Below are 57,190 nucleotides of genomic sequence, written 5' to 3' on the forward strand. Positions count from 1 at the left end.
GACGATATTTCATGGTGTTGCCACCGAGGCCGAAGCAGCCTTGCGAACCGCCGTCGCCCGAGGTATTGCTGCCGGCGCCAGCGCGCAGGTAGCCGTGGAAGCCTTCGGCATCGCTTGGGTACATCGGGTCGGCCATGGCGGAAGCGCTGGCGATGGCCAGCAGCAGGGCAGGTAAAGTTTTCAATGCAGTGCGATTCATGCGGTCTCCAGAAGAATGTTGGTGGTAGCGGTGATGCCCCGGAAGGCGGCCACCGCACACGGTCTAATGCCGAAAACCAAGTCTAGCAGCGCTTTTTTGACCACCCTGATACAAAACGTGCAAGTACTGATACTTTCTTTCAGAGTGTTGTTTTTGTCACATATCGATACTCTTGCGCATGGCGGGCTTGCAAAAGAGTATCGAATTGCGGTTTTGGAGTATCAGAAAGTATCAAAGGCCGGTGCTACATTGTGGTCGTGGTGCCAAGTAATCGGGCATTGCCAACGACAAAAAACACTGGAGACACACAATGAAACGTTCCGCCATTGCCGCGCTGATCGCCGGCTGCCTCAGCTCGTCCGCTTTTGCCGCCACCGACCTGGTCATCGCCACCGTCAACAACGGCCACATGATCGAAATGCAAAAGCTCGGCAAGTTCTTCGAGCAGGCCAATCCCGACATCAAGCTCAAATGGGTGACCCTGGAAGAGGGCGTCTTGCGCCAGCGTATGACCACCGATATCGCCACCAAGGGCGGCCAGTTCGACGTGATGACCATCGGCCTGTATGAAACGCCCATCTGGGGCAAGAAAAACTGGCTGATTCCCATCAAGCCGGACGCCAAATACGATATCGACGACTTGCTGCCCGCCATCCGCGAAGGACTGTCCGGCGACGGCAAGCTGTATGCGTCGCCGTTCTATGGCGAAAGTTCGATGATCATGTACCGCAGCGACCTGGTGAAAAAAGCGGGCGTGACGATCGAGGACCGCCCGTCCTGGAACCAGCTGCGCGACGTGGCGGCCAAGCTGCACGATCCGGCCAACGGCGTGTACGGCATCTGCCTGCGCGGCAAGCCGGGCTGGGGCGACAACATGGCGCTGATCACCACCATGGCCAATTCCTACGGCGGCCAGCTGTTCGACATGAAATGGAAGCCGCAATTTACCAGCAAGCCGTGGAAGGACGCGGTCACCATGTACGTCGACCTGATGAAGAAATACGGCCCGCCGGGCGCGGCCGCCAACAGCTTCAATGAAAACCTGGCCCTGTTCAACCAGGGCAAGTGCGGCATCTGGATCGACGCGACGATCGCCGCCTCGTTCATCACGGATCCCAAGCAAAGCAAGGTGGCCGACAAGGTGGCGTTTGCCCAGTCGCCCGTCGGCGTGACGGAGCGGGGCGCGAACTGGCTGTGGATCTGGTCGCTGGCGATTCCTGCAAGCTCGAAGCACCCGAATGAAGCGCAGCGCTTCATCAACTGGGCCACCTCGCCCGATTACGTGAAGCTGGTGGCCAAAGAAACGAGCTGGGCCAACGTGCCGACGGGTACGCGCAAGTCGACGTATGCGAGCCCCGAGTTCCAGAAAGTGGCGAAATTTGCCGCCGCCGAAGGCAAGGCCCTGGCCACCACGCGCGCCGTGCAAAGCACCTTGCCGCCATCGCCATATGTGGGCGTGCAATTCGCCTCGATTCCCGAATTCCAGGTAATCGGCGTGGCGGCAGGCCAGCAGATGGCGGCAGCGCTGCTGGGCAAGGTGACGGTGGACCAGGCGCTGGAGTTGTCGCAGCAGACGGCGGAAAGAGAAATGCGCAAGGGCGGCTACTACAAATAACGCAGCGTTCTTGTCGAGTAGTTTGCTTACCCCAACGGCGTAAAGCAGGGGTCAGACCCGCCGGGTCTGACCCCAGATTTCCCCTTGCCCCAAGAGAACACTATGAAACGCATTATCCCCCGGACTTTGCTGACGCCGGCCGTGGTCGCCGTCTCCGTCATTTCCGTGATCCCGCTGCTGATCACCTTGTATTACGCGTTCGTGCGCTATTCCATGCTCGATCCGAGCGGCCATCCTTTCCATGGGCTGGCCAATTTCCACTTTTTCTTTACCGATGCCTCGTTCCTGCCGGCCTTGCAGAACACGTTTACCCTGCTGTTTTCCGTCATGCTGGTCACGGTGGTGCTGGGCACGGCGCTGGGGCTGCTGATCAATGAAGCGTTCCCGGGGCGCGCCATCGTGCGCGTGCTCCTGATTTCGCCTTTCCTCATCATGCCGGCCGTGAATGCCCTGATGTGGAAGAACATGCTGCTCAACCCGATCTACGGCCTGTTCGCGCAGATCAGTCTGTTCTTTGGCGCCACGCCCGTCGACTGGCTGTCGGCCCACCCGCTGTTTTCCATCATCATGATGGTCTCGTGGCAATGGCTACCGTTTGCCTGCCTGATCTTCATGACGGCCCTGCAATCGATGGACCGCGAGCAGCTGGAAGCGGCGCGCATGGATGGCGCCACCTATCTGCAGCAGTTGCGCTACCTCTACATCCCCCACCTGGGCCGCGCCGTCTCGGTGGTGCTGATGATCGAAATGATTTTCCTGCTGTCGATCTTTGCGGAAATCTTTACCACGACGGGCGGCGGTCCCGGCTTCGACACGACCACCATCACCTTCATGATCTATCAGCAGGCGCTGCTGTCGTATGACGTGGGAGCGGCCTCGGCCGGCGCCCTGTTCGCCGTGCTCATCGCCAACATCGCCGCCTTCTTCCTGATGCGCGTCATCGGCAAGAATCTGTCGAAATAAGGAGACCCTGATGCATAGCAAACTCAATCTATACGGCCGCACAGCCGCCGCCTGGCTGTTCGCGCTGCTGCTGTTCTTTCCCATTTTCTGGCTGGGCCTGATGGCCTTCAAGACGGAAGGGCAAGCCATTTCCACGCCGCCGCTGCTGTTCTTCACGCCGACCCTGGACAGCTTCCGCGAAGTGCTGGCGCGCGACAACTACTTCGGCTACGCGTGGAACTCGCTGTTTACCAGCGTGCTGTCGACGGCCATTGGCCTCTTGATCGCCATCCCGGCTGCGTATTCGATGGCGTTCTTTCCCACGGGCGGCACCATTGGCTTGCTGAAATTCATGCTCAGCTCGCGCTACATGCCCGGCGTGGGCGCCCTGATGCCGATCTATATCTGCTACCAGTACTTCGGCCTGCTCGACACGCGCATCGGCCTGACCATCATGTTCATGCTGATGAATTTGCCCATCATGATCTGGCTGCTGTACACGAGCATGAAGGAGCTGCCGCGCGAAATCCTCGAAGCGTCGCGCATGGATGGCGCCACCGTGTGGGATGAATTCCGCCACGTCGTGCTGCCCTTGTCCGTGGGCGGCATCGCGTCCACGGCGCTGGTCTGCATGGTGTGGTCGTGGAATGAATCGTTCTGGTCGCTGAACCTGGGCGCGTCCAACGCGGGCACCCTGGCCTGGCTCATCGCCTCGTATTCGAGCCCGGAAGGCCTGTTCTGGGCCAAATTGTCGGCCGCGTCGCTGATGGCGATTGCGCCCATCATGGCGCTGGGCTGGTTCTGCCAAAAACAGTTGGTCCAGGGGATGACCTTCGGCGCAGTCAAATAAACTACAGAATAGAGACACAATCATGGCTTACCTTCAACTGAGCAATATCGAAAAATTCTTTGGCGAGCACCGCGCCATCAAGGGCATCGACCTGGAAATCCAACAGGGCGAGTTCGTCGTCTTCGTCGGGCCGTCCGGCTGCGGCAAGTCCACCCTGCTGCGCCTGATCGCAGGCCTGGAACCGATCGACGGCGGCAAGCTGTCGCTCGACGGGCGCGACATCACGGCCCTGCCATCGTCCAAGCGCGACCTGGCGATGGTCTTTCAATCGTATGCGCTGTATCCGCACATGACGGTGTTCCAGAACATGTCGTTTGCGCTGAAGCTGGCCGGCGTCGATCCGGCCATCATCCGCGAGAAAGTCGACAAGGCGGCCGCCATCCTCGACCTGGGGAAATACCTGGAGCGCACGCCGAAGGAACTGTCGGGCGGCCAGCGCCAACGTGTGGCCATCGGCCGCGCCATCGTGCGCGATCCGAAAGTGTTCCTGTTCGATGAACCGCTGTCGAACCTCGACGCGGCCCTGCGCGTGCAGACGCGCATCGAGATCGCCAAGCTGCACCGCGAACTGGGCGCCACCACCATCTATGTCACGCATGACCAGGTCGAAGCGATGACCCTGGCCGACCGGGTCGTGGTGCTGCGCGACGGGCAGATCGAGCAGCATGGCTCGCCATTGGAACTGTATGACCGCCCCGCCAACCGCTTTGTCGCGCAATTCATCGGCACGCCCAGCATGAACGTGGTGCCGGCCGATGCGGCGCCGCAGTTGCTGGCGCAGGCGGGCAGCGCGGCGCAGGCCGATGGCTTTGTCGGCATCCGCCCCGAGCACGTGCACCTGGGTGCGGCGCAGCCGGGCAGCGTGCCCGTCACCGTCGACCTGGTGGAGTCCTTGGGCGTGGAAACCCTGACCTATGTGCGCCTGCCGAACAACGTGCAGGTAGTCTCGCGCGGCGCCGAGCGCAGCAGCCTGCAGCCTGGCCAGCAGACGCATTTGACATTCGAGCCGGGCTTCGTCCATTATTTTGACCGCGCCGGCAAGACCTATGCTGCCGCCAAGGGAGTTTGAAATGAGCGCCATTGAACTGAAACAGGCCAAGCTGGCGCAACTGCCAGCGGACGTGGCCGTGCCCGCATACGTGCGCGAGACGCTCGTGCCCAGCATCGTGCATATCGGCGTGGGCGGCTTTTTCCGCGCCCACCAGGCCGTCTACCTCGACGATTTGCTGGCCTTGCCCGGCAACGTGGAATGGGGATACTGCGGCGTGGGCTTGCTGGCGATTGATGCGGCCATGCGCGACGCCATGCGGTCGCAAGATGGCTTGTACACGGTGGTCGAGCGCAGCGCGGCGGGCGACTCTGCCCGCATCATCGGCTGCGTCGGCGAGTACCTGTACGCGCTCGACGACCCGCAAGCCGTGCTGGAAAAGCTGGCCGACCCCGGCACGCGCATCGTCGCGCTGACCATCACCGAGGGCGGTTATTATGTGAACCAGGGCACGGGCGAATTCGATGCGGCCCACCCCGACATCGTGCATGAACTGGCGCATCCGGAATCGCCGCGCTGCTCGTTCGGCTACCTGGCCGCCGCGCTGGCCCTGCGCCGCGAGCGGGGCCTGGCGCCGTTTACCATCATGTCCTGCGATAACCTGCAAAACAATGGCGACGTCACGCGCAAGATGCTGCTGGCCTTTCTCGCCCTGCGCGACCTTGAGCTGGCGCGCTGGCTGGCCACCGATGGCAGCTTCCCCAACAGCATGGTCGACCGCATCACGCCGGCCACCACCGATGAACACCGGGCGCTCGTGCGCGACAGCTTCGGCATCATCGACGCCTGGCCCGTCGTGTGCGAGCCATTCCGCCAGTGGGTCATCGAAGACGAGTTCCCGCAGGGCCGGCCGGCCTGGGAAAAGGTGGGCGCGCAGATGACGCACGACGTGCTGCCGTATGAAAAGATGAAGCTGCGCCTCTTGAATGCCAGCCACCAGGCACTGTGCTACATCGGCATGCAGCTCGGTTACACGTTTGCGCACGAAGCGATGGGTGATCCTGGCATCCGCGCGCTCGTGCGGCGCATGATGGATGACGAGGTCACGCCGCTGCTGGACGAAGTGGAAGGCATCGACCTGGCCCGCTATAAAGATACCCTGATCGAGCGCTTTTCGAATCCGGCCGTGCGCGACCAGCTGGCGCGCATCGGCACGGAGGGCTCCGCGCGCATCCCGAAATTCGTGCTGCCGTCCGTGCGCGAAGCGCTGGCGCAGGGCGGCGCCATCAAGCTGCTGGCGTTTACCGTGGCCTGCTGGTTCCGCTACCTGGAAGGCCATGACGAGCAGGGGCGCGAGATGCCGCTGAACGACCCGTATGCGGTGCGTCTGCGCGCGCTGGCGCTGCAGGGCGGCGCGGACGCCGCGGCGCTGCTGTCCCTGCGCGAGCTGTTCGGCGACTTGAGCGACACGCCAGCGTTCACGCAGGCGGTGGCGCAAGCGCTGGCCAGCCTGTATGGACTGGGTGCGCGCGGGGCGCTGGAACAGATCGTCGCCTGACGGGGAGGGCGCGCCATGCCACGCAAGGCCGATGCCACACTGCCGCAGATGGAGCTGGAACAGCAGCGCGACGCCACGCCCGGCTTCGAGCCGAAAGGCAGTTTCGGCTTCATCCGCTACCTCGAGCACGGCTTTCCGAATGCGCTGGTGCGCTGGCATTACCATGACGAGTACGAACTGCACCTGATCGTCGAGAGCAGCGGCAAGGTCTTTGTCGGCGACTATATCGGCCAGTTCACGCCTGGCCACCTGGTGCTGACGGGGCCGCGCGTGCCGCACAACTGGGTCTCGCTCGACACGCCGCCCGAAGGCGTGGCCTTGCGCGACATGGTGGTCCAGTTTTCGCATGCGCCGCTGGCGTCGATGGCCGCCGCCATTCCCGAATTGAAGGATGTTTTCCCGCTGCTGCAGCGCGCCTTGCACGGCGTGGAATTCTTTGGGGTCAGCGAGCTGTCGCTGCGGCGCTTCCGGCGCATCCGCGACAGCAGCGGCCTGCCGCGCTTCATCGAATTTTTGACCTTGCTGGGCGAGCTGGCGCAGACCAGCGACTACCAACTGCTGTCGACGGTGCCCATGCAGTCGAGCGACGACGACGTGGCGTTGGCGCGCATCAGTTCCGCCATCAACTTCATCGTGCACAATTACAGCAGCCAGTTCTCGCTGAAGCAGCTGGCCGAGCAGGTGGACATGCCCGAGCGGACGTTTTCGCGCTTCTTTCGCCACGCCACGGGCAACAGCTTCACAGACTTCGTCAACCGCCTACGCATCAACAAGGCGTGCCAGCTGCTGATGGAGACGGAGCGCTATGTCAGCAACATCTGCTACGAGGCGGGGTTCAATAACGTGGCCAATTTCAACCGCCGCTTCCTGGAATTGAAGGGCATGACGCCGAAGGAATTTCGCCAGCAGGCGCTGGGCCGCTTTGGCGAGTGACGCTTTTTGAGGTACATTGGATGGCACAGGCGGGGACAGCCTGGGAGAGACAAGCATGGAATACCGATGGCAGAAGGACAGCGAGCGCAAGGCGCCCGAACTGGAACGCGAAAGCTACGACGGCATCATCAATTACCTGGAACATGGTTATCCCAGCTCGCGCGTGCGCTGGCACTGCCATGAAGAGTATGAGCTGCACCTGATCGTCGCCACCAGCGGGCGCTTGTTCGTGGGCGACTATATCGGCGAGTTTTCACCGGGCCACCTGGTGCTGACGGGACCGCGCCTGCCGCACAACTGGATATCCAACGTGATGCCGGAAGGCGGCGTGGCCCTGCGCGACATGATCGTGCAATTCGCCCACGCGCCGCTGGCCGCTGCCGCGCGCGTCATTCCCGAATTGCGCGAGCTGCTGCCGCTGCTCGAACGCTCCAGCTATGGCGTGGAGTTTTTCGACATGGGCCACGAGGCCGAGCGGCACCTGGCGCGCATCCGCGCCACGCACGGCGCCGAGCGCTTCGCCGAATTCGTGCAATTAATGAGCAAGCTGGCGCGCACGGCCAACTACCGCTTGCTGTCGAGCGCCTCCCTGCGTTCCTACGACGATGACGCCACCCTGGCCAAGGTCAATTCCGTCCTCAACTACATCACGGACAATTACCGCGAGCCGATTTCGGCGGAAATGCTGGCCGAGCAGGTGGGCATGTCGCTGAGTAAATTCTCGCGCTTTTTCCGCAAGGCGACGGGCAACAGCTTTACGGATTTCATGAACCGCCTGCGCATCAACAAGGCTTGCCAGCTGCTGATGGATACGGATCAATACGTGTCCAACGTCTGCTACGACGTGGGTTTCCAGAACGTGGCCAATTTCAACCGGCGCTTTTTACAGGTGAAGGGCGTCACGCCGAAGGAATTCCGGCGCCAGGCCGATGGGCGCTTTGGCGGTATCGGCGGGCCTGTTGCGGATACGCCACCGCCGTGATACCTGTCATGGGCTTGTCACTTTGAGCAGTTATCCTCCACGGCTTCAATCCCACCCTAGCCGAGGAATGCATGAAGACTGCCGTAACGTCCACCCCGAAACTGACCCTGCTGGCGATCGCCGCCGGCCTGGCCCTGGCCGCCTGTGGCGGCAGCGACAGCCACAATGAGCCGGCCAAGCCCGTGGCGCAGACGGGCGTGTTCCTCGACGGCGCGGTGGAAGGGCTTGATTACGTGGCCGGCAGCGCGGCCAAGGCCAGCACCAATGCCAAGGGCGAGTTCATTTGCAACCCGGGCGATACGGTAGCCTTCAGCGTGGGCGGCCTGGCCCTGGGTTCGGCCGCATGCGGCCCCGTCGTCACGCCGCTGGCGCTGGCCGCCAGCACCAACGTGGCGGACGACAAGGTCGTCAACCGCCTGCTGGCGCTGCAATTGCTGGACGAGGACAGCGATCCGTCGAACGGCATCAAGCTGACGGCGGAAGTGAAGGCCGCGCTGGCCGGCAAGACCTTGGACTTTGCCGCCGTCCCGGCCGTCTTCAACGCGGCCCTGTCCGCGCATTTGACTGCCGTGGGCGCGAAGTTCGCCGGCCGCACGGTCGATGCGGAACGCCGCGCCCTCGTGCGCGAGCATTTCGAAGACACGCTGGCCTCGAAAGCGGGCGGGCCCGTCAACGAGGCGCTCACGCAAGCCAACCCGGTCGGCGAAGTGAAAGTCACCGTGACGCGCTACCAGATCCAGGCGGACAGCAAGTTCTACGTGCCGTACGAAGGCGCGAACGCCAAGATCAAGGGCGAATTCCCGAACGGCTTTTTGCCATCGTATGGTTCAGGCCTGGCCTACAAGGGCAAGAATGCGGCGGGCGACCTGGAATTCTATGGCTTGACGGACCGCGGTCCGAACGGCGACGGCCCGCTGGTGCCCGATCCATCGGGCAAGGGCACCATCGGCAGCAAGATATTCCCGTCACCGAGCTTCACGCCTTCGTTCGGCGTGCTCACGGTGGGCAAGAACGGCGCCGTCCTGAGTTCCTCGACGCCGATCAAGGTATCGGCCACCGTCAACAGCTCGGGCTTGCCCGTGCCCGTGGGCGCCGTCGGCAATTCGGCCGAGATTCCCGTCATGGATGCGATGAAGTTCGACGCGGCAGGCAAGGCTGTCTTCAATGCCGGCGGTCTCGATTCGGAGTCCATCGTCGTCGATACCAAGCGCAACGCGCTGTGGGTGTCCGACGAATACGGTCCGTTCATCGTCAGGATCGACGCGGCCACGGGCATCATCCAGGCCAAGTACGAGCCGGGCAAGGGCTTGCCGGCGCTGTTCGCCAAGCGCCGCGCCAACCGCGGCATGGAAGGCATGACGCTTGATACGAGCAACGACAAGCTGTATGCGTTCCTGCAAAGCCCCCTGTCCGACGGTACTGCGCCGTATTCGGTGACGAAGAAGAATGAACAGGTCGAGCGCTTCGCCCGCTTCACGCGCTGGATCGAATTCGACCCGGTGACGGGCACCAGCGGCAAGATGTATGCGTATCCGCTGAATGCGGCCGACTACCAGGATGGCCGCACGGGCAACGCCAAGCTGGGCGACATGGTGGCGCTGGGTGGCGGCAAATTCCTCGTCATCGAGCAGGGCGCCGCGCCGTCGGGCAAGGTGTTCAATAAACTGATGCTGGTCGAACTGAAGGGTGCCACGGACATCGCGGCCGCCGCCTTCAACGCGGCGACGTCGGATCTGGAAAAAAGCAGCATGGGTGGCGCAGCCGTCAATGGCGCCGACTGGACGGCCGTCACGCCGTTGAAGAAAACCGTGCTGCTGGACTTGAACGCCATCGGCTGGGCGGCGGAAAAGGCCGAGGGCCTGACCCTGATCGACGACTCCACCATTGCGCTGGCCAACGACAATGACTTCGGCTTGAAAACCAAGGTCTTTGACGCGAATGGCGTGGAAGTCGATGGCGCCGACGTGACCAAGTGCACGGTCGATGCGAACGGCACCATCGTCACGAGCAGCGCGGCCGGCTGCAACGCCGCCAACACCATCCGCGTGGCCCGCGGCGACGACCGCGAGCGTCCAAGCCGCTTGTGGATCGTGAAGTTTGCCAAGGCGCTCAGTACGTATTGATGTAGTTTGACGGACGTAAAAAAGCCGCAGGCGTGAGCTGTGCGGCTAGCGTAGAGCTGGGGTCAGACCCGCCGGGTCTGACCCCTGATTTTGCTTTATTGGTTATTTTTTCGTGTAGGTATTCAACCAATCCAAAACGGTGTGATGCCACAGCAGCGAATTGGCCGGTTTCAGTACCCAGTGGTTTTCGTCCGGGAAGACCAGCAGCTTGCTCGGGATGCCCTGGCGCTGCAGCGCCGTGAAGGTGCCCAGGCCTTGCGCGGTCGGGATGCGGAAATCAAGGTCGCCCTGGACCACCAGCATCGGCGTCTTCCAGTTTTTCACGAAGTTCACGGGATTGAACTGCTCGTGCTTGGCCGGTGCGTCGTAGTACGGGCCGCCGTTTTCCCATTCCGTGAACCACAGTTCTTCCGTCGCGTAAGCCATGCCGCGGTTGTCGAACACGCCATCGTGGTTGACCAGGCACTTGAAGCCGTCTGGCCAGTTACCGGCGATCCAGTTCATCATGTAGCCGCCGTACGAGGCGCCCAGCGCGCAGCTGCGCTCGCGGTCCAGCCACGGGAATTTCTTGGTGGCCGCTTCCAGGCCCTTCTGCAAGTCGACCAGCGGCTTGCCGCCCCAGTCGCCGCTGATGGAGTCCGTGAACTTCTGGCCATAGCCGGTCGAACCGTGGAAGTCGATGAAGACGGTGGCGTAGCCGGCGCCCGCATACACTTGCGGATTCCAGCGGTAGCTCCAGCTGTTGCCGAAGCTGCCTTGCGGGCCGCCGTGAACGAGGAAAGCGACTGGATATTTTTCACCGGCCTTGGCATTCCATGGCTTCATGACGTGGCCGTAGACGGTCTCGCCATTCGCGCCGGCGAACGAGAACTGTTCATATTCGCCGAAGCGCACGTCGGCCAGGGCTGCCGCGTTCTGTTTCGTCAACTGCACCATCGGCGCGTTTTCCGACTTCGCGTCGAGTTTGCGCGTGTACAGCTGCGCGCCCGAGGCCAGGTTGGCTTGCGCCAGCACGATGGTGTTGCCGCGTACGTCGAAGTCGCCCACGGCGCCCTTGCCCGTCAGCGCTGCGACCTTGCCGCTGGCCGCGTCGATGTGGAACAGACGGTGCTGGCCCACGTCATCGGCGGAAACGAGGAAGGCCTTGCCGTCCGGCGTCCAGCGGAAGTCGGCCACGGAACGGTCCCAGTCGTCGGCCACGGTGCGCTTCTTGCCGGTGGCGACATCCATCAGCACCAGATGAAAACGGTCCGCTTCGAAGCCCGGCTTGGTCATGGCGACATAGGCGAGGGTGCGGCCATCGGGCGAGTAGGTGGCTTTCGCGTCCCAGGCCGGATTGTCGGCCGTGAGGTTGCGCGGCGCCTGGCCGCCGGCGGCGGGAATCGTGTAGACGTCGAAGTTGGTCGACCACGATTCCGTGCGGCCGGCCACGCGCACGGAGAAGGCCACTGTCTTGCCGTCCGGGCTGAAGTGGTATTCGCCGTTGTCGCCGAATGGTTTCGAAGGCGCGTCGCCGTCGAGGGTGCCGCTCAGGCTGACGGGTGCGGCGCTGACCTTGCCGGTCGAATCGATCGGCGCCGAGTACAGCGCATTGCGGCGGCCATCGGCCCAGGTATCCCAGTGGCGCACGAACATCTGGTCGTAGACCATGCCGCTCGCCTTGTTCCTGGCTTTGTCATCGAGGCGCTTTTTCGTGCAGGCGAGGTCCGCGCAATCGAGGAAGACGCCCATGCTGAAGGCCAGGCGGTCGCCCTGCGGCGACAAACGGTAGGTGTCGACGTCCAGCGCCAGGTCGGTGACCTTGGCCGCTTCGCCGCCGTTCAGGGGCAGTTGCCACACTTGCGAGGAGCCGGAGCGGCCAGACAGGAAGTAGATGGCGTCGCCGTTCGGCGACCATTGCGGGTCGCTGGCGCTGGCGTCGCCGCGCGTGAGCTGGCGTGGTGCCGCGTTCGGCGCGCGCAGGTCGATCATCCACAGCTGCGTATTGCCGCGGTTCTTGTCCAGGTTGGTGGTGCGCACCGTGTAGACGACGCGCGTGGCGTCCGGCGACAGCACGGGGCTGCCCACGCGTTCCATGGCCACCATGTCTTCCACGGTGAAACCGCGCGGCGCGGCCAATGCCGGCACGGCGGCAGTGGTGGCCATGGCGGCACTGAATGCTCCCAAGAGCAGCAGACGTAAACTCATTCAAACTCCCGTTTTATATTGCGACGTTATCGATATGGTATTGACGTGGCCGGCTGTACCGCCGGCAGCCCGACATCATAGCAATAAAGACGCGCCTGCTGCGGGAGTTGACCGCCGGTTAGCCGGCCTGCAGTGCCAGTTGGTCGAGCGCCACGTGCCCCAGGAAACCGCCCCGGCTGGTGGCCGGCACGCCGTCTTCGATGGCGTGGGCAAAGCGGATGCCGGAGTCTTGTTCCAGCGCGGCCAGCACGCGCGCCGTGTTCGGATAATCGGCCAGGCTGGCCAGCTGCAGCGGTTCGGCCCAGCGCGCCGTGGCGGCCAGGTAGGCGTCGGCGATGGTGGGCGCCGTGTCCGATGCCAGCCAAGTGCGGCCCTCGAGCAGGCGCTCCAGGTGGGCCAGGCTTTTGTTCACCTTCTCGACGGCCATCTCGCGCCAGACGGCCACGCGCGCATCGTCCGGTGACGCGCGCGCGGCCTGGAAGGCGGGCATGAAGGCCGCGTGAAACGTCGTGTGCAAAAAGGACAGCACGCTGTTGAGGCGGTCGTAGTCTGGCGTGCCTTGTGCAAAGCCCAGGCCGCTGCCTGGTGCGCGGGCGGCCAGGTGCAGCAGGATCGCCATGCTTTCCAGCAGCGGCGCACCCGTGTGCGTGAGCAGGGCTGGCGTCTGGCTCAGGGGATTGATGGCGAGAAAGGCCGGATGCTGCTTGCTGGCCGGGTCGCGCGCTTCCACGCGAGCCAGACGATACGGCAAGCCGCTCCATTCGAGGGCGGCGATGGCGGCAAACGAGCAGCCGAACGGCACGCTGTAGATCAGGGTGATTTCCAAGTCAAACTCCGATGAGGTGAGGGAAGAGCAGTCTAATCGCGATGGTTACTATTTGGAAGAAGGCAGAATAATGTGGTATAGGTACATTTTTTATACCAGGTGGGAAGCGAACCATGAAAGACAATGTCTCCGGCTGCGCCGTGGAGGAAGCGATGCGCTTGCTGGGCGGGCGCTGGCGGGTGGTGCTGCTCAGCTATCTGATGGCGGGGCCGAAGCGCTTCAGCGAAATCCGCCGCGCCGTGCCGAATATCTCGCAGCGCATGCTGACCCTGGACTTGCGCGCGCTGGAAGAAGCGGGCTTGCTGACGCGCACGATTTACGCAGAAGTGCCCGTCAAGGTGGAATACCGGCTGACGGAGGAGGGCTTGCGTCTGCGCGAACTGGTCGAGATGCTGCGGGCCATCGGCTTGCGCCTGCGCGGACAGGTTGACGCGGGAGGGGCCTTTCTCGCGCCCGATGCCGTGGATAATTCTCTATAGAAACAGCTGTTTTTATGCAAAAGTGCTAGACTGCCGGCCTTAGCTCACTACACTCGATACTCATGCGCCTGACTTCCATCGCCCTGACCGCCGCCCTGTTCGCCACCCTGCCGGCCCATGCCGCCACCATGCCCACGCTCGACCAAATTCACGCCGCCGTGCAGGCAGGCGTCGCCAAGACACAAGCGAAGACGCAGTCGAGCATGCCGTTCGTCATCAAGGTCACCAGCCTGGCCGGCTGCCAGGACTCGCAGGAAGTGCCGGGCGAAGTGGTGTGCCTGGTGGGGATGAGCGCCGGCATGCGCGATGCCTTTAATGTACTGCCTCTGCGTAAAGAGGGCGATACCTGGGTCGGCGTCGAGCGCAAGAACGCCAAGTTCGCGGGACCGTCTCCAGCCGAGGCGCAAGCGATGATACGCGCGTGGGCCAAGGAAGAAGTGGCGCGCAATCCGGAAGCGGCCAAGGACGTGCAGATGCAGGAAGCGCAAAGCACCATGCAGGTCAAGGCCGTCAACGAATGCGACGTCAAGCGCAAGACGGGCTACCTCGTGTGCGATACGGAATTGAGCGTGCCGAGCCGTCCGGAAGCCATCAAGACGGAACTGACCTTCATGCTCGAGAGTGGCAACTGGCGCTACGTGCCCCGTTAGACGTTTTTCTGCCGGGACAGCCACGCTGTTCCGGCATCATTCCCGCCATCCCCCGCGGCCACACCGCCGCCTGCAATATTTGCAGATCCACAAGGCAATCTCCTCCGTGAAAATTGCCGATTTAAATTAATAATTAAATATTAAAATTAATGTATCGGTGCAGATTGCAGCCGGCTTGCTGCCGTGCCGCATTTGACCGTTCCCCCGTGCCAGCAAGGGCTACAGCCAAGGATCCGACCATGCGACTCAATCTTCCCGTCAGCGATACCGAAATCAATTTGAGCGATACCGAGACCATCGTCTCGACTACCGACTTGCAAGGCAATATCACCTATGCCAACCCGTATTTCATCGCCGTCAGCGGTTACAGCGCGGAAGAATTGATCGGTGCGCCGCAAAACATCCTCCGGCACCCGGACATGCCGGTCGAGGCGTTTGCCGATTTCTGGGCCACCATCCGCTCGGGGCGCTCGTGGAGCGGCATGGTGAAAAACCGCTGCAAGAATGGCGATTACTACTGGGTGCTCGCGAACGTCACGCCCGTGGTCGAGGATGGCGTGGCCGTCGGCTACATGTCCGTGCGCACCAAGCCGACGCGCCAGCAGGTGGCGCAGGCGTCCGCCCTGTACGCGCGCATCAAGGCGGGGCAGGCCGATGGCATTGTCATCAGCCAGGGCGCGGCCGTGCGCACGGGCTGGCTGGCCAGGCTGGCGAGCTTGCGCGACCTGCCGCTGGGCAAGCGCATCGGCTGGAATCTGGGCTTGCTGAGCCTGGTATTGCTGCTGCAGCTGGCGTGGAATGCGGGCGTGCTGCCGGCCGGCGCGGGCGGCTGGCTGACGGGCCTGTCCGTGCTGGCCTTGGGCGCGACCCTGTATTTCTGGCACAGTTTGCACCGCGCCGTGCTGCAACCGTTGCAGCAGGCGCGCCAGGCCTGTGACGTGATGGCGGGCGGCGACTTGACGGGCGAGCTCGACACGACACGGCGCGACGAGATGGGGCAGCTGCTGCGTTCCTTGCGCCAGCTGCGCGTGAATTTGCACTCCATCGTCGGCGACGTGCGCGGCAATTTCCTGCGCATCAGCATGGCCAGCCAGGAAATCGCCGCCGGGAATATGGACTTGTCGGGCCGCACGGAAGCGCAGGCGTCGGCCCTGCAGCAGACGGCGTCGAGCATGGAGCAGCTGGCGGCCACGGTGCAGCAAAACAGCGGCAACGCCGTGCAAGCGAGCGACATGGCGGGCAAAGTCCACGGCCTGGCCGGGCGCGGCGGCGAACTCGTCGGCCAGATGGTGAGCATGATGGCGGACATTAACGCTTCATCGAAGAAGATCGGCGACATTACGGGCATTATCGAAGGCATTGCCTTCCAGACGAATATCCTCGCTTTGAACGCGGCCGTGGAAGCGGCGCGCGCGGGCGACCAGGGTCGCGGCTTTGCCGTCGTGGCGGGCGAAGTGCGCAGCCTGGCGCACAGCCAATTGATCACGGCGTCTTTGGCGCAGGTGGAGGCGGGCGCGAAGCTGGCGCAGCAGGCGGGCGCGAGCAGCGCCGAAATGCTGGGCGCCGTGCAGGGCGTGCACGGCATCATGGAAGAGATCGCCTCGGCTTCGCGCGAGCAAAGCCACGGCATCGGCCAGGTCAACATGGCCGTCACGCAGATGGATGAAGTAACGCAGCAGAACGCGGCGCTCGTGGAAGAATCGGCGGCCGCCTCGGCGTCGCTACAAGACCAGACTCTGCAGCTGGAGCAGGCGATGGCCCTGTTCAAGCTGGAACGACGGCGCGGCGGCCAGGCCGCGCCTGTACGTCCACCCGAGCGCCGCCGCGCTACAGCAGACGCTCTGACAGCGCCTTGAAGGCAACCTCGGGCACGAGAAAGGCAAACGGGGTTGACAGGGGCGGCAGCTGGCCCAGCAAGCCGCAGTCGGCGCGCAAGGCCGTCAGCGCCTGCACTTGATCCACATCAACGGGCAAGTCGATTTCACCAAAGACCAGCTTGCCGTTGCGTGGCACGTGGGCGATGGCCGCATCCTGGCAGGCGAGAAAGGCGGCGGCGTCGCGCCAGTTGCCGAACAGCGCTTGCCAGTCGGCATCAAGGCCACGCTCCGCCGTGATGTCCGCCTGCACGTCGAGCAGCGGAGCGCTGCCGGTGCCGCTGGCAATACTGCAGCGGGCCTGCGTGGCCGTCACCTCATGCGTCATGCCGGCGGCCAGGTGCGTCGGCAAGATGTCGCTGAACAGCCGCGTGCCCAGCGCATGGGGCAAGCTGTCCATGATATTTTTCAAGAAATACACGCAGGGCACGGCCGGCGCGCCCGGTGGCGTGTGGTCCAGGTACAAGCGCCAGTTGCTTTGCAGCGGAGATGGCAGCAGCTTGCGTAAGGGACCGAGCAGGGCCGGGCCGAAATGCCCGTGGCGGTAGGTCAGCACCGTGAATGGCGTCTTGCCGCCGCGTTGCCACAGGGTCACGCCCGCAGGCAGCAGCCGCTGTGCTGCCTCTGCGTCGACCAGCCAGCTCACGTAGACGACGTCGCGCACGTCGCTGTGCAAAGTGAGGAAGGGCAGGCGCGACATGACGGCCTGGCGCACCTTGGCAAAACGCGTGCAATTGGCGAGCGCGGCAAAGAGCCGCCCCGGCCAGCCCGCGCGCGGGTGGCGGTAAGTGTTGTCTTGCAATTGGGAACTTTCAGATGCGGTGATGCAGGCGGACGGCGCCGCCTGCCGGAGACGCTAGCTATTTATTGCATATGCCAGCCGTGGCTGACCACAATCGATTGGCCGCTCAAGGCCGTCGACGGGAATGCCGCCAGGAACACGGCCGTTTGCGCCACGTCTTGCGTGGTGGTGAATTCGCCGTCGATGGTGTCTTTCAGCATCACTTTCTTGATCACGTCTTCTTCGCTGATGTTCAGCTGGGCCGCCTGTTCGGGGATTTGCTTGTCGACCAGCGGCGTGCGCACGAAGCCCGGGCAGATGACGTTGGCGCGGATGCCGTCCTTCGCGCCTTCCTTGGCCACGACCTTGGCCAGGCCCAGCAAGCCGTGCTTGGCGGCCACGTAGGCGCTCTTGAACGGCGAGCCTTCGTGCGAGTGCACGGAACCCATGTAGATGATGGCGCCGCCGCGGCCGGCCTTGATCATTTCGCGCATGCAGGCGCGCGTGGTGAGGAAGGCGCCGTCCATGTGAATAGCCAGCATCTTTTTCCATTGCTCGAACGGATAGTCGACGACGGGGCTGATGATCTGGATGCCCGCATTGCTGATCAGGATATCGATGCCGCCGAAGTGGGCCACGGCATCGGCCACGCCCTTGTCGACCTGTTCTTCGCTCGAGACATCCATGGCGACGGCAAACGCTTGGCCGCCCGACTGCTTGATTTCCTCGGCCGTCTTGCTGGCCGCTTCCAGGACCAGATCGGCGATGACGACCTTGGCGCCCTGTTTTGCGTATTCGATGGCCATTTCCTTGCCGATGCCACTGGCGGCGCCGGTAATCAGTGCGACTTTGTCTTTGAGTTGCATATTAATCCTTTGCATTGCGGGTTGGAGTGATCGTGGAAAATCTGACTTTGCCAGTATAGCGAGAAAACGCGGTGCGCATGCCCCGCGCACGTCTATGGGGCTTGCTGCCTGTCAAGGATTTCCTGTAGCCGCCAGGCGCCGGGATTGGTGCCCGCCCACGTGCGAAACGCGTGGTTGAACGCGCTTTGTTCCTGGTAGCCGAGCAGGAAGGCGATGTCGACCAGCGACAAATGCGGTTCGCGCAGATAGTCGCGTGCCAGGCCGTACCTGGCCTGGTCCAGCAGGGCCTGGAAGCTGGTGCCCGCGTCGGCCAGCTTGCGCTGCAAGGTGCGCGGCGTCACGGCCAGGCTGGCTGCAACGGTCGCCAGCCGCGCCGAGCCCTGGCGCAAGCCTGCCACGATGGCCGCGTGCACTTGCGCGTCGATGGCGCCGCCGGTGTCCGTTTCAGCCTCGCGCTGCGCCAGCAACTGTTCCGCATGCTGGCACAGCACGGGGTAGAGGCTGACGTCGGCGTTCGGCACGGGCCAGTCCAGCAATTGCGCGTCGAAAGTGGCCGTGTTGGCGCCCGCGCCAAAGGCGGGCAGGCTGCCCAGCACGCGCACGTATTCGTCGCGGTGGGCCGCGTGGCGCAGCAAGTCGCCGCCGCCATCGTGGGTGAATGCCAGTTTGGCCGGCGGCAGCGGCATGCCGGCCAGCCAGTCGCCGCTGACACGGATGCCGGCAAAGACGCTGTCGACCAGGTGCCGGCTGGCGCCCGGGTAGTTGCTGGTCCAGCGGTAGTGCGCGACGGCGCCATCGCGCTGCAGGTCCGACTGGCCCAGGTCGTGCGCCAGCCGTTCATAGCGGGCCGTCTGTTCCAGCACCTGGCCCACGTTGCTGCAGCTGAGTAAAATCAAGCCATAGGCGCTGTACGTGCCCATGCGCACCCGCTGGCCCACGTGCAGGCCGAAATGCGCATCGCCCGCCAGCAGCGCGCCCGCATCGAGCAGGCGCACGTAGTCGCGCGCGGCAAGGTTGGGTGCGGACGCTTCCAGGCTGTGCGGCGCCACGCCGGCCGTGTGCGCCAGAGTGGCTGCTGCGATGCCGTGCGCGCCGGCCGCTTCGAGCAGCGGCAGCAGATAGGCGCCGGCGACCCGGCCGTCAGTGCTTGTCATGATGGAACAATGCGATTGTCATGAAAAACCAATACCCTTCGTCTGTGGCGGCATATGCTATTGATCTAGCAAGAAAATCAGGCAGGAACAGTATAGCAAGCCGCCGTGGCGCGCAACTGGCCGAATACAGGGGATGTCGATGCAACGCTGGAATGGCTGGGGAGACGAGAGCATCACGTATGCGCTGAGCGGGGACGCGCTGGCATTCCTGCGCGAGCGCCTGGGGCCGGGCAGCGGCATCGTCGATGCCACCTTCGACGACGCCTGCACGCAGGTGCCCGCTTCGCGCCTGGCGCCGCATCCGCTGATCGATACCCAGCCTGCCACGCGCGTGCGCCATGCGCTCGGCCAAAGCCTGCCCGACTGGTTCAAATTGCGCCATGGCCGCATCGGCGCCGTGCCCGATGGCGTGGCCTTTCCCGACAGCGCGCTGCAGGTGCGCCAGCTGCTCGCGTATGCGCGCCAGGCCTGCGTGGCCGTCATCCCGCACGGCGGCGGCACCAGCGTGGCCGGGCATTTGACGGTGGCGGCGGGGCCGCGCCCCGTGCTGTCGGTCAGTCTCGCACGCCTGTGCGCGCTGGGCCACCTGGACCGCGAGGCGCAGCTGGCCACTTTCGGCGCGGGCGTGTATGGTCCCGACCTGGAAGCGCAGCTGCGCGCGCAGGGCTATACCCTGGGCCACTATCCGCAGTCGTTCGAGTATTCGACCCTGGGCGGCTGGATCGCCACGCGCTCGTCGGGCCAGCAATCGTTGCGCTATGGCCGTATCGAGCAGCTGTTCGCGGGCGGCGAAGTGGAAACGCCGGCCGGCACCTTGCGCATCCCCACGTTTCCCGCGTCGGCGGCCGGCATCGACCTGCGCGAAATGGTGCTCGGCTCCGAAGGGCGGCTGGGTATCCTGACGCAGGCGACGGTGCGCGTCTCGCCGCTGCCGCCATACGAGGCGTTCCATGCCGTGTTTTTCGCGGACTGGGGCCAGGCGCAGGCGGCCGTGCGGGCGCTGGCCCAGTCGCGCCTGCCCTTGTGCATGCTGCGCCTGTCGAACGCCCTGGAAACGCAAACCATGCTGACCCTGGCCGGACACAAGAAACTGGTGGGACTGCTGGAACGTTATTTGTCGCTGCGCGGCTGCGGCGACGGCAAGTGCATGCTGATGCTGGGCGTCAGTGGAGAGGAAAAACTGGCCCGTGCGGCCCTGCGCGGCGCGCTGGCGCTGGCGCGGCGGCACGGCGGCGTGCACGTGGGACGCCACATGGGCGACAAGTGGAAGCAGGGGCGTTTTCGCAACGTTTACCTGCGCAACGGCGCGTGGGAGCATGGCTATGTGATCGACACGGTGGAAACGGCCGTCGACTGGCCCCGCGTGGCACTGATGATGGCGGCGCTCGAGCAGGCGGGTGTCAATGCGCTGGCCGCGCATGGCGAGCAGGTGCACGCGTACACGCATCTGTCGCACGTGTACGCGCAGGGCGCCAGCGTCTACACCACCTATGTGTACCGGCTGGCGTCCACCTTTGAAGAAAACATGGCGCGCTGGCGTGCCCTGAAAGACGCGGCCGGCACCGCCATCGTCGCCAACGGCGGCACCATCAGCCACCAGCACGGCGTGGGCACGGACCACGCGCCGTGGCTGGCGGCCGAAAAGGGAGAGCTGGGCATCGCCGCCATGCGCGCGCTGCTGCGCCAGTTCGATCCGCAGGGCATGATGAATCCGGGCAAACTGCTGCCTGACGCGGGCAGCGGATTGTGAACAGGGACGATTTGCCCGGCCTCCTGGCGCGCAAGTGGGACGTGCTGATCGTCGGCGGCGGCATCACAGGCGCCGGCATCTTGCTCGAAGCGGCGCGGCGCGGTTTGACGGCGCTGCTGGTGGAGCAGCGCGATTTCGCCTGGGGCACGTCGAGCCGCTCCTCGAAGCTCGTGCATGGCGGCTTGCGCTATTTGAAGCAGGGCCAGTTCGCGCTGACGCGCGAATCGGTGCACGAGCGGGTAGCCTTGCTGACGGATGCGGCCGGGCTGGTCGAGCCGCAAGGCTTTGCCTTTGGCGACTACACGGGCAGGAAGCCGGGGCGGCGCCAGTTCATGCTGGGCCTGGCCATCTACGACATGATGGCGGGCCGGCGCGCGCGCCGCTATGTCGATGCGGCGGATTTTGCCATGCTGGCGCCGCACATCCGGCGCGACGATCTGCAGGGCGGCATGCTGTACCAGGATGCCAAGACGGACGACGCGCGCCTGGTGCTGCGCGTGCTGCAGGAAGCGCGCCGCCATGGCGGCGTGGCCGTCAATTACCTGGGCGTGGCGTCCTTGCTGCACGACGGTGGCAAGGTCGCCGGCGCCACCTTGACCGATGCGCTCGATGGCAGGGCATTCACCATGCGTGCGCGCCTGGTGATCAGCGCCACGGGCGCCTGGGCCGACGCCCTGCGCGGGCAGGTCGGAGAAACGCCGAAACTGCGGCCCCTGCGCGGCAGCCATCTGCTGCTGCCCGCCTGGCGGCTGCCGCTGGCGCAAGCCGTCAGCCTGATGCACCCGCACGATGGCCGCCCTGTGTTTGCGTATCCGTGGGAGGGCGTGACGCTGGTGGGCACCACCGATGTCGACCACGGCGCCAGCCTGGACGTGGAGCCGGCCATCACGCGCGGCGAACTTGCGTATCTGCTGGCCGCCTTGCAGTGGCAGTTCCCGCAACTGGCGCTGGGCGAAGGCGATGTGCTGGCCACGTTTGCCGGCGTGCGCCCCGTGATCGGCAGCGGCCAGCTTGACCCGTCGAAGGAAGCGCGTGAACATGCGCTATGGCTGGAAAACGGCTTGCTGACGGTGGCGGGCGGCAAGCTGACGACGTTTCGCGTGATCGCCCTCGACGCATTGCGCCGCGCCGCGCCGCTGCTGCCGGGCTGGCAGGCGGATTTGCGGCCCTTGCCGATTTTCGATGCCACGCCGCCATTGTCGGGCAAGGCCCTGGTGCTCGATGCCGAACAGCGCGAACGGCTGCTGGGCCGTCATGGCGCGGGGGCGCAAGCGCTGTGCGATGCGGCGCAGGACGGCGAACTGGCGCCGATTCCCGGCACGCAGACCCTGTGGGCGCAGCTGCGCTGGGGCGCGCGCATGGAAGACGTGCAGCACCTGGACGACTTGCTGCTGCGGCGCACGCGCCTCGGTTTGCAGCTGGCCGGCGGCGCGCTTGCTATCATGCCGCGCCTGCGCGCCATCTGCCAGCGTGAACTGGGCTGGGACGACGCGCGCTGGGAAGAAGAGCAGCAGCGCTACCTGGCCCTGTGGCGCCGCCATTACAGCGTGCCGCAGGGTGAATGAAAACCATAAAAAAGGAGAGCATCATCGAGACCATCCTGTTTGGCCAGCCCCTGGAACTGGGCGACGCGCGCATCACCTACGACAGCCTGTCTCCGCTGGACTTGCGCCAGAGCGTGGACGTCCTCCTCGACGACCTGGGCGAAGACCTGCTGCAAATCACGTGCGCGAATGGCGACATCGTCGACGTGGGCTGGTATCCGGCGTGGAACGAACAGGGACGCTTGCGCGTGGTTGCCGTGCGGGGCCAGGACTGGGAGGCGCCCGTGTTCAGCGCCCGGCCGGACAAGGATCCGCAAGCGCTGCTGCAGGCGCTGCGCGCCGCGCTGGCCAGCCTGGGCTGATGCCATGGCGACCGCGTCCGGCCCCGGGCCGTACATCCTTGCCATCGACAATGGCACGCAAAGCGTGCGCGCGCTGCTGTTCGACCGCGATGGCAATCTGGCGGCAAAGGCGCAAGTGTTCCTCGAAGCGTACTATTCCGATCACCCCGGCTGGGCCGAGCATGACGCCGATGGCTATTGGCAAGCCGTGTGCGCAGCGTGCCAGCAGCTGTGGCGCGGCACGGACATCAATAAATCCTTGGTGGCCGGCGTGGCCGTGACGACGCAGCGCGGCACGGTCGTCAACGTGGATGAAGAGGGGCAGCCCTTGCGGCCCGCCATCACGTGGCTGGACCAGCGCAGCACGCGCGACATCCCCCAGTTGGCGCCATGGTGGCGCGCCGCCTTCCGCGCCACGCGCCTCGATGGCACGATTAGGTACTTTCGCCGCGAGGCCGAGATCAACTGGATCAGCGCGCACCAGCCCGACATCTGGCGCCGCACGCACAAATTCCTGCTGCTGTCGGGCTTTTTGAACCACCGCCTCTGCGGAAAATACATCGATTCGACGGGTTCGCAAGTGGCGTACATCCCGTTCGACTACAAGCGCCACGCGTGGGCCGGGCGCTTCGACTGGAAGTGGCAGGCGCTGGCAATTCAACGCTCGATGCTGCCGGAACTGGTGGCGCCGGGCACGCGCATGGGCGCCATCACGGCATCGGCCGCCGCGGCGACGGGCATCCTGGAAGGCACGCCCTTGCTGGCGGCCGCCGCCGACAAGGCCTGCGAAGTGCTGGGCGCCGGCTGCGTCGAACCGCACGTGGCCTGTCTGAGTTACGGCACCACGGCCACCATCAATACGACCAACCGCAAATACGTGGAAGTGACGCGCTTCATTCCGCCGTATCCGGCCGCCATGCCGGGCGCCTACAGCACGGAAGTGCAGATTTTCCGCGGCTACTGGATGGTCAACTGGTTCAAGGAGCAGTTCGGCGACCGCGAACGGGCGGCGGCGGCCGAAGATGGCACGGGCTTGTCCGCCGAAGCCTTGTTCGACCGCCTGGTCGACGCCGTGCCGCCCGGTTCCATGGGCCTGATGCTGCAGCCGTACTGGAGCCCCGGCATCAAGGTGCCGGGCCCGGAAGCGAAGGGCGCCATGATCGGCTTTGGCGACGTGCATACGCGCGCCCACATCTACCGCGCCATTCTCGAAGGCCTCGCGTATGCGCTGCGCGAAGGCAAGGAACGCATCGAGCGGCGCAGCGGCATCGCGATCACGGAGCTGCGCATCGCGGGCGGTGGTTCGCAAAGCGACGCCGCCATGCAGCTGACGGCCGACATCTTCGGCTTGCCGGCCGCGCGCGCCCACGTGTATGAAAGTTCGGGCCTGGGCGCGGCCATCGCCGCCAGCGTGGGTCTGGGCTGGCACGCGGATTTCCCCGCCGCCGTGCAGGCGATGACGCGCAAGGGCAAGGTATTCCAGCCCCATCCCGAGCACCGCAAGATCTACGAGCAGCTGTATCGGCGCGTGTACCAGAAGATGTATGCGCGGCTGCAGCCCCTGTACCGCGAGATCGCCGACATCACCGGCTATCCGGAATAGCTAGTTATTAAATCGTATTGCGAATCATTCGCATCCGATATATGATGTGTTCCGCATTTCACTAAGGCAACTTATCCCGGTGACTGCAGTGCGCCGCCGGCCATGCGCCGGCGGCGTGTCCGCGCGGGCAGAGTTCCGCCACAACGCTTCCTTCAACGCCGCCGCTTGATCGTGCACCGCTGTCCTCTGCCCCTGCATTTTTTCATTCCACAAGCATCGAGCAGCAAGCAAACCCAGGCAAGGATAGCGATGAAGAGCAGCAGCAAACAACGATTGACCCCGCTGGCCGCCGCGCTGGCGCTGGCATTGGGTGGCGCGCACGGCCACGCGTGGGCGGCGGCGATGGCCGACAAGACCGAGAAGGCCGACGCCGTGCAGATGCCCGCCATCAGCGTGTTCGGCGACGCCATCAGCGCCGGCACGGCCGGACGCTCGTACATCAACAGCGCCGACATCGAACGCCAGCAGGCCGACAATGTCGCGTCCCTGCTCGACACCTTGCCCGGCGTGGACCTGGCCGGTACGGCCCGTCCCAGCGGACAAAGCTTGAATATCTGGGGCTTCAATAAAGTGCAGGACGTGAAAGTCATCCTCGATGGCGTGCCCAAGGGCTTCGAGAAATACCGCCAGGGTTCCATCTTCATCGAACCGGAACTGATCAAGCAGATCGAAGTGAACAAGGGCGCGCATACGAGCTTGTATGGCAATGGCGGTTTCGGCGGCGTCATCACGGTCGAGACCAAGGATGCGCAAGACTTGCTGGAAGGCGGCGAGAAAGCGGGCGCCATGCTCAAGTATTCGCGCCACTCGAACAATGCAGAAAATGACGCCACCGTGGCCGTCTACGGCCGCACGGAAGATGGCCGCTTCGATGCGATGGCCTTCACGACGCAGCGCAAGTCCGACGATTTGCGCAAGCCCGATGGCAAGCCATTCCGCTTTTCCGCCATCGATGCGCCATCGAGCCTGGTCAAGCTGAATATCCGGCTGACGCCGGAGCAGCTCTTGACCCTGACGGCCATGAAGAGCGGAAGCTCGGGCTGGGGCCCGTTCGCCGCCATGGGCGAGGACGTGCCCACGCCGACCGAGGCGGAAATCAAAAAATACGGACTGGAAGAGGCGTGGCAGCGCAAGGCCGTGTACCGCGACCAGGACGACGATACGTATTCCGTGAAGTGGCAGTACGCGCCGCAGAATAACCGATGGATCAAGCTGACGGCCAGCGCCGGCTATTCGCACACGGACCAGCATGACAAGCGTTTGCCATCGGCGTCGCTCGGTTCCTACCTGGGGTCACTGGGCAACGAGAGCTGGGCTTCGTATGTGGACCGCATCGCCGAGGTGCGCAACGAAAGCGTGTTTAGCACGGGCGCCGTGTCGCACGTGCTGCTGACGGGCCTGCAATGGCACAAGAACGTGCGCGACACTCTGATGTATTACCCGTCGTCGACGGCGCTGAAGGACCCCAGCTACAACTACGGCTACTTCCAGCCCTATTACATGCCGGCCGGGCGCCAGGAAACCACGGGCCTGTATCTGCAGGATGCGATGACGTATGGCGACGTGACGGTGACGGCGGCCCTGCGCCACGACAGAGTCGTTTCCGAGGGCGTGCCGAACAAGGCGTCGCGCTACAACAGCCCGCTGGCGGCGGCTGGCCACGACTTCAGCGAAAAGGCGCACGAAGACTGGTCGCCGCGCCTGGGCCTGTTCTGGAAGGCATCCAGCACGCTGGCCTTGTTCGGCGACTTGAGCCGCAGCTGGCGCGCGCCGACGATCGACGAGATGTATTCGAATGAATACTATGTATCGGCCAGACAGGGTTCATCGACGCCGGGTACCAGCCGCGACCTGGCCGTCGAGCGCGTGACGGCCGTGCGCACGGGCGTCATGCTGCACCGGCAAAACGTGTTCATGGAACGCGACGACGTGCAGCTGCGCCTGACGGCGTACCGGAACCGCGTCAGCGACAATATCGGCCCGCGCCTGGGTATCCTGATCGAAGGCTATGTGCCGGGATCGGGCAAGGTGCCGCCGGCCCTGTCGTCCTACCGCAACCTGGCCGGTTTCCGCACGCAGGGCGTGGAGGTCGAGTCCTATTACAACTCGCCGCGCCTGTTCGCCAGCGCCTCGCTGTCGAAGCAGCGCGGCACGCGCACCGGTTCCCAGCGCGACCCGTGGGGCCAGAACGAAGCCGTGTCGACCATCGCGCCCGATAAGTTGATGGCGGGCCTGGGCTGGCGCATGCCCGACCTTGGCGCCAGCATCGGCTGGCAGGGCCGCTTCGTGGCGAAGCAGGAGCGCGTCTTGCCGGTGGGGAATGTGTATCGCCTGCCGCCATCGAAAGGCTATGCGCTGCATACCGTGTTTGCGTCGTGGATTGGCCGGCAAGGCGTGTGGCGCGGCACGGAGGTGCGGCTGACGGTTGATAATGTTTTCAACCGCAATTACATGCCCTACTTGAGCGAAGCGGTTACCGGCGTGGGGAGGAATGCGAAGTTGAGTGTGTCTAGAAAATTCTGATTACTTCTGAAAATGGCGGGCCGGAGACGCGGGCCTGAGAAAATGCCGATGGCGGCGTTGCAGCTTCCTTGCCGTACATTCGTACTGTCTGCGTCGCTGCGCCTTGCCCTCGACATTTTTCAGGCCCGCTTGGCCCGGGGCGCCCTTGCGTGGGGCGTGGGCCTACTCTTTGTTTGGCGCATGCTTTGTTCAGCTTTAACGCAGTACGATCGCCTTGACCGTCTCCCAGGCCGTGCTGCCCGAGTGGGTGGCGCGGACCTGGTTGCGGCCCGCTTCCTTGGCCACGTACAGGGCGCGGTCGGCGGCGACGAACAGGGCTTCGCGGTCGTCCAGCTGGTGCGGGCGGATGGTGGCCACGCCGATGCTGACGGTGATCCATGGCGACGTGCTTGACCGCGGGTGCGGCAGTTGCAGCGCTTCGATGCCGGCGCGGATGGCCTCGGCCAGATGCAGGGCGCTGTCGGCGTCCGTGTCGGCGAACAGCAGCACGAATTCCTCGCCGCCGTAGCGAGCCGCCAGGTCGCCGGAGCGGCTGGCGTGGGCGGCGATCGCTTGCGCCACCTGCTGCAGGCAGAGGTCGCCGGCCGGGTGGCCCAGGCTGTCGTTGTACAGCTTGAAGTGGTCGACGTCGAGCACCACCAGCGACAGGGCGCCGCCGCCGCGCACGGCGCGCTGCCATTCTTTTTCAAGGAAGCTGTCGAAATGCCGGCGGTTGGCGATCTGCGTCAGCGGGTCGATATAGGCGGCGCGCTGCAGCGCGTCTTCCGACTGCTTGTGGTGCGTGATGTCGTGCAGCAGGCCGATATACAGGGGCTGGCGCAGATACATGGGCGTCAGGGTCAGGTCCATGCTCAGCGCCGCGCCGTTGCGGTGGCGGATCGCCACTTCGCGCGTGCCGTGGTTGTGCGCCTTTTCCGGATTGGCCGCGTGCATGGCGAAGTAATCGAGGTACTCCTGCGTCACGAGGGGGCTGAGCAGCTCGCCGATGAAGCGCCCGGCCAGTTCGTTTTCGCGGTAGCCAAGGTACTGGTCGCAGGCCGGGTTGGTGTACTGGATGCGGCCATCGGCCTCGATGATCAGCAAGCCCTCGGCCATGTTGTTGACGATGGTGCGCAGGCGCTCGGCCTGCTCCTGCTGGGTTTCATTGTTGCTGCGGATTTTCAGCTGGGCGCGCACGCGCGCGCACACTTCGGCCATGCGCAGCGGCTTGCTGATGTAGTCGACGGCGCCGCAGTCGAGACCGGCCACCACGTCTTCCGTTTCCGTCTTGGCGCTCATGAAGATGACGGGGATGCGCTGCGTCAGCGGATGCTGCTTGAGGCGGCGGCACGTTTCGATGCCGTCCATGTCCGGCATCAGCACGTCTAGCAGGATCAGGTCGGGCTGGGCGCGCTGGGCGATCGCCAGCGCCCGCTCGCCGGACGTGGCGACATAGGTTTGATAACCCTGTTCGCTCATCAGCTTGCGCAGCAGCTCAAGGTTGGCCGGCGCATCGTCGACAATCAAAATGGCGGCTTCATGCCGCTGGGAATGCTCCACACTGCCTGGACTCATTGCTTCCGGCCTTCTCGATGTACTCTGCGCTGCCTGCGTTTGCTGCATATTCGGTGATGCTGACCGGGTTCAAATCTGATACAGCCGTCAAATCATACCGCCTCGCCATTTTTTTGGGTGAAAAAATCGATGTTACGCGAGCAATGAAAGTATTATTTTTATGATATTTTTAAAAATAAATACACGCAATTGCTATCATGAAAGCGGTTTTTAGGCGGAAAAGACGCGTGCCCCTGGTGCAGGGGCAGCGGGGGACACGCCCCGCGTCAGGCGGGGCGTGGAGAGGCGAGTTACATTTTTGCGGCGATCAGTTTGCCCAGGATGGCGATGCCCTCGCGGATGCGTTCCGGCGGCACCGTCACGAACGACAGGCGCAAGGTGTGCGTGTCCGGCGTGTTCGCGTAGAACGGCGCGCCCGGTACGAAGGCGACCTTGTTGGCGATGGCTTCATCGAGCAGTTTCATCGCGTCGATGTGTTTCGGCAGGGTGACCCAGATGAACATGCCGCCTTCCGGCTTCGTCCACGTGACGCCGGCCGGGAAGTGCTCTTCCAGCGCCGACAGCATGGCCTGGCACTGGTTGCCATACAGGCTGCGGATGCTGGGGATGTGCCGGTCCAGGAAGCCATCCTTGATCACTTCATGCACGACCATCTGCGTCAGCTGCGAGGTGTGCAGGTCGGCCGCCTGCTTGGCCAGTTCCAGGCGGCGTACGAGCGGCATCGGCGCCACCACGTAGCCGAGGCGGATGCCGGGCGTGAGCACTTTCGAGAACGAGCCCATGTAGATGACGCCGTCCGGATTCATGTTGATCATCTTCGGATACGGCTCGCCGCTGTAGCTGAGGGCGCCGTACGGATCATCCTCGATCAGCGGCAGGCCGTGGCGGGCGCAGGTTTCCACCAGCTCCACGCGGCGCGCCACGGACAGGCTGCGGCCCGTCGGGTTCTGGAAGTTCGGCAGCGCGTACAGCAGGCGCGCGCCATCGGCTACGGGGTTGATCGACGATGGCACCAGGCCTTCGTCATCGGTATCGACGGAAACGAATTCGGGACGATAGACGGAGAATGCCTGCAGGGCGCCCAGGTAGCTGGGGGTTTCCACCAGGACCTTGCTGCCTTCGTCGATCAGAACCTTGCCCAGCAAGTCCAGCGCCTGCTGCGAGCCGGACGTCATCAGCACCTGTTCTGGCAGGATGGTGCTGCCATTGCTCGACAGCGAGTCGGCGATCCACTGGCGCAGCGGCAGGTAGCCGTCGGTCGGGCCGTATTGCAGGGCCACCTTGCCATTGTTCGACAGGACCTTGTCGAAGGCGGTCTTCATTTCTTCCACGGGGAAGGTGGCGGGCGAGGGCAGGCCGCCGGCAAACGAGATGATCTCGGGACGCTGCGTGATCTTCAGGATTTCGCGGATGAACGAGCTTTGCAGCTGTTCCGCGCGTTCGGCAAAGCGCCATTGGATCGGATTCGGATTTTCAATTTTCATACGAGTCTCACAGAAGATGCCGAGCTGCGCCGGCTGGATTTGTTGGCCCGCTTGTGGCGGTGCGTTCGCAAGCGGCGCCGGATAGGCGTCGCCATGGTGCTGCGGTATTGTACGGCTTGCACGCCGCCGTGCCCATGTGCACGCGCAACGGCGTTGCAAATGGGCGTCAAGAAACCTTACTTCAGCTTGCGTCCGATGGCCACCACGGCGATCACGGCGCCGGCAAACAGCAGGCTTTCGCCCGTCAATGGCTCGTTCAGCAGCACGGCCGCGCCCAGCAAGGTGAGGAAGGGCTGCAGCAGCTGCGTCTGCCCCACACGGGCCACACCGCCCAGCGCCATGCCCCGGTACCAGAAAAAGAAGCCGATAAACATGGAAAACACGGAAATATAGGCAAAGCCCAGCCAGGCCGCGCCGCTGGCCTGCGCCATCAGCGCGCGCTGGGGCCAGGCGTTCCACAGGACCACGGGCAAGACAAAAGGCACGGCCAGCAGCAGCGCCCAGCAAATCACATGCTGGCCCGGCATGGCTTGCGCCAGGCGTCCGCCTTCCGCATAGCCGAGTGCCGCCAGCAGCACGGCGGCAAAGATCAGCCAGTCGGCCACGTGGAAGCTGCCGCCGCCCTGGCGCAGCGCGAACGCCACCACCAGAGCCGTGCCGAGCAGGGCCATCAGCCAGAATCCCGGGGAAGGGCGCTCCTTGCCGCGCAGTACGGCAAACACGGCGGTGGCCAGCGGCAAAATGCCCACCAGCACGGCGCCGTGCGAGGCGGGCAGGCTGCGCATGGCGATCGACGTCAGCCACGGGAAGCCCACCACGCAGCCCAGCGATACCAGGGCCAGCGGCAGCCATTGTTCGCGGCGCGGCAGCGGTGCGCGCTGCTGCCACAGCCACAGTCCGGCCAGGCAGGCGGCGACCAAGGCGCGGCCCAGGGCGACAAAGGTGGGATCGAGTTCGGCCACGGCCAGCCGCGTAAAGGGCAGGGTCAGGCTGAAGAGGGCGACGGCGATCAAGCCCAGTAGCAGGCCCTTGCGGTCGGCGCCGAGGCGCAGGGAATGGCTGGGGGAAGGTGTGGCGTGCGATGGCATGGCTGTCCTGGTACGGGTGGTGTGAGATAAAGGCGGGCAGATGTGGATGAATGCGCCCGGTACTGCTATCCTAGGGCGCAATAGCAATACAGTACAAATACACTTTCATGCATAACCCCACATACTGTAATGGTCATATGAGCAATACACTCGCCTCTCCGTCCCTGCCCTTGCTGTCGCGCGCCTCGGGCGAAACCCTGATCGACCAGATCGCGCGTTCGCTGGCGGCGCGCATCGATGACAAGCTGCTGCGCGGCGGCGCGCGCATGCCGTCGATCCGCCAGTGCGCGGCCAGCCTGGACGTGTCGTGCGCCACGGTGGTGGCCAGCTACGACAAGCTGGTGGCGCGCGGCTACCTGGAATCGCGGCGCGGCGCCGGCTTTTTCGTGCGCGAGCGCTCGCCCCTGAACACGCCGGCGGCGCCCGCTGGGGCGCAGGAAGCAGCGGCGCAGCCGATGGACGTGGTGTGGCTGATCCGTAACATGTTCCGCCAGACGCCGGCCATTCCCGCGCCCGGCATCGGCATGCTGCCCGCCGAGTGGCTCGATGGCGACCTCGTGGCGCGCGCCTTGCGCGACGTCAGCCGCCAGCCCGGCAGTTTGTTGCTCGGTTATGGCATGCCGCAGGGTTTCCTGCCGCTGCGCCAGCAATTGCAGCTGAAGCTGGCGGGGCTGGAAATCGCCTGCCCGCCCGAGCAGATCGTCACCACGGTGGGCGTGATGCAGGCGCTGGATCTGGTGGCGCGTGAGTTTGCCCGCCCCGGCGACACCATTTTCGTCGACGATCCCGCGTACTGGCTGATGTTCGGCGCCTTTGCCGCCATGGGCGTGAATGTCATCGGCATCCCGCGCCTCGGCGACGGCCCCGATATCGCCGTGCTGGCGGAACTGGCGGCCCTGCACCGTCCGAAGCTGTACGTGATCAACTCGGTGCTGCACAACCCCAGCTCGACGTCGCTGTCGGCAGCCAAGGCGTTCCAGGTGCTGCGTCTGGCCGAACAGCACGATTTCCTCATCGTCGAGGATGACATCTATTGCGACATGCACCCGGGTGGCGCGGTGCAGCCGGCCACGCGCCTGGCCGCGCTGGACCAGCTGCGCCGCGTGATTTACCTGGGCGGCTTTTCCAAGAGCCTGGCGGCGAACCTGCGCGTGGGCTTCATCGCCACATCAAATGAGCGGGCGCAGCGCCTGGCCGACCGCAAGATGCTGGCGACCCTGACCACCAGCGACATCGGCGAAAGGGTCGTGTATAAAATCCTCTCGCAGGGGCTGTACCGCAAGCATGCGGAGCGCCTGCGCGCGCGGCTCGACAAGGTGCGCGAGGGCACGTATCGCAAGGTCGAACAGGCAGGCTTGCGCTTCGATCCCGCGCCGGCCGGCATGTTCGTGTGGGCCGATGCGGGCTGCGATACGAATGTCCTGGCCGAAAAGGCGCTGGCCGAGGGGCTGGTGCTGGCGCCGGGCAGCCTGTTCTCGCCGCGCCAGCTGCCGTCGACCCGCATGCGCCTGAACCTGGCCACGGTGCAGGACGAGCGGGTGTGGGCGTTTTTCGCCCGCGCGCTGGGTTAGAGGCGACTTTCGGCAGCCGCTCTTGAAATCGCTGGCACCATCCCCAACTCCGTAGAATCCGTCCCATCCACAAGACTATGAGGTAAAAATGGCTGTCTCCGAAAAGCAAACCCTGGGTTTTCAGACCGAAGTGAAGCAAATGCTGCACCTGATGATCCATTCCCTGTACTCGAACAAGGAAATCTTCCTGCGCGAATTGATCTCGAACGCGTCCGACGCGGCCGACAAATTGCGCTTTGAAGCGATCGATAACGACGCCCTGTACGGCAACGATCACGAATTGAAGATCAAGGTCAGCTTCGACAAGGATGCGCGCACCATCACCATTTCCGACAACGGCATCGGCATGACCCGCGACGAGGCGATCTCGCACCTGGGTACCATCGCCAAGTCGGGCACCAAGGAATTCTTCGGCAAGCTGTCTGGCGACCAGCAGCAGGATGCGGCCCTGATCGGCCAGTTCGGCGTGGGCTTCTATTCGGGCTTCATCGTCGCCGACAAGATCACCGTCGAAACGCGCCGCGCCGGCGCGGACGCCTCCGAAGGCGTGCGCTGGGAATCGGCCGGCGAAGGCGATTACAGCATCGAGACCATCGAAAAAACGGGCCGCGGCACGGACATCATCCTGCACCTGCGCGAAGGCGAGGACGAACTGCTGTCGAGCTGGAAGATCAAGTCCATCATCCGCAAGTACTCGGACCATATCTCGCTGCCGATCGTGATGCAGAAGGAAGAGTGGGACGACGAGAAAAAAGAAACCGTCCTGAAAGACGAATTCGAAACCGTCAACCAGGCCAGCGCCCTGTGGGCCCGCAACAAGGCCGACATCACGCCGGAACAGTACGACGAATTCTACAAGCACGTATCGCACGACTTCCAGTCGCCGCTCACGCACACGCATAACCGCGTGGAAGGCCGCAGCGAATACACGCAGCTGCTGTACATCCCGGCCAAGGCGCCGTTCGACATGTGGGACCGCAACAAGCGCGGCGGCATCAAGCTGTACGTCAAGCGCGTCTTCATCATGGACGATGCCGAGCAGCTGATGCCGACCTACCTGCGCTTCGTGCGCGGGGTGATCGACTCGGCCGACCTGCCGCTGAACGTATCGCGTGAAATCCTGCAGGAGTCGCGCGACGTCAAGGTCATCCGCGAAGGCTCGACCAAGCGCGTGCTGGGCATGCTGGAAGAACTGGCGAACGCGGACGAGCAGGACAAGAAGGACAAGTACGCCGTCTTCTGGAAGGAATTCGGCCAGGTGCTGAAAGAAGGCATCGGCGAAGACGCGGCCAACAAGGAACGCCTGGCCAAGCTGCTGCGCTTTGCGTCGACGGCCAACGACAGCGACGAGCAAATCACCTCGTTCGCCGACTACGTGGCGCGCATGAAGGAAGGCCAGGACAAGATCTATTACGTCACGGCCGACAACTACGCCGCCGCGAAAAACAGCCCGCACCTGGAAATCTTCCGCAAGAAGGGCGTCGAAGTGCTGCTGCTGACGGACCGTGTCGATGAATGGATGCTGTCGTTTATCCAGGACTTCGAAGGCAAGGAACTGGTCTCCGTCGCCAAGGGTGGCCTGGACCTGGGCGCGCTGGAAGACGAAGCGGAAAAGAAGGAGCACGAAGAAACGGAAACCTCGTACGCCGACCTGGTGGGCAAGATGAAGACGGTGCTGGCCGACAAGGCCAAGGACGTGCGCGTCACGTTCCGCCTGACCGATTCGCCAGCCTGCCTGGTGGCCGATGAAAACGAATTGTCGGGCAACCTGCTGCGCATGCTCAAAGCGGCGGGCCAGAGCGCGCCGGAATCGAAGCCTATCCTGGAAATCAATCCGAACCACCCGCTGGTGACGCGCCTGAAATACGAAGATGCGGAAGGCGGCAAGTTTGGCGACTGGGCCAACATCCTGTTCGACCAGGCCATGCTGGCCGAAGGCGGCTCGCTGGCCGACCCGGCCAGTTTCGTGAAACGCCTCAACGAATTGCTGCTCAATTCGGCGAAGTAATCACCACCGCATGCCTAAAATGTAGACGTAGGTCGGATTAGCGCAGCGTAATCCGACACGGCGGCGGTGACCGATGTACTGAAGCCGGCCCTTTCCTCCCGAAAGGGCCGGCTTTTTTCATGCGCATGCCCCAAGCCCTGGCTGCGGCGACTTCAGGCATAATTGCCCCTTGTTGAATTTAATCCGTCAATGGCCGGCATGGCCGTTGGTGCAGGAGCCTGTCATGTCAGTGAGTACCCGCGACGCCCTTTTGAAAAGCGCAGAGATCCACCTGCGTTCGAAAGGCTACGCCGCTTTCAGTTATGCCGATTTGTCGGAAGAAATCGGCATACGCAAGGCCAGTATCCACCACCATTTCCCCACCAAAGAAAACCTCGGCGTGGCCTTGATCACGCAATATATCGACGTGTTTACCGAAAAGCTGCAGGCGATCGATGCGGCGCATGCCGATCCGGTCGAACGCCTGCGCGAGTTCGGCGGGCTGTTCCTGGCCAGCGCCAACGACCATTTGCTGCCGCTGTGCGGCGCGCTCGCGGCCGAAATGGCGGCGCTGCCCGAATCGCTGCAGGCCCTGGGCCGGCAGCTGATGGCGCAGCAGCTGGACTGGATGGAAAACAATCTCGTGCAGGCGGCGCAGCTGCATGGCTGGACCTTGCGGAAAGCGCCGAAGGATTATGCCTTCATGCTGCTCAGCGCTCTGGAAGGCGCCAGCTTTATCGGCTGGGCCCTGGGGCCGTCGACTGATCCGCTGGCCGCTTTCCATTACATGCTCGACAATCTGGCGTAGCGCGGGCCAGCCCGCTCAGGCAAACAGGGCGGGCTTGGCGATCATGAGCGCGCAGATGATCAAAAAAACGGCCAGCTTGAGGCACAGCCAGGTTTTCAGCCTGGCGCCCGCCTGCGCGTATCCCTGTTCCACCTTCTCTTCCACCTTGTCCGCCCAAAAATGATCGATGGCTTGCGCGCCGATAAAAAGCGCGAGGGACAGCCGCATCCAGCCCATGTGCAGCCAGGCCCATTCTTGCTGGTACAGCAGGACCAGCCCGCCGGCAAGCAGTATCCAGCCTGCGACGGCGATCTGCTGATGGAGCTTATGCAAGGTGTCGCGGCCGGCAGGCTCGCGCATCAGGTTCAGCAGGCGCGGCGTCAGCATCATCGGGCCGATGAAGGCGATGGCGGCGACTACGTGCAGTATCAGCAGGAATGTATAAGTGTGCATGGCGTTCTCGTCTCGGCAAGGACAGTTGTTTGCGGAACGTTTAGAATAAGTTTTACTACCCACTTTCGCTACTCGCATTCATGGCAAAAACTGCAGCGCATGCGGAGCCCCGCAAGCGGCCGTCCCAGGCCAGATCGGCTGCCACCGTCGCGGCGATGGTGGAGGCGGCTGCTCGCATTATTGAGGTGCGGGGCTGGGCCGCGTTGACGACGAATCACGTTGCCGAGCTGTCCGGCGTCAGCATCGGCTCGCTGTACCAGTACTTCCCGTCGAAAGAGGCGCTGCTGGCCGAACTGGTACGCCGCGAACGCGCAGTGCTGCTGCACGACGTGGGGCTAGCCATGGCGCTGGAGGGTGAGCTGCCGCTCGCGATAGAACAGGGGGTGATGGCCGGCCTGGCGCACCAGTTCAGGCGGCCCGCGCTTGCCCTCGCGCTGGAATCGGCGCCGTCGTCGCCATCGTTGCAGCATGAGGACGACGCCTTGCGGCATGCGCTTGCGGGCCAGCTCGCGGGGCTGCTGGCGCGTCATGGCGTCGCCGATCCTGATATGGCCGCCGCCGACGTGATTGCGCTATGCCGCGGCATCATCGACGCCGCGGCGCTGCGGGGAGAAACGGATATGGCGTCGCTTGCGCGGCGCCTGGGGCGCGCGGTCCATGGCTACCTGGACACGGCGGGACCTGCCACGGAAGCTGCCGCCAGCGCTTAAGGGAGGATGCAGCTGTCCAGGCCACACATTTCCCCGGCCGATGCGGCCAGATCCTCCTGGGACCTGGCATGCATTTTTTCCAGTGCCTGCAGGAATACCTCTTGCGGCTGCGCGCCGGAAATGTGCGTCCCATTGCCAAAGACAAACAGCGGCACGCCGGAAGCGATGCGCGAGGCGCTGCGCTCATCGTCCTGCACCTGCTGGCGCAATTGCGGTGTCGACCACGCGCGGTGCACCGCCTCGGCAGGCACGCCCGCCTGCGCCGCGAGCAGGGCGAGGGAATCGCGGTCGAACAGCGACTTGCCGTGCGAAATACTCTGCGCATACAGCACTTCGACCAGGCGCTGTTGCAAAGCCGTGTCGCCGGCGGCCTTGACGAGCATGTGCGCGTCCATGGTGTCCCCAAACAGCATGGTGTCGAAGCGGTAGTCCAGGCCTTCGGCCGTTCCATGCGACTGCACCGAATACAGCATGCCCTCGGCGGCCATCGGATCGCGAAATTTTTTCAGCAAGGCTGCCTTGATCGGTTCGGCCTGATGGTTCGGTGCGATGCGGTAAGCGCGCAGCCTGACCTGCACGGCGTCCCTGTGTTCGAAAGCGGCAAGGGCCTTCTCGAAGCGGCGCTTGGCGATCCAGCACCAGGGGCAGACGAAATCGGACCAGATGTCGACGACCAGCGCTTGTGTATTGTTTTTCATGGTTGCTCCTTGAGTGGCCGGCCCGGCGTGCACGCATGCCAGGCCGGCTGATGCGGTAGTATCAAGCCTTGTCGAACGCGTCCAGCACGTGGGTGCTGTAGACAACGGCGGCGCCGGCATTGAGGTTGATCGCCACGCCGAGCGCCTCGCCAATTTCTTCCACGGTCACGCCCAGCTTCTTGGCGGCGGCAGCGTGGAAGGCGATGCAGCCGTCGCAGCGCGTCGTGACGGCCACTGCCAGCGCGATCAGTTCCCGCGTTTTCGCGTCGAGATGGTTGGTCTTGTCGCCGGCGCCGCCCAGTGCGGCAATGCCTTTCATGGTGTCGGGCGTCAGTGCGTTCAGTTGCAACGCACGTGTGTTGATGTCTTGCCGAGCTTGTTTCCAGTCTTCCATGATTTCCTCGCTATGTAGGCGCTTGCGCGCGGGTTGGTGGTTCGATGATTCCAGGGAGGGGTATCAGGCCTCGATTACTTCCAGGGTGGGCAGCATGCGGATGGCCTTCGAGAAATTGGCCAGGTTGACCGACGTTTTGGTGACGGCCTGGTGCAGCGCCTCGACGCGCTCGCGCGAGGCATCCGTGCGCAGCCGCACCACGTAGCTGACTTCGTCGTAGCCGGGATTGACGTTCTCGTCCAGGCCGAGGAAGCCGCGCAGGTCCAGCTTGCCGTCCGTTTCGATTTCCAGGCTGTGCACGGTGATGCCCATGGCCGCCGCATTGGCTGCGTAACCGACCGACAGGCAGGCGTTGAGGGCGGCCATCAGCAGCTCTTGCGGATTGGGCGCCGTGTTTTGGCCCAGCAATTCATGCGGTTCGTCCGAGGCGATCTCGAAATGGCGCGCATGCTTTTCGCCGCCCAGCACATAGTGGCTGACGATGGCCACGCTGCGCGTCTGGTGTTGCCACCGGGTCTTGACGTTGAAACGCGCTTCGCCCTTGCCGGGATGCCCTGCCACACCCTGGGCGAATTGCTGCAATGCCGCCACGTTGATGCCATTGAGCATATTGCTGGCAGGCGCCGCACCATACGCGGGATAGTCGGTATACCCGTGGGACGGGGCGCCGCTGGCGCCGTAATAGGTCGAGCGGTCGCTGTCGGCCAGCGGCCAGTTGTTTTGCATGCGCTCCACCAGATCCGGGTTGGAGATGAACGGCATGCCGAAGGCGATCAGATCGAGGTCGCCTTTTTCCAGCTCGCTGCGCGCCAGTTCCTGCGTGAAGCCGCCCGCGCCGATCAGGGTGCCGTGATAGTCCTGGCGGAATTGCGCGCCAAAGCCGGGTGGCACTTGCGCCGCCGTGATGGTCGGCTGGTAGTTCAGGTGCACATAGGCCAGCTTCCTGGTGTTGAGGGCCTGGGCCACGCTGCTCCACACCTGCGCTTCATCGGCATAGGCGCGCATGTCGTACAGGCGGCCGAACGGCGAGACGCGTACGCCGACCTTGCCGCTGCCGATGGCGGCCGACAGGGCGTCTATGGTCTCGAGCAAAAAGCGCTGGCGGTTGGCGATGCTGCCTCCGTACTGGTCGGTGCGCGTATTGACGGCGCTGCTGAGGAACTGGTCGAACAGGAAGCCGTTGGCGGCCATGATCTCGATCCCGTCAAAGCCAGCGTCGATAGCGACTTTTGCCGCATGCACGAAGTCGGCGGTGACGCGGGCGATCTCGTCGACGCTCAGCGCGCGCGGCACGCTGGGCAGCACCGGTCCCGCCTTGCCCGGTTCGATCCAGGCGTAGACGGTGGTGTTTTCCGCCGCCACGTCGCTGGGGCCCACGGGCGCCGCGTTGCCCGGCTGGATAGACACATGCGACATGCGGCCCACGTGCCACAGCTGGGCGAAGATCTTGCCGCCCTTGGCATGCACGGCATCGGTGACCTGGCGCCAGCCCTGGCCCTGCGTGCTGCTGTAGATGCCGGGCGTGTACAGATAGCCGCGGCCTTCATCTGAGACGGGCAAGCCCTCGGTGACGATCAGGCCGGCCGAGGCGCGCTGGGCGTAATACAGCGCGGTGAGCGCATCGGGATTGTTTTCGAGCGTGCGCGTGCGCGTCATCGGCGCCATGACGACGCGGTTGGCCAGGGAAATGCCGGACAGGTCATAGGGGGTGAACAGTTGATGCATGTAATGCCTCGCAAAGGTCGAATGCGCCGTGGCGCGAAAAGATTGCCGGGTGAAATACCGGGTTCGAAATAAGTCTACCATCTAGTAGGTAGGCAAGTCAACCGGTCACATTGCCGGCAAAATCGCTATGATGCGGCTTTGCACGGGACGATACGGATGATGGCCATGAAGAAGCGCCTGATGGCGGGCCTGGGCGCGCATGCGCTGGGCTGCCTGTTGTTTATTGTGTTGAGCTGGCTGGGATTTTTCCTGTACACGCAGCTGTTCGGCAGCCTGGGCTCGCGCGGCGTGGCCGGCGGCCTGGCCTTGCTGCTGGTGTTCTACGTGTATGCGGGCACGAATCTGCTGCTGGCGCTGCTGCCGCCCGGCTGGTGGAAGCCTGCGCTGTGCGGCTTGCTGGGTGCGGCCGTGCTCGCGTATCTGCTGCCCCAGCATCCGCTGCGGGCGATCTACTTCAGCGTGCTGTCGGGCGGCTTGAGCTGGCTGGCCGTGCTGGCCAGCGCGCGTTTAAGCCGATATCTGCGCGGCTGACAGGCTGTCGATGAAAGCGGCGACGGCGCCGGCCGCCGCTTCCGGCGCGGCCTGCAGCAGCATGTGCGGCGCGGCGATGTCGACCAGTTGCGCGCCCGCTGCCTGCCGCAGTATCTGCGCGGCGTTCGCGGGCGGCACCAGGCGGTCGTGGCGGGCGCGCAGATACAGCACGGGCAGGCTGCCGCGCGCGAAGCTGCGCGAGGCGTCCGTTTCCAGTACGGCGCGCAGGCGCTGGCGCAGCGTTGCCGGTGGCACTTGCGCCAGCGCCGTTGCCAGTTCCGCCTGCAGTTGCGGCGTGGAGTAGGGCGCCAGCAGCGCCTGGCGCAGGGCGAAGCCGGGCATGGCGCCAAAGGGCACGAGGCCGAGCAGGTGGCGCAGCGGCGCCAGCACCGGGCGCGGATTGCGCACGAACGAACAGCACAGGACCAGGGCGCGCATGCCAGGCGGCGGATCGGCGCGCAAAGCCGCCCCCAGCGGTCCCGAAAACGATTCGGCCAGCACGACGAAAGGGCGGTCCCGTGGCAAGCGTTCGCGCACGAATGCTTCCAGCGCCGCATAGTCGAGTGGCGCGGCCGGGTAGGCGATGGCCAAGGTGTCGATGGCGCTGTGCGCGCGCAAGGCGGCGTCGAAATGGTGGAACAGGCTGGCCGTGCCATCCATGCCGGGCAGGAGGACAAGCAGTGTCGAAGCGGTAGGAGAGATGGTCATTGCAGCCATCATAACAGCCGCGCCGGCGCACGCGCCGTCCGCCAGCCGCACGGCATGGGGGCTGGCGCCATGCTAGAATCGCCGGCGCGCCATGCGTGGCCGCAAGAGCGGCCAAATCCCCGACAGACAGAATCATGCATATCATTTTTTCGAATTACCGCACCCTGGGCGGCGCCTTGCTGGCAGCGGCCTGCATCCTTTCCCAGCCCGCCCGCGCCACGGCGGCGCCCTCGGCGCCGGCCGGGAAAAGCCTGTCGTCCTTGCTGGCCGGCGGTCCCTTGCCGCGCCTGAGCGAAGACCCGCAGGTGCGCGCGGCCCTGTTCGATTTCTTCGGTTACGCGCGCGGCAGCTACACGGAAGACGATGAACTGCTGCTGGCGCAGGCGCTCGAAGCGATCAGCGAAAAGCGCGACGCCACGCGCACCGTGCTGGCCGATGGCCGCCAGTTGCTGGCGTCGATGAACGACCGCAAGCAGGGCCGTGAACGCGGTGCCATGCTGCTCGACAAGCGCGGCGCCATCATCGCTTTTGGCCTCGTCAACGGGCATTGCCGCCTGGAGGGCCAACCGCTGGCGAAAGTCTGCAATCCCGATCCGAATGCCGTGCTGACGGTGTTCCACCGCAAGGGCATGCTGGTCGGGGATGCGGCGCCCTTGCTGGCCTGGGCCCGGCAATTGCCGCCCATGCTGGCGCTGATCGCGGGCGACAAGGAAGCGGGCGCCGATGGGCAAAAGATCGCCAGCGTTGAATATGTGCTGGCGCAGCCGGCCCTGCCGGGCTGGAACCGCGCCCAGCTGCCGCCCGCGTATCCGCCGGCGCTGCTGCCGCTGCTGCTCGATAAATCGACGGTGCTGACGTCGGCCGGCGCTGGCGTGTTTGCCTATCCGCTGACCCTCAAGGGCAAGAAACAGAACAATGTGCTCGACCATGCGGAAGGCCGCCCGCCGCGCGACCTGGAAGTGGCGCTGCGCAGCTATGCCAGTTTCGACACGGTGGTCGAGCGTTACCGCCAGCTGGCCAAGGGCGCCCGGCTGCAGCGCAACGAGCGCACGGCCTACCTCGATGGCAACATGGGACAGGGCAGCTACCGCGTCTACATCCGCAACACGGGCGCCGATGGCGTGATGATCGACGTGGCGCTGTGGCAGCGCAAGCTGGCCGCCAGCCGCTGATCTAGCAGGGAACTGGCTGCTCGTAGCCTAGTTGCGCCAGCTGCGCGGCGATGGCGTCGTCGCGGGTTTTTTTGCCCGTTCGCAGGCGCGCATGCGTGAGGGACGCGGGCAAGCCATGCGCCAGCAGGGCGTCGATGTCGAGCATGGTTTCCGATGCCGACAGCTGGCGCAGGGCGGGCAGGGCGGCGAGGCCGGGCAGGCTCTCGAGCGTCTTGCAGGTGTGCAGATGCAGGCGTTCAAGCACGGGATTGGGGCCCAGCGCGATCTGCCGCAGCTTGATCTGGTCTTCCACCCATAGCGCCTGCAGCAGCGGGAAGCGGCCGATGTCGCCCAGGGTTTCCAGGCCGCGCACGCGTACCACTTCCAGTTTCCGCAACAGGGGCGCCTCGATGCGCGCGAGCGACTCGCGCCCGCCCAGCTGCAACAGCAGCCGGTCCAGGCGGGCCATCTCCGAGATGAAATCGAGCGCTACCTTGTTCTTGATGCGGTACAGCGACAGCTCGTGCAGCACCGGCAGGCCGGCCACGGTGTCGATATGCTGGTCGTGGCCCTCGATGACCAGGCTGGCCAGCTGCGTGTAGTGGCGCAGCGGGGCCAGGTCGATATTGTTTTTGGCCGATTCGCCCAGGTTCAGGTATTCGAGGCCGCGCAAATTATCGAGCTGCAGGATGTCGGCCTGCGCCAGCTTGTACACGCCCAGGCTCAGGCGCTTCAGGTGGCGCAGCTCGCCCAGGGTTTCCAGATGGATGGCTTGCCAGTGGCAGTCGATGGACAGGCTGGCCACATGCGGCAGCGCGCGCAGGATGCGGGCGTCGAACACCCTCGGGTCGTAACCGTAGATGCGGATGGTCAGCGCCGTGCCGCAGGTGGCGGCCAGGGCGTCGAGGTCGGCCAGCAGCGGCTCCGGCTCGCCCAGGGTATCGAACTGCACCAGTACCTGCTGGCCGCCCGCGATGGCGGCGCGGATCGCCCTGGCGTCGATGCGTTCGGGGTTCTGGATGCGTAGCGGCTGTGTTGCTTGCGTCATGGTCATAGTCCTATCGGGTAGTCCACTTTCCTGGGAGGAGGGCAGCCTTCCGGCCCCGGAAACGTCTGCTTGCCCGTGTCGTCGTAGCGCTTGCCGCACTCCACGAGCACGCGCTTGCGGAAGGTGTAGATGCTGGCCACCTTGCCATTCGGGTGGTAGCAGATATTGTCGCCGTCGCGGTCGGACGAAGCATAGCTGATCATGGTCTCGCCGTTGACCGTGCGCGTGCTGTGGCCGCTGCGCGGCTCCGTGCATTTGAGCTGGCCGCTTTCGTAATAGACGTTCAAGACCGAGGTGTCGGCGGTGCGGTCGACCAGCAGTTCATCCTTGCGCTTGCCGTTCGGGTAGTTCGAATAGCCTTCCTGGCGCTGGCCGTACTGGAAGGCGTAGTAATACTGCGGCTTGCCGTCCGGGTAGTACATATGGTGGTACTCGCACACGTCGTCGCGCGTGCTGCCGTATTCCTTGAAGGTGCAGCGGTGGATGTCGTTGAGCAGCTGGCCGTCTTCATAGTATTCGCGCAGGTGCGTGAGCAGGCGGCCCTGGTCGATGACGGCCAGGCGCTCCGGCTTGCCGTTCGGGTAGTAGCGCGCGTCCAGGCCCTGCTTCTTGCCCATCTCCCACAAGGTATCGAGGCGCAGGATCTTGCCGCTGTCGTCGAATGCCTGTTCACGCCCATCGAGCTGGCCGTTGCGGTAGGTGGCCGTGTAGACCACGTATTCCTTGCCGGCCGGGCCCAGATAGCGCGTGCGGCTGCCTTCGAGCACGCCGGCCTGGTAATGGTCGCGCAGGCGCAGCGCGCCCTGCACATCCGTGTCGATCGCTTCGCCCTGTTTTTTGCCTTGCACGAAAGTGACGCTTTGCGTGGCCTTGTCCTTGAGCTTGAGTTTCCACGGACCGTCGCGCAAGCCTTCGATGAAGCTGCCGTCGCCGTCTTCCGTGATCCATGCGCCATGGCGCGAGCCGTTCACGTAGTTGCCGCGCGTTTGCAGCTTGCCGCCCATGCGGCGTTCGTGCGGGCCGTTCAGCTGGCCGCCCGCGTAGGTGTCGAAGCCCGTCACTTCCTCTGCATCGGCATAGTTGACGACCGTCCAGCGGCCTTCGCGCTTGCCGGCCCGGTACATGCCGCTCTCGCTCTGTTTTGGGTAATTGAAGTACCACATGCCTTCCTGCAGGCCATCGACGAAATGGCCTTTTTCGCTGCCTTCGTGCATGCCTTCGCGCACCCACAGGCCCTGGCGCTTGCCTTTCGCGTACTGGCCCCGCTCGACCACCGAGCCGTCGTCCCAGGCCAGGCTGTAGATGACGGAAGGGCCTTCCTGGCTGCCCGTGAACTGCTTCGGCGCCGTTTCCCACGTCACTTGCCACAGGCGGTAATTGCGCAGGATGCCGGCGCCCGCATCGCTGTACAGGGTGTAGCTGGCGGTGAGAAAACGGTCGCCTTTCTTCTCGAAGGTTTTCTTGTAGATGATGGCGTCCTGGCTGCCAGCCTCCACGGGCTTGCCCTCGTCGCTGTAGTAGCCAACGACGGTGCCCTGCGTATGGTCGATGGCGTCGAAGTCCGCATTGCCGCTCTTGCCGCGCGCGACGCTATAGTCCATCGGCGCCAGCTTGGCCAGCGCCGCCTTGACCTGCCCTGCGTTGGGGGCGGCGCTTTGCGCCACGATGCGGTTCAGGGCCGGCTGCAAGCCGTCCAGGCGCCGGTACTTGCCGGAGCTGCGGTGGTAGCGGTAGGCGCGCAAGCCGTTCTTGCCACCCTGCCGGAACAGCACCAGCATGGTTTGCACGCTGTCGTCCGACTCCTTGTCCAGCGAGGCGTAGAAGACGGAACGGATGACGGCGTTGCCGAACTGGTCGAGCAAAATGGGTTTCGAGGTGTCGCTCTTGCATTCGCAGTAATAGCCGTTGACGCCCTCTTTTTCCTTGAGAAAGGCGATGTCGAAGCCGCTGTCCTGCGAGGCCGTGATGGCGGGATGGGCGAGGGTCTTGCCTTCGTAGAAGGGCGCGCCGTGGGCGAAGGCGGAGCAGAGCAGCAAGGGCAGAAGCAGACGTTTCATCGTGAGGCTGGCGCCGGGGCGCCGCAATGGAAAGGCCACGATTCTGCCTGCGTTCTTACTTGTGGGCAAATGGGCGCGCGTCTATCGTGTGCGCGCCCTTGTTCAGGGCTGGTGCGCGGCGCAGAAGTCCAGCAGCAGCTGCTCACCGTCCGGCCACGGGCCGTAGCCGGCGTCGCCGTTGATATGCCCGGCGTCGCCGATCATGGTGAAATCGCTGCCCCAGGCGGCGGCAAACGCGCGTGCCCGCGCGAAGCTGACGTAGGGATCATCGCCGCTGGCCACCACCAGGCTGGGAAACGGCAAGGCTTGCAGCGGCATCGGCGCAAAGCCCGTCGTGCCGGACGGATAGGAGGGCGCTTCCACATCGCTGGGGGCGACGAGGAAGGCGCCGGCGATCTTGTGCGGCGAGCCGCTGGCAGCCCAATGGGCCACCAGCGTGCAGGCCAGGCTGTGCGCCGCCAGCACGGGCGGGCGCTCGCAGGCGGCGATGGCGCGGTCGAGCTCCGCCACCCATTCGTCCTTGTCCGGCGTCTGCCATTCCCCGTGCGGCACGCGCGACCATTGCGGGTGGCGCGCTTCCCAATGGGTTTGCCAGTGCTGCGGCCCGGAATTCCACAGGCCGGCCAGGGTCAGGACCAGAGGCGACATCATTTCTCCTTTTGAAATTGAAATCAGAGCTCCGTGCGTAAGGCAAAGAGCTCGGGGAACAATACCACGTCGAGCATCTTGCGCAAATAGCTGACGCCCGCCGTGCCGCCCGTGCCCGTCTTGAAGCCGATGATGCGCTCGACCGTCGTCACGTGGCGGAAGCGCCAGAAGCGGAAAGCCGTTTCCAGGTCCACCAGCTTTTCGGCCAGCTCGTACAGGGCCCAGTGTTTCGACGGGTCGCGGTAGACTTCCAGCCACGCTGCCTTGACGGAGGCGTCGGTGCTGGTCGGCAGGGTCCAGTCGGCATCCAGGCGCTCGGGGGCGATATACAGGCCGCTGCGCGCCAGCAGCTTGATCGACTCGTCGTAGACGGAGGGCGTGCGCAGGGCGGCGTCGAGCACCTTGTAGGTGTCCGGCGCCGTCGTATGCACGTTGAGCAGGGCGGCGTTCTTGTTTCCCAGGATGAATTCGATCTCGCGGTACTGGAAGGACTGGAAGCCGGACGAGGCGCCAAGGTAGGGACGGATGGCCGTGTATTCGGGCGGTGTCATGGTGGCCAGCACGTCCCAGGCGTGCACGAGCTGGTCCATGATGCGCGCCACGCGGGCCAGCATTTTAAAGGCGGGCGCCAGGTCGCCGCTTTGCAGGTTGGCGCGCACGGCATGCATTTCGTGCAGCATCAGCTTCATCCACAATTCGCTCGTCTGGTGCTGCACGATGAACAGCATTTCGTTGTGATTCGGTGACAGCGGATGCTGGGCCGTGAGGATGCGGTCCAGCGCCAGGTAATTGCCGTAGCTCATCGATTCGCTGAAATCCATCTGTGCGCCATGCCACTGCGCATCCTGGCCGCCCGCATGCATGGGGCAGCCGCTGGTGTTTTCCTTGTTCATATTCTTGTCGTCGCTCATGGGGGGATTCAGGTGACGGCATCGCGCTTGGCGGCGATGTCGTAGGCTAGTGTGTCGAGGATGTCGCGCAGGATTTCCACGGCATCCCACACGTCGGCAAAGCTCGTGTACAGGGGCGTGAAGCCGAAGCGCATGATGGCCGGTTCGCGGTAGTCGCCGATCACGCCGCGCGCGATCAGTGCCTGCATCACGGCATAGCCATGCGGGTGCGTGCAGCTGACCTGGCTGCCGCGGCGCGCATGCTCGCGCGGCGTGACGAGACCCAGCGGATGGCTGGCGCAGCGCTGCTCCACCAGCGCGATGAACAGGTCTGTCAGGGCCAGCGACTTGCGCCGGATGGCTTCCATGCTTGTTTGCGCAAAGATATCGAGGCCGCATTCGACGAGGGCCAGCGAGAGTATCGGCTGCGTGCCGCACAGGGCGCGGGCGATGCCGTCGGCGGGCGCGAAGCCCGGGTCCATAGCGAACGGCGTGGCGTGGCCCCACCAGCCGGACAAAGGCTGGCGGAAGCGTGCCTGGTGTTTTTGCGGCACCCAGATGAAGGCGGGCGAGCCGGGGCCGCCATTCAGGTATTTATAGGTGCAGCCGACGGCCAGGTCGGCGCCGGCGCCGTTCAGGTCCAGCGGCACGGCGCCGGCCGAATGGGCCAAGTCCCACAGCGCCAGCGTGCCCTGCGCGTGGCAATGGCTGCTGATGGCGGCCATGTCATGCTGGTAGCCGGTGCGGTAGTTGACGTGCGTGAGCATGGCGACGGCGCAATCGGTATCGATGGCTTGCGCCAGTTCCTCGGGACTGTCGACCAGGCGCAGCTGGTAACCGCGATCGAGCCAGGCGGCCAGGCCTTGCGCCATGTACAGGTCGGTGGGGAAGTTGCTGCGTTCGCTGACGATGATGCGCCGCGCGGCATGCGCGGGATCGCTGGCCTGCATCTGCAGGGCGGCGGCCAGGGCCTTGAACAGGTTGACGGAAGTGGTGTCGGTGATCACCACTTCGCCCGTGCCGGCACCCAGTAGCGGGGCCAGGCGGTCGCCCAGGCGCTTGGGCAGGTCGAACCAGCCGGCCGTATTCCAGCTGCGGATCAGGTCCGTGCCCCATTCTGCCGTGATGACGTGCTGGGCGCGGGCCAGGGCCGCTTTCGGCCGCGCGCCCAGGGAGTTGCCGTCGAGGTAAATCACGCCTTGCGGCAAGTCGAATTGCTGGCGCAAGGGCGCCAGGGGATCGTCGAGGTCGCGTGCGCTGCAGTCATGTCGAGAAATCATGGTGGCTTTCATATTGATACTTGTCTCAGTGGCACGATATTGCTTGAAGCTTAAAGTATTGTGCGGAAGCAGGCAGTGTAGCAAATCCACGCCGGAAAGCGGCATTTCCGCGCTCGAGGAGGCGGGCGAAGTGCCAGCCTGCGGGGCGTCAACGAGAAAAATCACGATTTTTAAAAATATTTTCAAATAACCCTAAAGTTTCGCCAGGCGCCGCCGTCAACGATTACATGAACGGTGTCAAACCGGCCAAAAAAGAATGCAGGTTTTTGAAATATTTTTCAAAAAAGCCCTAAAGTTCCTGCCAAGGCAGCCGTTATCTAGGTAGACAGGCTTGATTCCGATCAAGTTGTTGTAAAAAAGTGATATTTTTTACAGGCCAAAAATTGGCTAAATCCGGCATACAGCCAACCACCGACATCCGCGCCGTTACTGGCGTGCGACCATGATCGAGCAGTGTTTGTCAGACAAACACCTACGATCCCATCCGCTATTCCCCGACCAAAAATACAGCGCTGCGCCTCTGTTGCGTTTAATGTTGCTCCTGCAGAATGTATCTCACTGGCAACAAACAATGCCAGCTGAATTCAACGGATTGAGGAGATGGAAATGACTGCTAACGACATGATGGCTGAGATTCGCGACGCTAACCTGAGCTACCTGATGCTGGCCCAGCAAATGATTCGTGCGGACAAGGTAACGGCCATCTTCCGTTTGGGCATCGCCGCCGAAATCGCCGAACTGATCGAAGGCATGAGCAATGCGCAGATCCTCAAGCTTGCTGGCGGCAACATGATGTTGGCCCGCTTCCGCTTTGACGACAGCGCCATCCTGGGCATGTTGACGAACTACAATAAAGACCGTTCGCTGGCCCAGTCGCATGCAGCCATCTTGATGGCTGGTCAGGGCGTCGAAGAAATCGCTTGATGCAACAACCTTCAGTCAGTATCAGTCAGTAGCGGAGTACACAGCATGGCCAAGAAAAGTGTCGTATCGGAAGCGCAGGAAATCCAGCTGGCCATCGAATTGATACAGCTGGGCGCCCGCTTGCAACTGTTGGAGACGGAAGTCTCGCTGTCGCGCGAACGCCTGCTGAATCTGTACAAGGAATTGAAGGGCGTCTCGCCGCCCAAGGGCATGCTGCCGTTTTCCACCGACTGGTTCATCACCTGGCAACCGAATATCCATTCCTCGCTGTTCATCAATATCCACAAATTCCTCGTCGATCACGCCGGCGCCACGGGCATCGAAGCCGTGATGAAGGCGTATAAACTGTATCTGGAACAGATGCCGCCCGAAGCGGGCGAAGAGCCGCTGCTGTCGCTGACGCGGGCCTGGACCCTCGTGCGCTTTTTCAGCAGCAAGATGCTGGACATGGCGCCCTGCGGCAAGTGCGGCGGCAAGTTCGTCGTCAACTGCCTCGACCTGAACGCCGATTATGTGTGCGGCCTGTGCCACATGCCTTCGCGTGCCGGCAAGACCAAGAAGGCGCGCGATGAAGCGGCCGCTGGTGCATCGCCGAGTGTGGTTGTCTGAGCCATACATATATAAGACAGAGATACAAGACAAAGAGTTAGCCGGAGCCGGTCGCCTGACCGCACTCCGGCTTTTTCATGCCGGCATCGCTTACACTGGCGTTTTCCTCCTTCGACTACCCCATGCTGCAACAAATCCTGCGCGCGCCCGCGCTCAAGGCCATCCTGATCCAGGTGTTGGCCTTTCCCTTGATGTTGCTATTGGTGTATGGCCTGGCGCGCGCAGGCGTCGCCATGTCGCTGCCGGCCGTGGCGCTGGTGCAGGGCGTGCTGGCGGCGCTCATCACGTGGCGCGCGGGACTGGCGCGTTGGTGGTGCGCCATCGGCCTGCTGTTTGCGCCCGCCTTGCTGGCGGCCAGCCTGCTTGATTTGCCCCCGGCCGTGTTCCTGACGGCCTTTGTTTTCCTGCTGAGTCTGTACTGGTCCACATTTCGCACGCAAGTGCCGTTTTATCCGTCGGGGCCGCAGGTGTGGCAGGCCGTGGCCGGGCTGATCGTGGACCGTCCCGGCGTGCGCCTGATCGATATCGGCAGCGGCCTGGGCGGCCTGGTGCTGGACCTGGCGCGGCGCCGGTCCGACGGGCAGTTCTCCGGCATCGAACTGGCGCCGCTGCCGTGGCTGGCAAGCCGATTGCGCGCGAAGCTGGCGGGCAGCCGCGCGCGCTTCCTGCGCGGCGACTACGAAGCGCTCGATTTCGGCCGCTACGACGTGGTGTTTGCCTACCTGTCGCCGGCGGCGATGGCAGCCCTGTGGAGCAAGGCGGAAAGGGAAATGTTGCCCGGTAGCATGCTTCTTAGTTACGAATTCCAGATTGCGGCACGCAAGCCCGATAAGACCATCGCCGCCACAGAGGGTGGTCCTTTGCTTTACATATGGTGCTTTTAAGCAATTGTCTGCGTTATTTGCTTGCCCGTGGGGCAATCTCACGTTATTGTAGTTCCACACGGCATTTTCTCGGAATTGCGTTGAAAAGCGGGGCATTTCAATTAACTTTCGGTTACTTTTTTGCCACTGCCCTTGCCGGCGGCGCAGCCGCCAGAAGACAGGAACAGGTTTGAACATGCCGGGCACACAGCCCCGGCCATTATTGGGAGTCAGGGCACTTGTTAGTCATAATCGGATACATCATCGTTTGCGCCTCGGTCTTTGGCGGCTTCGCAATGGCCGGCGGCCATCTGGCGGCGCTGTTCCAGCCGCTGGAGTTGCTGATGATCGGCGGCGCCGCCCTGGGCGCCTTCCTTGTTGGTAACAATAACAAGGCCATCAAGGCAACGATCGCCGCCTTGCCGAGCCTGTTCAAGGGTTCGCGCTATACCAAAGAGCTGTATATGGAACTGATGTCCCTGCTGTTCGAAGTGCTCAGCAAGGTGCGCAAGGAAGGCTTGATGTCGATCGAAGGCGATATCGACAAGCCCGAGGAAAGCCCGCTGTTTTCCAAGTACCCGGCCGTGCTGGCCGACCACCACATCGTCGAATTCATGACCGATTACCTGCGCCTGATGGTGTCGGGCAATATGGACGCGTTCCAGATCGAAAACCTGATGGACAACGAAATCGAGACGCACCATCACGAAGGCGCCGTGCCGGCCCACGTGATCGCCAAGGTGGGCGATGGCTTGCCCGCGTTCGGTATCGTCGCCGCCGTGATGGGCGTGGTACACACGATGGAGTCGGTGGGCATCCCGCCGGCCGAGCTGGGCATGCTGATCGCACACGCGCTGGTCGGCACCTTCCTCGGCATCTTGCTGGCGTATGGTTTCGTCGGCCCGCTGGCCAGCCTGCTCGAGCAGAAGCTGGAAGAGTCGAGCAAGATGTTCCAGTGCGTGAAAGTGACCCTGCTGGCCAGCCTGAACGGCTACGCGCCGGCGCTGGCCGTGGAGTTCGGCCGCAAGGTGCTGTTCTCGACCGAGCGCCCGACGTTCAACGAGCTCGAAGACCATATCAAGAAATCGAAAACGAAGTAAGCAGTGAATATACGCCTGGATACCATGAGTCATTTGCAGCACACGGAAGGGGGACGCCATGGCCGATGAAGGCATGCGCCCGATTATCGTCAAGCGTATCAAGAAGACGGCTGGCGGGCACCATGGCGGGGCGTGGAAAATCGCCTACGCTGACTTTGTCACGGCCATGATGGCCTTCTTCCTGCTGATGTGGCTGCTGGGCTCCACCTCGAAGGGCGACTTGAACGGCATTTCCGAATTCTTCAAGACGCCGCTGAAAGTGGCGATGGCAGGCGGCTCAGGCAGCGGCGAGAGCAATTCCGTGATCCAGGGCGGCGGCCAGGACTTGTCGCGCCAGGATGGGCAGGTGCGCAAGGCGCAGGAAGAGCAGCAGCGCAAATCGTTCGACCTCAATTCCGCTAAGGCCGCGCTCGAGCGCGAAGAGGGCAAGCGCCTGCAGGCGCTCAAGGCGCGCATCGAAGCGACCATCGACGCCAATCCCCTGCTGAAAAAATACAAGAACCAGTTGCTGCTCGATATCACCAGCGAAGGCTTGCGCATCCAGATCGTCGACGAGCAGAACCGTCCGATGTTTGCGCTCGCCAATGCGAATCTGCAACCGTACACCAAGGAAATCCTGCACGCGATCGGCTTCGTGCTCAATGAAGTGCCAAACCGCATCGGCCTGTCCGGCCATACGGATTCGACGCCCTACATGAGCGATGCCGGCTACAGCAACTGGGAATTGTCGGCCGACCGCGCGAATGCGTCGCGGCGCGAACTGGTGATCGGTGGCATGAAGGAAGAGAAAGTCTTGCGCGTGGTGGGCCTCGGTTCGGCCGCCCACCTGGACAAGCTCGATCCCTTCAATCCGATCAACCGGCGCATCAGCATCATCGTCATGAACAAACGCACGGAAGAAAATGTCCTGCGCGATGGTTCGGCGATCGAGCTGCCGGTGACCGATGCCGCTTCCGCCGCTGTCGCGTCAGGGCTGGCGGCCGGTGCGCCGCCCGCGGCGCCAGTCCCCGCCCCGGCAGCGGCGAAAAAATAACACGCAAGGCTGTCGACGCGTGGTGTATTGAAACAATGAGACCTTTATGACAAGAAAGAAAATACTTGGCTCGCATGTAAAGCGCCTGCTGTCTGGCGTGTCGGACCATGGCCGCAAGCACTTGACGGAGGTGGAAACCGACCTGGTGCAGACCGGCATCTTGCTGGAAGAGGCGATCGAGAAGCTGTCCTTCAATTTCATGGCGATACACGCAGCCGTCGCTGCGCAGCAAGACACCATCGCGCTGCTGCTCGACGGCGGTATTCCGGCCGAGCAGCAGCGCGAAAAACTGCTGGCGTTGCAGGATGAGGTGGGGGGCTATGTGAATGCGGCCATCACCAGCATGCAATTCCAGGACATGACCAGCCAGCTGATCGAGCGCACCTTGAAGCGCGTGACGGGCTTGCGCGAGTTCCTCGGGACCCTGGGCGAGCATGGCGCGGAGATGTTGCCGGAGAGCGACAATGAAGAAATTGTCGCCTTGCTGGGGCGGGTCAGCATGGCGCTGGCGATTCAAAGCCTGGAGTTGCGCAGCGTGCTGCGCAAGGCTGTCAGTCAACAGCATTTGGAAAGTGGCGACATCGAGCTGTTCTAGCATGCCAGTGCGGAGCGCTTGTGGTTGCATGGATTGATTAATCAAATACTCGGGCAGGATGCCCGGAATAAGTGGGAGCAAAGATGGCCAAAACGATACTTGCAGTGGACGATTCCAGCTCATTGCGCCAGATGGTGGCGTTCAGCCTGAAAGCCGCCGGTTACCAGGTGGTGGAGGCCGTCGACGGCCAGGACGGACTGGAAAAAGCCAAGCTGCAAACCGTGGACCTGGTATTGACGGACCAGAACATGCCGCGCATGGATGGCCTGGAACTGATCAAGCTGTTGCGCGAACTGCCGACCTACCAGAAGGTACCCATCCTGATGCTGACGACGGAGTCGTCGGACGAGATGAAATCGAAAGGACGTGCCGCCGGCGCCAATGGCTGGCTGGTCAAGCCGTTCGATCCGCAACGCCTGATCGAAGTGGTCAAGAAGGTGATCGGCTGATGCCAGCCGCGCAGTGCAACGATGCAATTGACGGAGTCACCCTATGACCATCGATATTAGCCAGTTTTTTCAGGTCTTTTTCGATGAGGCCGAAGAACTGCTGGCTGAAAAAGAACGGCTGCTGCTGGCCGTTGATATTGCGGCGCCCGACGCCGAAGACCTGAACGCCATTTTCCGTACCGCCCATTCGATCAAGGGCGGCGCATCGACGTTCGGCCTCTCCGACATGAGCGAGGTGACGCACATCCTCGAGTCGCTGCTCGACCGTATCCGCCAGGGCCAGATGGCCCTGACGGCGGAACACGTCGACGCCTTCCTGGCGGCCAAGGATATCCTCAAGATGCAGCTCGACGGCCACCGTCTGGGCAGTGCCGTCGACCAGGATGCCGTGGCCAATGTGCGCATGATGCTGCAGTCGTTTTCGCAGGACGTGCCCGTGGCTGCGCTTACGCCCGTCGCACCGGCCTTCCATACGGCGGAAAAAGCCGCCGTCAGCCATGCCGGCGGCCATCGCATCCGCCTGGAACTGCCGGCCATGGAGCCGCGCGAAGTCGATGCGCTGGCGGCCGAACTGGGTTTGCTGGGCGATGTCGCCGTGTCCGCCTTGCCCGACGCGCGCAAGGTGCTGGAAGTGACGACGCATGAAAGCCTGGACGATATCCTGGCCATCTGCTCGTTCGTGCTCAATCCCGACGACATGGTGATCACGCAGGCGCCGCCACTGGCGCCAGGCGAAGCCGAAGCGGCCCGTGCGGCGCAGGAAAAAGCCCAGGGCTACGGTTTCTTCGACCCGCTGCCAGGCACGCCTGCTGCGCAGGGCGCGACGGACCCCGGTTATGGCTTCTTCCAGCCGCTCGAGGATATCCGCGCCGCCGCCGGCGTGCAGAGCGACGCCGAACAGGGCTACGGTTTCTTCCAGCCCCTCGAACAGATACGCGCCGATGCGGCCAAGGCGGGCAACGCCAGCGCCGCCGCGCCGGCCGTGGCCAGCGCCGTGGCCGAAGCGGAGCAGGAAAAGAAACCGGCCAAGAAAGAAGGCGACAAGGCCGGCGCCGAATCGTCGTCGATCCGCGTCTCGATCGAGAAAGTCGACCAGCTGATCAACCTGGTGGGCGAACTGGTGATCACGCAGGCGATGATCGAGCAGCGCGCCAGTGCGCTTGACCCGATGCTGCATGAAAAACTGCTCGACAGCGTCAGCCACCTGACGCGCAACACGCGCGACTTGCAGGAAGCGGTGATGTCGATCCGCATGATGCCGATGGATTTCGTCTTCTCGCGCTTCCCGCGCATGGTGCGCGACCTGGCGACGAAACTGGGCAAGAAGGTCGATTTCATCACGAATGGCGCCGCCACGGAACTGGACAAGGGCCTCATCGAGCGCATCGTCGATCCGCTCACGCACCTGGTGCGCAACAGTATCGACCACGGCGTGGAAATGCCGGCCGCCCGCGTGGCCGCCGGCAAGACCGAGGCCGGCCGCTTGTTCCTCTCGGCCAGCCACCAGGGCGGCAACATCATCATCGAGGTATCCGATGACGGCGCGGGCTTGAACCGCGAACGCATCCTGGCCAAGGCCGCGCAGCAGGGGTTGGACGTGTCCGAGACGATGAGCGACGCCGACGTGTGGCAGCTGATTTTCGCGCCCGGCTTTTCCACCGCCGAAGCCGTCACCGACGTGTCGGGCCGCGGCGTGGGCATGGATGTCGTCAAGCGCAATATCAGCGCCATGGGCGGCGTCGTCGACATCCGTTCCGCGAAAGGCTTCGGCACGACGATTTCCATCTCGCTGCCGCTGACCCTGGCCATCCTCGACGGCATGTCGATCCGTGTCGGCGACGAAGTGTATATTTTACCGCTGGGCTTTGTCATCGAATCGCTGCAGCCAGCCGTTGAAGACATCAAGGACATCAGCGGCAAGGGGCAGGTGGTGAAAGTGCGCGGCGAATACCTGCCATTGATCCCGCTGTACCAGATGTTCGACATCGCGCCGCGCTTTACCAGCCCTTCGGAAGGCATCTGCGTGATTCTCGAGACGGAAGGGCGCAAGGCGGCCCTGTTTGTCGACGACCTGGTGGGACAGCAGCAAGTCGTGGTGAAAAACCTCGAATCGAATTACCGCAAGGTGGTGGGCATTTCCGGCGCCACCATCCTGGGCGATGGCGGCGTGTCGCTGATTCTCGATGTCGCCGCCCTGATCCGTTCCTCGCGCCAGCTGGCTGACGAGTCCATTTTTTCGTAATACCGATAGATAGAGATAGGAAAACGCACCATGTCAGATACTCAACAAACATCCGGAAGCAATGCGGGCGACGGCAAGGACATCGCCGGCCGTGAATTCCTGGCCTTCACCCTGGGCTCCGAAGAGTACGGCATCGATATCCTGAAGGTCCAGGAAATCCGCGGTTACGAAGCGGTCACCCGCATCGCCAACGCGCCTGAATTCATCAAGGGCGTGATCAACCTGCGCGGCATCATCATCCCCGTGGTCGACATGCGCATCAAGTTCAACCTGGGCACGCCCGTGTACGACCAGTTCACGGTGGTGATCATCCTGAACATCGGCGGCCGTATCGTCGGCATGGTGGTCGACAGCGTTTCCGACGTCACCACCCTGACGCCGGAGCAGGTGAAACCGGCGCCGGAAATGGGCACCGCCTTCTCGACCGACTACATGATCGGCCTGGGCACCATCGACGAGCGCATGCTGATCCTGGTCGACATCGACAAGCTGATGTCGAGCAGCGAGATGGGCCTGATCGACAAGCTGGCGGCGTAAGCCACCGCATGGCAGCAAGGCGGCGCCCGGTGCGCCGCCGTTTTACCACGCAAAGAATCACTACAGATATGCATGTACCGGCGCGAATAGTATTTAGAGGCGCGCCGGCAGGCTGCAAGGTCCGACAGAGACCAGGCCACAACACGGCGCCGTCCGGTTGAACGGGCGCCGTTCACATAAATATTGGAGACTGTAATGAGTTTGCGCGATTTCAAGATAGGCACCCGGCTGGGGATAGGTTTTGGCAGCATTCTCGCCATCCTGGTGGTGGTGATCGTTTCGGCGAATGCACTGAATTACCGTAACAAGGCCCAGCTGCTCACGGGCCTGGAGCTGGCAAGCGAAAAGAATACACAGGCGTCGCTGATGAAAAGTGCGATGCTGGAAACCGGTATCGCCATGCGCAATATCGGCTTGCAGGGCGATGTGGCCCTGATGCAGGCGGAAGAGGGCAAAGTGCGCGCGCAGCGCAAGCTGTACGACGGCGCGCGCGGCAAGCTGGCCACCCTGGGCCTGTCCGATGGCGAAAAGGCGCTGCTGGCCAATATCGCCAAGGTCGACGGCGAAGTCGATGCCGCCTTCAAGGAAGCGATGGGGCAGGTGCTGGCGTTTAACAGCGAGGGCGCGGCGAAGGTGATCGCCACCCGCATCGATCCCTTGAACAAGACGACCCTGGCCGATATCAACAAGCTGCTCGACTTGCAGCACGTGGCGCAGCAAAGCTTCATGGACGACTCGCTGGCGGCCGATGCGCGCCTGATGACGGTACTGTTCATCCTGGGCGGCGCGGCGGTGGCGATCGGCGCCTGGTGCGCCATCTTCATCACGCGCTCGATCACGGTGCCGCTGTCCGGCGCAGTGGCCGTGGCGCAGAAGGTGGCGGCCGGCGAACTGACGTCGCGCGTGGTGGTCGAAGGCAAGGATGAAACGAGCGCGCTGCAGCAGGCATTGAAGGACATGAACGAGAGTCTGGTGCAGACGGTCAGCGACGTACGCAAGGGAACGGAAACCATCACCGTGGCCTCGCGCGAGATCGCCAGCGGCAATGCGGACCTGTCGGCGCGCACGGAAACGCAGGCCAGTTCGCTCGAAGAGACGGCGTCGTCGATGGAAGAGCTGACGTCGACCGTGAAGCAGAACGCGGACAACGCGCGCCAGGCCAACCAGCTGGCCGTGTCGGCATCGTCGGTGGCGGAGCAGGGCGGCAAGGTGGTGGCGCAAGTGGTCGATACCATGGGTTCCATCAAGGACAGCTCGCGCAAGATCGTCGACATCATCGGCGTCATCGACGGCATTGCGTTCCAGA

50 protein-coding genes and 2 pseudogenes (1 of these 52 cut by a window edge) are annotated in these 57,190 nt (G+C 63.8%); 32 read left to right on the forward strand and 20 right to left on the reverse strand.

Going from position 1 to position 57,190, the window contains the following annotated elements; genetic code table 11:
• Positions 1 to 199: pseudogene (locus tag JAB6_RS27870) on the reverse strand (carbohydrate porin); the annotation flags it as partial.
• A gap of 310 nt (positions 200 to 509) precedes the next feature.
• Between JAB6_RS27870 and JAB6_RS27875 the strand changes: the two are divergent.
• The 8 genes from JAB6_RS27875 to JAB6_RS27910 all read left to right on the forward strand — a co-directional run bounded on the left by JAB6_RS27875 (position 510) and on the right by JAB6_RS27910 (position 10,190).
• Positions 510 to 1,814, forward strand: coding sequence for a sugar ABC transporter substrate-binding protein (locus tag JAB6_RS27875; protein ID WP_070306089.1), 1,305 nt, complete (start codon positions 510 to 512; stop codon positions 1,812 to 1,814).
• A 102-nt stretch (positions 1,815 to 1,916) separates the two neighbouring features.
• Positions 1,917 to 2,777, forward strand: a complete 861-nt coding sequence (locus tag JAB6_RS27880; RefSeq protein WP_070306090.1) for a carbohydrate ABC transporter permease — start codon at positions 1,917 to 1,919, stop codon at positions 2,775 to 2,777.
• Between the two features lie 10 nt (positions 2,778 to 2,787).
• Positions 2,788 to 3,606, forward strand: coding sequence for a carbohydrate ABC transporter permease (locus tag JAB6_RS27885; RefSeq protein WP_034777945.1), 819 nt, complete (start codon positions 2,788 to 2,790; stop codon positions 3,604 to 3,606).
• A gap of 22 nt (positions 3,607 to 3,628) precedes the next feature.
• Entirely contained in the window at positions 3,629 to 4,675 is a 1,047-nt protein-coding gene (locus tag JAB6_RS27890) for an ABC transporter ATP-binding protein (protein ID WP_070306091.1), read from the forward strand.
• A gap of 1 nt (position 4,676) precedes the next feature.
• A complete protein-coding gene (locus JAB6_RS27895; protein ID WP_070306092.1) occupies positions 4,677 to 6,152 on the forward strand; it encodes a mannitol dehydrogenase family protein in 1,476 nt (491 codons plus the stop codon).
• Between the two features lie 15 nt (positions 6,153 to 6,167).
• Positions 6,168 to 7,085 carry an AraC family transcriptional regulator gene (locus JAB6_RS27900; RefSeq protein WP_070306093.1) on the forward strand — a complete coding sequence of 306 codons (918 nt, stop codon included), beginning with the start codon at positions 6,168 to 6,170 and terminating at the stop codon, positions 7,083 to 7,085.
• Between the two features lie 55 nt (positions 7,086 to 7,140).
• A complete protein-coding gene (locus JAB6_RS27905; protein WP_070306095.1) occupies positions 7,141 to 8,067 on the forward strand; it encodes an AraC family transcriptional regulator in 927 nt (308 codons plus the stop codon).
• A 71-nt stretch (positions 8,068 to 8,138) separates the two neighbouring features.
• The gene (locus tag JAB6_RS27910) at positions 8,139 to 10,190 is read left to right on the forward strand and encodes an esterase-like activity of phytase family protein (protein WP_070306097.1); all 2,052 of its coding nucleotides are present in this window, start codon (positions 8,139 to 8,141) and stop codon (positions 10,188 to 10,190) included.
• 102 nt (positions 10,191 to 10,292) lie between these two features.
• Here the strand turns inward: JAB6_RS27910 and JAB6_RS27915 are convergent, their stop codons facing one another.
• Positions 10,293 to 12,335: a S9 family peptidase gene (locus tag JAB6_RS27915; protein ID WP_175444633.1), complete on the reverse strand. Its 2,043-nt coding sequence runs from the start codon at positions 12,333 to 12,335 to the stop codon at positions 10,293 to 10,295.
• A gap of 160 nt (positions 12,336 to 12,495) precedes the next feature.
• Positions 12,496 to 13,203, reverse strand: a complete 708-nt coding sequence (locus JAB6_RS27920; RefSeq protein ID WP_070306101.1) for a glutathione S-transferase family protein — start codon at positions 13,201 to 13,203, stop codon at positions 12,496 to 12,498.
• 113 nt (positions 13,204 to 13,316) lie between these two features.
• Between JAB6_RS27920 and JAB6_RS27925 the strand changes: the two genes are divergently transcribed.
• From JAB6_RS27925 to JAB6_RS27935, 3 genes are all read left to right on the forward strand, one after another.
• Positions 13,317 to 13,682, forward strand: coding sequence for a helix-turn-helix domain-containing protein (locus tag JAB6_RS27925; RefSeq protein WP_070306103.1), 366 nt, complete (start codon positions 13,317 to 13,319; stop codon positions 13,680 to 13,682).
• A 62-nt stretch (positions 13,683 to 13,744) separates the two neighbouring features.
• Positions 13,745 to 14,332: a hypothetical protein gene (locus tag JAB6_RS27930; protein ID WP_070306105.1), complete on the forward strand. Its 588-nt coding sequence runs from the start codon at positions 13,745 to 13,747 to the stop codon at positions 14,330 to 14,332.
• Positions 14,333 to 14,571: 239 nt separating this feature from the next.
• Entirely contained in the window at positions 14,572 to 16,188 is a 1,617-nt protein-coding gene (locus JAB6_RS27935) for a PAS domain-containing methyl-accepting chemotaxis protein (protein ID WP_070306107.1), read from the forward strand.
• Here the strand turns inward: JAB6_RS27935 and JAB6_RS27940 are convergent.
• From JAB6_RS27940 to JAB6_RS27950, 3 genes are all read right to left on the reverse strand, one after another.
• Positions 16,160 to 17,008 (reverse strand): DUF2071 domain-containing protein, encoded by an 849-nt coding sequence (locus JAB6_RS27940; RefSeq protein ID WP_070306109.1) that lies wholly within the window; start codon positions 17,006 to 17,008, stop codon positions 16,160 to 16,162. The two genes, JAB6_RS27935 and JAB6_RS27940, sit on opposite strands and share 29 nt — an antisense overlap.
• A 62-nt stretch (positions 17,009 to 17,070) precedes the next feature.
• A complete protein-coding gene (locus tag JAB6_RS27945) occupies positions 17,071 to 17,853 on the reverse strand; it encodes a 3-hydroxybutyrate dehydrogenase (RefSeq protein WP_070306111.1) in 783 nt (260 codons plus the stop codon).
• 92 nt (positions 17,854 to 17,945) lie between these two features.
• Entirely contained in the window at positions 17,946 to 19,007 is a 1,062-nt protein-coding gene (locus JAB6_RS27950; protein WP_070306113.1) for an AraC family transcriptional regulator, read from the reverse strand.
• A 139-nt stretch (positions 19,008 to 19,146) separates the two neighbouring features.
• Between JAB6_RS27950 and JAB6_RS27955 the strand changes: the two genes are divergently transcribed.
• From JAB6_RS27955 to JAB6_RS27975, 5 genes are all read left to right on the forward strand, one after another.
• Positions 19,147 to 20,757: an FAD-binding oxidoreductase gene (locus tag JAB6_RS27955; protein ID WP_070306169.1), complete on the forward strand. Its 1,611-nt coding sequence runs from the start codon at positions 19,147 to 19,149 to the stop codon at positions 20,755 to 20,757.
• On the forward strand, positions 20,754 to 22,322 hold the full coding sequence (locus tag JAB6_RS27960; RefSeq protein WP_070306115.1) for a glycerol-3-phosphate dehydrogenase/oxidase: 1,569 nt from the start codon (positions 20,754 to 20,756) through the stop codon (positions 22,320 to 22,322). The genes JAB6_RS27955 and JAB6_RS27960 overlap by 4 nt, the downstream gene beginning before the upstream one ends.
• On the forward strand, positions 22,319 to 22,663 hold the full coding sequence (locus JAB6_RS27965) for a hypothetical protein (protein WP_070306119.1): 345 nt from the start codon (positions 22,319 to 22,321) through the stop codon (positions 22,661 to 22,663). The genes JAB6_RS27960 and JAB6_RS27965 overlap by 4 nt, the downstream gene beginning before the upstream one ends.
• A gap of 4 nt (positions 22,664 to 22,667) precedes the next feature.
• Entirely contained in the window at positions 22,668 to 24,245 is a 1,578-nt protein-coding gene (locus tag JAB6_RS27970) for an FGGY-family carbohydrate kinase (protein WP_070306121.1), read from the forward strand.
• A 249-nt stretch (positions 24,246 to 24,494) separates the two neighbouring features.
• Positions 24,495 to 26,768 carry a TonB-dependent hemoglobin/transferrin/lactoferrin family receptor gene (locus JAB6_RS27975; RefSeq protein WP_070306123.1) on the forward strand — a complete coding sequence of 758 codons (2,274 nt, stop codon included), beginning with the start codon at positions 24,495 to 24,497 and terminating at the stop codon, positions 26,766 to 26,768.
• 195 nt (positions 26,769 to 26,963) lie between these two features.
• Here the strand turns inward: JAB6_RS27975 and JAB6_RS27980 are convergent, their stop codons facing one another.
• The 3 genes from JAB6_RS27980 to JAB6_RS27990 all read right to left on the reverse strand — a co-directional run bounded on the left by JAB6_RS27980 (position 26,964) and on the right by JAB6_RS27990 (position 30,894).
• Complete coding sequence (locus tag JAB6_RS27980) at positions 26,964 to 28,322, reverse strand: diguanylate cyclase (protein WP_070306126.1); 1,359 nt, start codon at positions 28,320 to 28,322, stop codon at positions 26,964 to 26,966.
• 290 nt (positions 28,323 to 28,612) lie between these two features.
• Complete coding sequence (locus JAB6_RS27985; RefSeq protein WP_046684799.1) at positions 28,613 to 29,806, reverse strand: PLP-dependent aminotransferase family protein; 1,194 nt, start codon at positions 29,804 to 29,806, stop codon at positions 28,613 to 28,615.
• 176 nt (positions 29,807 to 29,982) lie between these two features.
• Entirely contained in the window at positions 29,983 to 30,894 is a 912-nt protein-coding gene (locus JAB6_RS27990) for a DMT family transporter (RefSeq protein ID WP_070306128.1), read from the reverse strand.
• Between the two features lie 137 nt (positions 30,895 to 31,031).
• Between JAB6_RS27990 and JAB6_RS27995 the strand changes: the two genes are divergently transcribed.
• The 3 genes from JAB6_RS27995 (at position 31,032) to JAB6_RS28005 (ending at position 35,260) form a co-directional block, all read left to right on the forward strand.
• A complete protein-coding gene (locus JAB6_RS27995) occupies positions 31,032 to 32,465 on the forward strand; it encodes a PLP-dependent aminotransferase family protein (RefSeq protein ID WP_034758406.1) in 1,434 nt (477 codons plus the stop codon).
• 88 nt (positions 32,466 to 32,553) lie between these two features.
• Positions 32,554 to 34,473: a molecular chaperone HtpG gene (gene htpG, locus JAB6_RS28000; protein WP_034758403.1), complete on the forward strand. Its 1,920-nt coding sequence runs from the start codon at positions 32,554 to 32,556 to the stop codon at positions 34,471 to 34,473.
• Between the two features lie 223 nt (positions 34,474 to 34,696).
• Positions 34,697 to 35,260, forward strand: a complete 564-nt coding sequence (locus JAB6_RS28005) for a TetR/AcrR family transcriptional regulator (RefSeq protein ID WP_070306130.1) — start codon at positions 34,697 to 34,699, stop codon at positions 35,258 to 35,260.
• 15 nt (positions 35,261 to 35,275) lie between these two features.
• Here the strand turns inward: JAB6_RS28005 and JAB6_RS28010 are convergent, their stop codons facing one another.
• Positions 35,276 to 35,692, reverse strand: a complete 417-nt coding sequence (locus JAB6_RS28010; RefSeq protein WP_070306132.1) for a hypothetical protein — start codon at positions 35,690 to 35,692, stop codon at positions 35,276 to 35,278.
• A gap of 80 nt (positions 35,693 to 35,772) precedes the next feature.
• On the opposite strand from JAB6_RS28010, the gene JAB6_RS28015 reads away from it, so the two are divergent.
• Positions 35,773 to 36,402: a TetR/AcrR family transcriptional regulator gene (locus JAB6_RS28015; RefSeq protein ID WP_070306134.1), complete on the forward strand. Its 630-nt coding sequence runs from the start codon at positions 35,773 to 35,775 to the stop codon at positions 36,400 to 36,402.
• Here the strand turns inward: JAB6_RS28015 and JAB6_RS28020 are convergent.
• The 4 genes and pseudogenes from JAB6_RS28020 to JAB6_RS28030 form a co-directional block, all read right to left on the reverse strand.
• A complete protein-coding gene (locus JAB6_RS28020; protein WP_070306135.1) occupies positions 36,399 to 37,100 on the reverse strand; it encodes a DsbA family oxidoreductase in 702 nt (233 codons plus the stop codon). The two genes, JAB6_RS28015 and JAB6_RS28020, sit on opposite strands and share 4 nt — an antisense overlap.
• Before the next feature lie 61 nt (positions 37,101 to 37,161).
• On the reverse strand, positions 37,162 to 37,494 hold the full coding sequence (locus JAB6_RS28025) for a carboxymuconolactone decarboxylase family protein (protein ID WP_034758392.1): 333 nt from the start codon (positions 37,492 to 37,494) through the stop codon (positions 37,162 to 37,164).
• A 63-nt stretch (positions 37,495 to 37,557) separates the two neighbouring features.
• On the reverse strand, positions 37,558 to 38,103 hold the full coding sequence (locus JAB6_RS29925) for an OsmC family protein (RefSeq protein ID WP_175444634.1): 546 nt from the start codon (positions 38,101 to 38,103) through the stop codon (positions 37,558 to 37,560).
• A 21-nt stretch (positions 38,104 to 38,124) separates the two neighbouring features.
• Positions 38,125 to 39,219 (reverse strand): annotated as a pseudogene (locus tag JAB6_RS28030) (alkene reductase); the annotation flags it as partial.
• 165 nt (positions 39,220 to 39,384) lie between these two features.
• Between JAB6_RS28030 and JAB6_RS28035 the strand changes: the two are divergent.
• Positions 39,385 to 39,750 carry a hypothetical protein gene (locus tag JAB6_RS28035; protein WP_070306170.1) on the forward strand — a complete coding sequence of 122 codons (366 nt, stop codon included), beginning with the start codon at positions 39,385 to 39,387 and terminating at the stop codon, positions 39,748 to 39,750.
• Here the strand turns inward: JAB6_RS28035 and JAB6_RS28040 are convergent.
• Positions 39,727 to 40,458 carry an alpha/beta fold hydrolase gene (locus JAB6_RS28040; protein WP_070306136.1) on the reverse strand — a complete coding sequence of 244 codons (732 nt, stop codon included), beginning with the start codon at positions 40,456 to 40,458 and terminating at the stop codon, positions 39,727 to 39,729. The two genes, JAB6_RS28035 and JAB6_RS28040, sit on opposite strands and share 24 nt — an antisense overlap.
• A gap of 134 nt (positions 40,459 to 40,592) precedes the next feature.
• On the opposite strand from JAB6_RS28040, the gene JAB6_RS28045 reads away from it, so the two are divergent.
• The gene (locus JAB6_RS28045; RefSeq protein WP_083293110.1) at positions 40,593 to 41,630 is read left to right on the forward strand and encodes a hypothetical protein; all 1,038 of its coding nucleotides are present in this window, start codon (positions 40,593 to 40,595) and stop codon (positions 41,628 to 41,630) included.
• A 1-nt stretch (position 41,631) separates the two neighbouring features.
• Here JAB6_RS28045 and JAB6_RS28050 read toward each other — a convergent pair whose 3' ends face one another.
• From JAB6_RS28050 to kynU, 5 genes are all read right to left on the reverse strand, one after another.
• Positions 41,632 to 42,657 carry a hypothetical protein gene (locus JAB6_RS28050; protein ID WP_070306137.1) on the reverse strand — a complete coding sequence of 342 codons (1,026 nt, stop codon included), beginning with the start codon at positions 42,655 to 42,657 and terminating at the stop codon, positions 41,632 to 41,634.
• A 2-nt stretch (positions 42,658 to 42,659) separates the two neighbouring features.
• A complete protein-coding gene (locus JAB6_RS28055) occupies positions 42,660 to 44,714 on the reverse strand; it encodes a hypothetical protein (protein WP_139143544.1) in 2,055 nt (684 codons plus the stop codon).
• Positions 44,715 to 44,816: 102 nt separating this feature from the next.
• Positions 44,817 to 45,362, reverse strand: coding sequence for an alpha/beta hydrolase (locus tag JAB6_RS28060; RefSeq protein WP_070306139.1), 546 nt, complete (start codon positions 45,360 to 45,362; stop codon positions 44,817 to 44,819).
• Positions 45,363 to 45,385: 23 nt separating this feature from the next.
• Positions 45,386 to 46,273, reverse strand: a complete 888-nt coding sequence (kynA, locus tag JAB6_RS28065) for a tryptophan 2,3-dioxygenase (RefSeq protein WP_070306140.1) — start codon at positions 46,271 to 46,273, stop codon at positions 45,386 to 45,388.
• Between the two features lie 8 nt (positions 46,274 to 46,281).
• Positions 46,282 to 47,532, reverse strand: a complete 1,251-nt coding sequence (gene kynU, locus JAB6_RS28070; RefSeq protein WP_070306141.1) for a kynureninase — start codon at positions 47,530 to 47,532, stop codon at positions 46,282 to 46,284.
• 606 nt (positions 47,533 to 48,138) lie between these two features.
• On the opposite strand from kynU, the gene flhD reads away from it, so the two are divergent.
• The 10 genes from flhD to JAB6_RS28120 all read left to right on the forward strand — a co-directional run.
• Positions 48,139 to 48,456 (forward strand): flagellar transcriptional regulator FlhD, encoded by a 318-nt coding sequence (gene flhD, locus JAB6_RS28075; protein ID WP_034758381.1) that lies wholly within the window; start codon positions 48,139 to 48,141, stop codon positions 48,454 to 48,456.
• 45 nt (positions 48,457 to 48,501) lie between these two features.
• Positions 48,502 to 49,065 carry a flagellar transcriptional regulator FlhC gene (gene flhC / locus JAB6_RS28080; protein WP_070306143.1) on the forward strand — a complete coding sequence of 188 codons (564 nt, stop codon included), beginning with the start codon at positions 48,502 to 48,504 and terminating at the stop codon, positions 49,063 to 49,065.
• A gap of 77 nt (positions 49,066 to 49,142) precedes the next feature.
• Entirely contained in the window at positions 49,143 to 49,949 is an 807-nt protein-coding gene (locus tag JAB6_RS28085) for a class I SAM-dependent methyltransferase (RefSeq protein WP_254671821.1), read from the forward strand.
• Positions 49,950 to 50,167: 218 nt separating this feature from the next.
• Positions 50,168 to 51,028, forward strand: a complete 861-nt coding sequence (motA, locus tag JAB6_RS28090; protein WP_034758373.1) for a flagellar motor stator protein MotA — start codon at positions 50,168 to 50,170, stop codon at positions 51,026 to 51,028.
• Positions 51,029 to 51,086: 58 nt separating this feature from the next.
• A complete protein-coding gene (gene motB / locus JAB6_RS28095) occupies positions 51,087 to 52,061 on the forward strand; it encodes a flagellar motor protein MotB (RefSeq protein ID WP_034758370.1) in 975 nt (324 codons plus the stop codon).
• Positions 52,062 to 52,107: 46 nt separating this feature from the next.
• Positions 52,108 to 52,656 (forward strand): chemotaxis protein, encoded by a 549-nt coding sequence (locus tag JAB6_RS28100; RefSeq protein ID WP_070219714.1) that lies wholly within the window; start codon positions 52,108 to 52,110, stop codon positions 52,654 to 52,656.
• 83 nt (positions 52,657 to 52,739) lie between these two features.
• Complete coding sequence (locus JAB6_RS28105; RefSeq protein ID WP_034758362.1) at positions 52,740 to 53,105, forward strand: response regulator; 366 nt, start codon at positions 52,740 to 52,742, stop codon at positions 53,103 to 53,105.
• 43 nt (positions 53,106 to 53,148) lie between these two features.
• Entirely contained in the window at positions 53,149 to 55,347 is a 2,199-nt protein-coding gene (gene cheA / locus JAB6_RS28110; protein WP_070306147.1) for a chemotaxis protein CheA, read from the forward strand.
• A 30-nt stretch (positions 55,348 to 55,377) separates the two neighbouring features.
• Positions 55,378 to 55,884, forward strand: a complete 507-nt coding sequence (locus JAB6_RS28115) for a chemotaxis protein CheW (protein ID WP_034758356.1) — start codon at positions 55,378 to 55,380, stop codon at positions 55,882 to 55,884.
• Positions 55,885 to 56,079: 195 nt separating this feature from the next.
• A protein-coding gene (locus JAB6_RS28120) for a methyl-accepting chemotaxis protein (RefSeq protein ID WP_070306149.1) crosses the window boundary here: on the forward strand, positions 56,080 to 57,190 show its 5' portion. The gene runs 617 nt beyond the window's last position; 1,111 of the gene's 1,728 nt are visible here — the first part of the coding sequence; it begins with the start codon at positions 56,080 to 56,082; its stop codon lies beyond the right edge, outside the window.

Origin of the sequence: Janthinobacterium sp. HH104 (assembly GCF_001758715.1) — a bacterium.
Taxonomy (GTDB): Bacteria; Pseudomonadota; Gammaproteobacteria; order Burkholderiales; family Burkholderiaceae_D; genus Janthinobacterium; species Janthinobacterium aestuarii.

Coding starts and splice junctions, on each gene's coding strand:
- JAB6_RS27875 (WP_070306089.1), top strand. CDS start 510: ATGAAACGTTCCGCCATTGCCGCGCTGATCGCCGGCTGCCTCAGCTCG.
- JAB6_RS27880 (WP_070306090.1), top strand. CDS start 1,917: ATGAAACGCATTATCCCCCGGACTTTGCTGACGCCGGCCGTGGTCGCC.
- JAB6_RS27885 (WP_034777945.1), top strand. CDS start 2,788: ATGCATAGCAAACTCAATCTATACGGCCGCACAGCCGCCGCCTGGCTG.
- JAB6_RS27890 (WP_070306091.1), top strand. CDS start 3,629: ATGGCTTACCTTCAACTGAGCAATATCGAAAAATTCTTTGGCGAGCAC.
- JAB6_RS27895 (WP_070306092.1), top strand. CDS start 4,677: ATGAGCGCCATTGAACTGAAACAGGCCAAGCTGGCGCAACTGCCAGCG.
- JAB6_RS27900 (WP_070306093.1), top strand. CDS start 6,168: ATGCCACGCAAGGCCGATGCCACACTGCCGCAGATGGAGCTGGAACAG.
- JAB6_RS27905 (WP_070306095.1), top strand. CDS start 7,141: ATGGAATACCGATGGCAGAAGGACAGCGAGCGCAAGGCGCCCGAACTG.
- JAB6_RS27910 (WP_070306097.1), top strand. CDS start 8,139: ATGAAGACTGCCGTAACGTCCACCCCGAAACTGACCCTGCTGGCGATC.
- JAB6_RS27915 (WP_175444633.1), bottom strand. CDS start 12,335: ATGGCCACCACTGCCGCCGTGCCGGCATTGGCCGCGCCGCGCGGTTTC.
- JAB6_RS27925 (WP_070306103.1), top strand. CDS start 13,317: ATGAAAGACAATGTCTCCGGCTGCGCCGTGGAGGAAGCGATGCGCTTG.
- JAB6_RS27930 (WP_070306105.1), top strand. CDS start 13,745: ATGCGCCTGACTTCCATCGCCCTGACCGCCGCCCTGTTCGCCACCCTG.
- JAB6_RS27935 (WP_070306107.1), top strand. CDS start 14,572: ATGCGACTCAATCTTCCCGTCAGCGATACCGAAATCAATTTGAGCGAT.
- JAB6_RS27945 (WP_070306111.1), bottom strand. CDS start 17,853: ATGCAACTCAAAGACAAAGTCGCACTGATTACCGGCGCCGCCAGTGGC.
- JAB6_RS27950 (WP_070306113.1), bottom strand. CDS start 19,007: ATGACAAGCACTGACGGCCGGGTCGCCGGCGCCTATCTGCTGCCGCTG.
- JAB6_RS27955 (WP_070306169.1), top strand. CDS start 19,147: ATGCAACGCTGGAATGGCTGGGGAGACGAGAGCATCACGTATGCGCTG.
- JAB6_RS27965 (WP_070306119.1), top strand. CDS start 22,319: ATGAAAACCATAAAAAAGGAGAGCATCATCGAGACCATCCTGTTTGGC.
- JAB6_RS27970 (WP_070306121.1), top strand. CDS start 22,668: ATGGCGACCGCGTCCGGCCCCGGGCCGTACATCCTTGCCATCGACAAT.
- JAB6_RS27975 (WP_070306123.1), top strand. CDS start 24,495: ATGAAGAGCAGCAGCAAACAACGATTGACCCCGCTGGCCGCCGCGCTG.
- JAB6_RS27980 (WP_070306126.1), bottom strand. CDS start 28,322: ATGAGTCCAGGCAGTGTGGAGCATTCCCAGCGGCATGAAGCCGCCATT.
- JAB6_RS27985 (WP_046684799.1), bottom strand. CDS start 29,806: ATGAAAATTGAAAATCCGAATCCGATCCAATGGCGCTTTGCCGAACGC.
- JAB6_RS27990 (WP_070306128.1), bottom strand. CDS start 30,894: ATGCCATCGCACGCCACACCTTCCCCCAGCCATTCCCTGCGCCTCGGC.
- JAB6_RS27995 (WP_034758406.1), top strand. CDS start 31,032: ATGAGCAATACACTCGCCTCTCCGTCCCTGCCCTTGCTGTCGCGCGCC.
- htpG (WP_034758403.1), top strand. CDS start 32,554: ATGGCTGTCTCCGAAAAGCAAACCCTGGGTTTTCAGACCGAAGTGAAG.
- JAB6_RS28005 (WP_070306130.1), top strand. CDS start 34,697: ATGTCAGTGAGTACCCGCGACGCCCTTTTGAAAAGCGCAGAGATCCAC.
- JAB6_RS28010 (WP_070306132.1), bottom strand. CDS start 35,692: ATGCACACTTATACATTCCTGCTGATACTGCACGTAGTCGCCGCCATC.
- JAB6_RS28015 (WP_070306134.1), top strand. CDS start 35,773: ATGGCAAAAACTGCAGCGCATGCGGAGCCCCGCAAGCGGCCGTCCCAG.
- JAB6_RS28020 (WP_070306135.1), bottom strand. CDS start 37,100: ATGAAAAACAATACACAAGCGCTGGTCGTCGACATCTGGTCCGATTTC.
- JAB6_RS28025 (WP_034758392.1), bottom strand. CDS start 37,494: ATGGAAGACTGGAAACAAGCTCGGCAAGACATCAACACACGTGCGTTG.
- JAB6_RS29925 (WP_175444634.1), bottom strand. CDS start 38,103: ATGCTCAATGGCATCAACGTGGCGGCATTGCAGCAATTCGCCCAGGGT.
- JAB6_RS28035 (WP_070306170.1), top strand. CDS start 39,385: ATGAAGAAGCGCCTGATGGCGGGCCTGGGCGCGCATGCGCTGGGCTGC.
- JAB6_RS28040 (WP_070306136.1), bottom strand. CDS start 40,458: ATGACCATCTCTCCTACCGCTTCGACACTGCTTGTCCTCCTGCCCGGC.
- JAB6_RS28045 (WP_083293110.1), top strand. CDS start 40,593: ATGCATATCATTTTTTCGAATTACCGCACCCTGGGCGGCGCCTTGCTG.
- JAB6_RS28050 (WP_070306137.1), bottom strand. CDS start 42,657: ATGACGCAAGCAACACAGCCGCTACGCATCCAGAACCCCGAACGCATC.
- JAB6_RS28055 (WP_139143544.1), bottom strand. CDS start 44,714: ATGAAACGTCTGCTTCTGCCCTTGCTGCTCTGCTCCGCCTTCGCCCAC.
- JAB6_RS28060 (WP_070306139.1), bottom strand. CDS start 45,362: ATGTCGCCTCTGGTCCTGACCCTGGCCGGCCTGTGGAATTCCGGGCCG.
- kynA (WP_070306140.1), bottom strand. CDS start 46,273: ATGAGCGACGACAAGAATATGAACAAGGAAAACACCAGCGGCTGCCCC.
- kynU (WP_070306141.1), bottom strand. CDS start 47,532: ATGATTTCTCGACATGACTGCAGCGCACGCGACCTCGACGATCCCCTG.
- flhD (WP_034758381.1), top strand. CDS start 48,139: ATGACTGCTAACGACATGATGGCTGAGATTCGCGACGCTAACCTGAGC.
- flhC (WP_070306143.1), top strand. CDS start 48,502: ATGGCCAAGAAAAGTGTCGTATCGGAAGCGCAGGAAATCCAGCTGGCC.
- JAB6_RS28085 (WP_254671821.1), top strand. CDS start 49,143: ATGCCGGCATCGCTTACACTGGCGTTTTCCTCCTTCGACTACCCCATG.
- motB (WP_034758370.1), top strand. CDS start 51,087: ATGGCCGATGAAGGCATGCGCCCGATTATCGTCAAGCGTATCAAGAAG.
- JAB6_RS28100 (WP_070219714.1), top strand. CDS start 52,108: ATGACAAGAAAGAAAATACTTGGCTCGCATGTAAAGCGCCTGCTGTCT.
- JAB6_RS28105 (WP_034758362.1), top strand. CDS start 52,740: ATGGCCAAAACGATACTTGCAGTGGACGATTCCAGCTCATTGCGCCAG.
- cheA (WP_070306147.1), top strand. CDS start 53,149: ATGACCATCGATATTAGCCAGTTTTTTCAGGTCTTTTTCGATGAGGCC.
- JAB6_RS28115 (WP_034758356.1), top strand. CDS start 55,378: ATGTCAGATACTCAACAAACATCCGGAAGCAATGCGGGCGACGGCAAG.